Annotated in this window: 50 protein-coding genes, 1 other RNA gene, 2 pseudogenes and 1 riboswitch (1 of these 54 running past the window's edge); of the genes and pseudogenes, 21 read left to right on the top strand and 32 right to left on the bottom strand. The window is 45.7% G+C overall.

Annotated features, from left to right (window positions below; genetic code table 11):
* The first annotated feature begins 28 nt into the window (after window positions 1-28).
* The 4 genes from KO518_RS07280 to KO518_RS07265 all read left to right on the top strand — a co-directional run bounded on the left by KO518_RS07280 (window position 29) and on the right by KO518_RS07265 (window position 4,995).
* Window positions 29-601: a DUF2975 domain-containing protein gene (locus tag KO518_RS07280; RefSeq protein WP_216025160.1), complete on the top strand. Its 573-nt coding sequence runs from the start codon at window positions 29-31 to the stop codon at window positions 599-601.
* Entirely contained in the window at window positions 601-810 is a 210-nt protein-coding gene (locus KO518_RS07275; RefSeq protein ID WP_216025159.1) for a helix-turn-helix transcriptional regulator, read from the top strand. Before KO518_RS07280 ends, KO518_RS07275 begins: the two co-directional genes overlap by 1 nt.
* 38 nt (window positions 811-848) lie before the next feature.
* Window positions 849-1,712 (top strand): alpha/beta hydrolase, encoded by an 864-nt coding sequence (locus KO518_RS07270; protein WP_216025158.1) that lies wholly within the window; start codon window positions 849-851, stop codon window positions 1,710-1,712.
* Window positions 1,713-2,220: 508 nt separating this feature from the next.
* Window positions 2,221-4,995: a DUF2339 domain-containing protein gene (locus KO518_RS07265; RefSeq protein ID WP_216025157.1), complete on the top strand. Its 2,775-nt coding sequence runs from the start codon at window positions 2,221-2,223 to the stop codon at window positions 4,993-4,995.
* Window positions 4,996-5,282: 287 nt separating this feature from the next.
* Here KO518_RS07265 and KO518_RS07260 read toward each other — a convergent pair whose 3' ends face one another.
* The 3 genes from KO518_RS07260 to KO518_RS07250 all read right to left on the bottom strand — a co-directional run bounded on the left by KO518_RS07260 (window position 5,283) and on the right by KO518_RS07250 (window position 7,788).
* Window positions 5,283-7,301, bottom strand: coding sequence for a serine hydrolase (locus KO518_RS07260; RefSeq protein WP_216025156.1), 2,019 nt, complete (start codon window positions 7,299-7,301; stop codon window positions 5,283-5,285).
* A gap of 115 nt (window positions 7,302-7,416) precedes the next feature.
* Window positions 7,417-7,623: a hypothetical protein gene (locus tag KO518_RS07255; RefSeq protein ID WP_216025155.1), complete on the bottom strand. Its 207-nt coding sequence runs from the start codon at window positions 7,621-7,623 to the stop codon at window positions 7,417-7,419.
* Between the two features lie 27 nt (window positions 7,624-7,650).
* Window positions 7,651-7,788 (bottom strand): hypothetical protein, encoded by a 138-nt coding sequence (locus tag KO518_RS07250; protein ID WP_216025154.1) that lies wholly within the window; start codon window positions 7,786-7,788, stop codon window positions 7,651-7,653.
* Between the two features lie 560 nt (window positions 7,789-8,348).
* Here KO518_RS07250 and KO518_RS19875 point away from each other — a divergent pair.
* Both KO518_RS19875 and KO518_RS19870 read left to right on the top strand, forming a co-directional pair.
* Complete coding sequence (locus tag KO518_RS19875; protein ID WP_252736010.1) at window positions 8,349-8,762, top strand: transposase domain-containing protein; 414 nt, start codon at window positions 8,349-8,351, stop codon at window positions 8,760-8,762.
* Between the two features lie 27 nt (window positions 8,763-8,789).
* Window positions 8,790-9,119, top strand: coding sequence for a hypothetical protein (locus KO518_RS19870; protein WP_252736009.1), 330 nt, complete (start codon window positions 8,790-8,792; stop codon window positions 9,117-9,119).
* 335 nt (window positions 9,120-9,454) lie between these two features.
* Here the strand turns inward: KO518_RS19870 and folE are convergent, their stop codons facing one another.
* Together folE and KO518_RS07235 are read right to left on the bottom strand one after the other, a co-directional pair.
* Complete coding sequence (gene folE, locus KO518_RS07240; protein WP_216025153.1) at window positions 9,455-10,144, bottom strand: GTP cyclohydrolase I FolE; 690 nt, start codon at window positions 10,142-10,144, stop codon at window positions 9,455-9,457.
* A 318-nt stretch (window positions 10,145-10,462) separates the two neighbouring features.
* Complete coding sequence (locus KO518_RS07235) at window positions 10,463-10,780, bottom strand: 2Fe-2S iron-sulfur cluster-binding protein (RefSeq protein ID WP_216025152.1); 318 nt, start codon at window positions 10,778-10,780, stop codon at window positions 10,463-10,465.
* Window positions 10,781-11,319: 539 nt separating this feature from the next.
* Between KO518_RS07235 and KO518_RS07230 the strand changes: the two genes are divergently transcribed.
* Window positions 11,320-14,379 (top strand): TonB-dependent receptor domain-containing protein, encoded by a 3,060-nt coding sequence (locus KO518_RS07230; protein WP_216025151.1) that lies wholly within the window; start codon window positions 11,320-11,322, stop codon window positions 14,377-14,379.
* 296 nt (window positions 14,380-14,675) lie between these two features.
* Here KO518_RS07230 and KO518_RS07225 read toward each other — a convergent pair whose 3' ends face one another.
* Both KO518_RS07225 and KO518_RS07220 read right to left on the bottom strand, forming a co-directional pair.
* Complete coding sequence (locus KO518_RS07225; RefSeq protein ID WP_216025150.1) at window positions 14,676-15,176, bottom strand: hypothetical protein; 501 nt, start codon at window positions 15,174-15,176, stop codon at window positions 14,676-14,678.
* 243 nt (window positions 15,177-15,419) lie between these two features.
* Complete coding sequence (locus tag KO518_RS07220) at window positions 15,420-15,968, bottom strand: pilin (RefSeq protein WP_216025149.1); 549 nt, start codon at window positions 15,966-15,968, stop codon at window positions 15,420-15,422.
* A gap of 460 nt (window positions 15,969-16,428) precedes the next feature.
* Between KO518_RS07220 and KO518_RS07215 the strand changes: the two genes are divergently transcribed.
* Together KO518_RS07215 and KO518_RS07210 are read left to right on the top strand one after the other, a co-directional pair.
* Window positions 16,429-17,091 carry a hypothetical protein gene (locus tag KO518_RS07215; RefSeq protein ID WP_216025148.1) on the top strand — a complete coding sequence of 221 codons (663 nt, stop codon included), beginning with the start codon at window positions 16,429-16,431 and terminating at the stop codon, window positions 17,089-17,091.
* A 71-nt stretch (window positions 17,092-17,162) separates the two neighbouring features.
* The gene (locus KO518_RS07210; RefSeq protein ID WP_216025147.1) at window positions 17,163-18,236 is read left to right on the top strand and encodes a sterol desaturase family protein; all 1,074 of its coding nucleotides are present in this window, start codon (window positions 17,163-17,165) and stop codon (window positions 18,234-18,236) included.
* Between the two features lie 292 nt (window positions 18,237-18,528).
* Here KO518_RS07210 and atzF read toward each other — a convergent pair whose 3' ends face one another.
* The 10 genes from atzF to KO518_RS07160 all read right to left on the bottom strand — a co-directional run bounded on the left by atzF (window position 18,529) and on the right by KO518_RS07160 (window position 31,721).
* Entirely contained in the window at window positions 18,529-20,319 is a 1,791-nt protein-coding gene (gene atzF / locus KO518_RS07205; RefSeq protein WP_216025146.1) for an allophanate hydrolase, read from the bottom strand.
* Complete coding sequence (gene uca / locus KO518_RS07200) at window positions 20,319-23,915, bottom strand: urea carboxylase (RefSeq protein ID WP_216025145.1); 3,597 nt, start codon at window positions 23,913-23,915, stop codon at window positions 20,319-20,321. Before uca ends, atzF begins: the two co-directional genes overlap by 1 nt.
* A gap of 111 nt (window positions 23,916-24,026) precedes the next feature.
* Window positions 24,027-24,683: an urea amidolyase associated protein UAAP2 gene (locus tag KO518_RS07195; protein ID WP_216025144.1), complete on the bottom strand. Its 657-nt coding sequence runs from the start codon at window positions 24,681-24,683 to the stop codon at window positions 24,027-24,029.
* 69 nt (window positions 24,684-24,752) lie between these two features.
* Window positions 24,753-25,466 carry an urea amidolyase associated protein UAAP1 gene (locus KO518_RS07190; RefSeq protein WP_216025143.1) on the bottom strand — a complete coding sequence of 238 codons (714 nt, stop codon included), beginning with the start codon at window positions 25,464-25,466 and terminating at the stop codon, window positions 24,753-24,755.
* Between the two features lie 34 nt (window positions 25,467-25,500).
* Window positions 25,501-26,277 carry an ABC transporter ATP-binding protein gene (locus tag KO518_RS07185; protein WP_216025142.1) on the bottom strand — a complete coding sequence of 259 codons (777 nt, stop codon included), beginning with the start codon at window positions 26,275-26,277 and terminating at the stop codon, window positions 25,501-25,503.
* On the bottom strand, window positions 26,274-27,095 hold the full coding sequence (locus KO518_RS07180; RefSeq protein WP_216025141.1) for an ABC transporter permease: 822 nt from the start codon (window positions 27,093-27,095) through the stop codon (window positions 26,274-26,276). Before KO518_RS07180 ends, KO518_RS07185 begins: the two co-directional genes overlap by 4 nt.
* 48 nt (window positions 27,096-27,143) lie before the next feature.
* Complete coding sequence (locus KO518_RS07175; protein WP_216025140.1) at window positions 27,144-28,199, bottom strand: putative urea ABC transporter substrate-binding protein; 1,056 nt, start codon at window positions 28,197-28,199, stop codon at window positions 27,144-27,146.
* Between the two features lie 55 nt (window positions 28,200-28,254).
* Window positions 28,255-28,371: riboswitch (guanidine-I (ykkC/yxkD leader) on the bottom strand.
* A gap of 201 nt (window positions 28,372-28,572) precedes the next feature.
* Window positions 28,573-29,325, bottom strand: a complete 753-nt coding sequence (locus KO518_RS07170; protein ID WP_216025139.1) for a hypothetical protein — start codon at window positions 29,323-29,325, stop codon at window positions 28,573-28,575.
* A 237-nt stretch (window positions 29,326-29,562) separates the two neighbouring features.
* Entirely contained in the window at window positions 29,563-30,549 is a 987-nt protein-coding gene (locus KO518_RS07165; RefSeq protein WP_216025138.1) for an MBL fold metallo-hydrolase, read from the bottom strand.
* Window positions 30,546-31,721, bottom strand: coding sequence for a HupE/UreJ family protein (locus KO518_RS07160; protein WP_216025137.1), 1,176 nt, complete (start codon window positions 31,719-31,721; stop codon window positions 30,546-30,548). Before KO518_RS07160 ends, KO518_RS07165 begins: the two co-directional genes overlap by 4 nt.
* Window positions 31,722-32,530: 809 nt before the next feature.
* On the opposite strand from KO518_RS07160, the gene KO518_RS07155 reads away from it, so the two are divergent.
* The 3 genes from KO518_RS07155 (at window position 32,531) to KO518_RS07145 (ending at window position 36,593) form a co-directional block, all read left to right on the top strand.
* Window positions 32,531-33,487 carry a sterol desaturase family protein gene (locus KO518_RS07155; protein WP_216025136.1) on the top strand — a complete coding sequence of 319 codons (957 nt, stop codon included), beginning with the start codon at window positions 32,531-32,533 and terminating at the stop codon, window positions 33,485-33,487.
* A gap of 92 nt (window positions 33,488-33,579) precedes the next feature.
* Entirely contained in the window at window positions 33,580-34,641 is a 1,062-nt protein-coding gene (locus tag KO518_RS07150) for a hypothetical protein (RefSeq protein ID WP_216025135.1), read from the top strand.
* A gap of 38 nt (window positions 34,642-34,679) precedes the next feature.
* The gene (locus KO518_RS07145) at window positions 34,680-36,593 is read left to right on the top strand and encodes an ATP-binding protein (protein ID WP_216025134.1); all 1,914 of its coding nucleotides are present in this window, start codon (window positions 34,680-34,682) and stop codon (window positions 36,591-36,593) included.
* Here KO518_RS07145 and KO518_RS07140 read toward each other — a convergent pair.
* Window positions 36,590-37,483, bottom strand: coding sequence for a response regulator (locus tag KO518_RS07140; protein WP_216025133.1), 894 nt, complete (start codon window positions 37,481-37,483; stop codon window positions 36,590-36,592). The genes KO518_RS07145 and KO518_RS07140 overlap by 4 nt on opposite strands.
* Window positions 37,484-37,679: 196 nt before the next feature.
* Here KO518_RS07140 and KO518_RS19865 point away from each other — a divergent pair, with 196 nt between their 5' ends.
* The gene (locus KO518_RS19865; RefSeq protein WP_252736008.1) at window positions 37,680-37,826 is read left to right on the top strand and encodes a hypothetical protein; all 147 of its coding nucleotides are present in this window, start codon (window positions 37,680-37,682) and stop codon (window positions 37,824-37,826) included.
* A 46-nt stretch (window positions 37,827-37,872) separates the two neighbouring features.
* Entirely contained in the window at window positions 37,873-38,049 is a 177-nt protein-coding gene (locus tag KO518_RS19860; protein WP_252736007.1) for a hypothetical protein, read from the top strand.
* 150 nt (window positions 38,050-38,199) lie between these two features.
* On the opposite strand, the gene KO518_RS07130 is transcribed toward KO518_RS19860, so the two are convergent.
* Together KO518_RS07130 and KO518_RS07125 are read right to left on the bottom strand one after the other, a co-directional pair.
* Window positions 38,200-38,391, bottom strand: a complete 192-nt coding sequence (locus KO518_RS07130) for a hypothetical protein (protein ID WP_216025132.1) — start codon at window positions 38,389-38,391, stop codon at window positions 38,200-38,202.
* Window positions 38,392-38,697: 306 nt separating this feature from the next.
* Window positions 38,698-39,033: a hypothetical protein gene (locus tag KO518_RS07125; RefSeq protein ID WP_216025131.1), complete on the bottom strand. Its 336-nt coding sequence runs from the start codon at window positions 39,031-39,033 to the stop codon at window positions 38,698-38,700.
* 241 nt (window positions 39,034-39,274) lie between these two features.
* Between KO518_RS07125 and KO518_RS07120 the strand changes: the two are divergent.
* Window positions 39,275-39,943, top strand: a pseudogene (locus tag KO518_RS07120) (IS4 family transposase); the annotation flags it as partial.
* Between the two features lie 123 nt (window positions 39,944-40,066).
* Here the strand turns inward: KO518_RS07120 and KO518_RS07115 are convergent.
* A complete protein-coding gene (locus KO518_RS07115; protein ID WP_216025130.1) occupies window positions 40,067-40,645 on the bottom strand; it encodes a PEP-CTERM sorting domain-containing protein in 579 nt (192 codons plus the stop codon).
* A 321-nt stretch (window positions 40,646-40,966) separates the two neighbouring features.
* On the opposite strand from KO518_RS07115, the pseudogene KO518_RS07110 reads away from it, so the two are divergent.
* Window positions 40,967-41,140: pseudogene (locus KO518_RS07110) on the top strand (IS110 family transposase); the annotation flags it as partial.
* A 100-nt stretch (window positions 41,141-41,240) separates the two neighbouring features.
* On the top strand, window positions 41,241-42,287 hold the full coding sequence (locus KO518_RS07105) for an IS110 family transposase (protein WP_216025129.1): 1,047 nt from the start codon (window positions 41,241-41,243) through the stop codon (window positions 42,285-42,287).
* A 483-nt stretch (window positions 42,288-42,770) separates the two neighbouring features.
* Here KO518_RS07105 and KO518_RS07100 read toward each other — a convergent pair whose 3' ends face one another.
* From KO518_RS07100 to gcvT, 7 genes are all read right to left on the bottom strand, one after another.
* Entirely contained in the window at window positions 42,771-43,424 is a 654-nt protein-coding gene (locus KO518_RS07100; protein ID WP_216025128.1) for a uracil-DNA glycosylase family protein, read from the bottom strand.
* 78 nt (window positions 43,425-43,502) lie between these two features.
* Window positions 43,503-44,261: a hypothetical protein gene (locus tag KO518_RS07095; protein ID WP_216025127.1), complete on the bottom strand. Its 759-nt coding sequence runs from the start codon at window positions 44,259-44,261 to the stop codon at window positions 43,503-43,505.
* Between the two features lie 88 nt (window positions 44,262-44,349).
* Window positions 44,350-44,622 (bottom strand): hypothetical protein, encoded by a 273-nt coding sequence (locus tag KO518_RS07090; RefSeq protein WP_216025126.1) that lies wholly within the window; start codon window positions 44,620-44,622, stop codon window positions 44,350-44,352.
* A 125-nt stretch (window positions 44,623-44,747) separates the two neighbouring features.
* Window positions 44,748-45,281: a DinB family protein gene (locus KO518_RS07085; protein ID WP_216025125.1), complete on the bottom strand. Its 534-nt coding sequence runs from the start codon at window positions 45,279-45,281 to the stop codon at window positions 44,748-44,750.
* 282 nt (window positions 45,282-45,563) lie between these two features.
* Window positions 45,564-48,461: an aminomethyl-transferring glycine dehydrogenase gene (gcvP, locus tag KO518_RS07080; protein WP_216025124.1), complete on the bottom strand. Its 2,898-nt coding sequence runs from the start codon at window positions 48,459-48,461 to the stop codon at window positions 45,564-45,566.
* A gap of 86 nt (window positions 48,462-48,547) precedes the next feature.
* Window positions 48,548-48,937 (bottom strand): glycine cleavage system protein GcvH, encoded by a 390-nt coding sequence (gene gcvH, locus KO518_RS07075; RefSeq protein ID WP_216025123.1) that lies wholly within the window; start codon window positions 48,935-48,937, stop codon window positions 48,548-48,550.
* A gap of 32 nt (window positions 48,938-48,969) precedes the next feature.
* Entirely contained in the window at window positions 48,970-50,049 is a 1,080-nt protein-coding gene (gene gcvT / locus KO518_RS07070) for a glycine cleavage system aminomethyltransferase GcvT (protein ID WP_216025122.1), read from the bottom strand.
* A 140-nt stretch (window positions 50,050-50,189) separates the two neighbouring features.
* Here gcvT and KO518_RS07065 point away from each other — a divergent pair, with 140 nt between their 5' ends.
* Together KO518_RS07065 and KO518_RS07060 are read left to right on the top strand one after the other, a co-directional pair.
* Window positions 50,190-51,038 carry a LysR family transcriptional regulator gene (locus tag KO518_RS07065; protein WP_216025121.1) on the top strand — a complete coding sequence of 283 codons (849 nt, stop codon included), beginning with the start codon at window positions 50,190-50,192 and terminating at the stop codon, window positions 51,036-51,038.
* Between the two features lie 106 nt (window positions 51,039-51,144).
* The gene (locus KO518_RS07060; protein ID WP_216025120.1) at window positions 51,145-52,335 is read left to right on the top strand and encodes a porin; all 1,191 of its coding nucleotides are present in this window, start codon (window positions 51,145-51,147) and stop codon (window positions 52,333-52,335) included.
* Between the two features lie 20 nt (window positions 52,336-52,355).
* Here KO518_RS07060 and KO518_RS07055 read toward each other — a convergent pair whose 3' ends face one another.
* Genes KO518_RS07055 through KO518_RS07040 form a run of 4 tightly spaced genes read right to left on the bottom strand, consistent with a single transcriptional unit; the run spans window position 52,356 to window position 56,618 of the window.
* Complete coding sequence (locus tag KO518_RS07055; RefSeq protein WP_216025119.1) at window positions 52,356-53,528, bottom strand: FAD-dependent monooxygenase; 1,173 nt, start codon at window positions 53,526-53,528, stop codon at window positions 52,356-52,358.
* Between the two features lie 9 nt (window positions 53,529-53,537).
* Window positions 53,538-54,731 carry a 2-octaprenyl-6-methoxyphenyl hydroxylase gene (ubiH, locus tag KO518_RS07050; protein ID WP_216025118.1) on the bottom strand — a complete coding sequence of 398 codons (1,194 nt, stop codon included), beginning with the start codon at window positions 54,729-54,731 and terminating at the stop codon, window positions 53,538-53,540.
* 3 nt (window positions 54,732-54,734) lie between these two features.
* The gene (pepP, locus tag KO518_RS07045; protein ID WP_216025117.1) at window positions 54,735-56,048 is read right to left on the bottom strand and encodes a Xaa-Pro aminopeptidase; all 1,314 of its coding nucleotides are present in this window, start codon (window positions 56,046-56,048) and stop codon (window positions 54,735-54,737) included.
* Between the two features lie 3 nt (window positions 56,049-56,051).
* Complete coding sequence (locus KO518_RS07040) at window positions 56,052-56,618, bottom strand: UPF0149 family protein (protein WP_216025116.1); 567 nt, start codon at window positions 56,616-56,618, stop codon at window positions 56,052-56,054.
* Window positions 56,619-57,004: 386 nt separating this feature from the next.
* Between KO518_RS07040 and ssrS the strand changes: the two genes are divergently transcribed.
* A non-coding RNA gene (gene ssrS / locus KO518_RS07035) (6S RNA) lies at window positions 57,005-57,187 on the top strand.
* Window positions 57,188-57,208: 21 nt separating this feature from the next.
* Window positions 57,209-57,671 carry the 5' portion of a ribokinase gene (locus KO518_RS07030; protein ID WP_216025115.1) on the top strand. The gene runs 437 nt beyond the window's last position, so 463 of the gene's 900 nt are visible here — the first part of the coding sequence; the start codon lies at window positions 57,209-57,211; the stop codon falls past the right edge of the window.

Below are 57,671 nucleotides of genomic sequence, written 5' to 3'. Positions count from 1 at the left end.
TAATAACCCACTGATGGTAAGCCAAGTTATGAATAAAATTTCTCTTATTAGCCGTCTTGTTAAAGGGCTGGTTGTTTTTCTGGCCTCACTGCAACTTTTAACCTTTGTGATACTGGCAAGCTCGACTTCCAATACTGATGCTGGAAGCTCGGCAAGCTTTGACAACGGGTTGGGCCATTCTATGGTGGAAGTGTCGTTTGATGGCGCGTGGCACGATCTCGCCGTAGCGCTTGAAAGAAACGATTTAAGTAGTCTTGGGTTATTGGGAATTGTTGAAGCAATACCCTACTTCTTCATTTACTACTTTCTTTATCGTTTATTCTCACTCTATCAACGAGGCAGTATTTTTAGTCAACTTAACATTCGCTGCGTAAAAGCCATTGGCACCACGTTACTGGTGTGGTTATTTGTCAGCGTATTTTATCCGATTGCACTGGTTCTGGTACTGCGACTATTAAACATCTCTGATCAACTCCCGTTTATTTTTATGATTGGGTCAACTGAAATCACTTACCTGATCTCTGGTCTTGTTATCTACGTGATTGCCTGGATCATGCAAGAAGCCCTCACCCTGAAATCAGAGCAGGAGCTGGTGATTTAATGGCCATTATTATCGAGCTTGATGTGATGCTGGCGAAGCGAAAAATGAAACTAAACGATTTAGCCTCAAAGGTAGGTATTACACCGCAAAACTTGTCAGTGCTCAAAAGCGGGCGCGCAAAGGCTGTGCGTTTTTCAACCCTGGAAGCCATTTGTCGCACTCTGGAGTGTCAGCCAGGCGACATCTTATATTTTCAGCCGGACGAATAGCCAGACAATTCACTTTTACCAACAAGAAGGATTTTACTATGGCATTTATATCATTTTGCAGGGCTAAACTTGTCATTCTTATGTGCGCTTGCACAGTACTTAGCGCATGTACCGCACAATTAAAAGAAGCCACCTTTTTGGCGCAAGACAACAATACAGAGACGATAGCTGCGCAAACCTGGCATGAATGGCAAACAGCATTCCCTAAAGCCAAGCTACAAAAACTAGGCTTTGTCGCCTCTGACGGCACTAAATTAAATGGGCTTTATCTCGATAACGCAGATTCAGAGGAACTCATTTTTTTTATTCAGGGTAACGGTATGAAACTATCGAACAGTGGAATAAAGGCCGTTGAACGGCTTTCCCCGTTGGGGAAAGATATTATCATGTTTGATCATCGCGGCCTGGGTACAAGCCAAGGTAGTGCAACCATTGCCGCATTAAAGCGCGACGCGAAAGAGCAACTTATGTTCGTTAAAACAAAGTTCTCACCGCAAAAATTATACTTACACGGGTATTCGCTGGGAAGCTTCATTGCAACGGCCCTGGTTGAAGAGGCCTCTGTGGATGCACTCATTCTTCAAGGTAGTGCAACCAATGTAGACGACTGGATCAGCCATGTTACCCCGTGGTACACAAAACCCTTTTTAACCATTCAGATCGACCCGGCATTTCACGCTGTAGATAACCTGGCAATCCTTTCCCAACACTATACCGGCCCGTTGTTAATCATAGCCGGAGAGAACGACAAACAAGCACCTCCCGCCTTATCAAAACACCTGTTTGATGCCAGTCAATCCCAGCAGAAGGAGCTCATAGTTGTTAAAGATGCAGATCACTCAGGTATGTTTAAAGACAATGCGACAGTGCAATCTTATCAGGCATTTCTTGATGCGATTTAGGATCAGCGCTACGAACTTTAGCGCTGCAGACTAATTAAATTTTTGACTTAATAACAGGCCTGCGCAATCGGCAGCAAGACGATTGCGAAGCCTACAGAGTTTTGTAATTTTAGTTTGCCGGCATAACGTAAACTTCACGGACACACGCCGTTTCTTCACCAATACCGCTGGACGCACCGGTAATTATAATAACTTTTTCGTTCATTCTCGTATTTGACATAAATCCTCCATACTAGAATTAGCTGAACTTTCGCACATTGAGTAGATATGGAATTAACAAATCGACAAATACAAAGACAGACTAAAAACTCCGTCACGCTAATGTCGATTCGCTGCATGTATGTGGAAGGTGCAATTACCAAACCACCGTTTCAAAAAGGTTAACGTGTTGTTTTTTATAGCGTTAAAATTATGGTTATATTTCGACATCATTTACTGGAAGGCAAATCTGCAAGTACTGTGAATGATTTACATAGCGTGAAAAGACTCAATTTTTTAAGGACTTGAGATGGTATTGCTCTGGTGGTTAACCCCAGTGAGCTCTATCTCTATACACAACAATGATGTTATAAATAACATTAATTTACAGTTGCGAGGGATTGCGGTGGAAGTTTTTGTTGGGCTCGTATTCTTCTTGTTCGTGTTTGTTGGCGTTGTCCTGTCTTATGTACACACGGGAAAAATTAGCCGACTGACCAAGGAAGTAGCAGAGCTTAAGAGACAGCAAGCGTGTTCAAAAAAGCAAATGGCGGCGCTAAGAACATCTGTTGCGGTGAAGTCCTCTTCACCTTCTTCACCGCCATCGTCTTCCCCTGTTGTTACTGGAACAAGTGAAAAGTCAGACGCGTTTAACGAAGCTCCCCCTTCAGCCAAGCCTGAGTCCTCGAGCACAGCGTCAAAACCACCAGCGACACCCGGCTCGAAAGCAAAAACGCCGTCTTCTGCGCCCTCACCTTCTGCTTCTGCTGCATCTCCAGAGGCATCAGTCCCTTCGTTTGCCGACTCTCTCTCTGAATTTATTCGCGCAAACGGCCTGTTGTGGTTGGGCGGGCTTATTTTAGCCATCGGTGGTGTTTTCCTTGCCCGGTATGCTATTGAGGCAGGCTTGTTGCCGCCCATTGTGCGCATTATCGCAGGCGGCACTTTTGGGGTGCTACTTATCGCCGCAGCCGAATATCTTGCCAGAAACAAAGAACGGTTTAATATCAATACGCCCTATATCAGTGCCTCCATAGCCAGCGGCGGCGTAGTGACTTGCTATGCCATTGTGCTGGTCGCCTTCGACTTTTATCATTTTCTTTCCCCACAAGTCGCTTTTATTGCGTTAGCTGCGGTAGCCGTTGCTGCAAGCTCACTGGCCTTCAGATTCGGCTCTTTGCTAGCGTGGATAGGCGTCATCGGCGCATATGCAGTACCTGTACTGGTTTCCACAGGCAGTAATAATGTTGCAGCGCTTTTAATTTACACCGCGGTAATATCAACCTCAGCGGTGTGGTTATCCCAAGCAGTGCGACAATCGTGGCTATGGTGGCTGGCGCTGGCGGCGCATTTTGGCTGGTTTGGTGTCTCGCTTACCTTTGCCTCTGGTAGCGATTTCAGCGCCTTATTAATATTTTCCTTATTCAGCATCTATCTGTTTGTACTTAGCGATATCGCAGGATGGAGACTGCTCAACACCATGTCGGCGCCGCTTACCACCGCCCAACTGCTCATGCCCAGAAAAGAACACCTTGGCGTTCTGTTGTCCGTTATTATGCTCGGGCTGAGTGTTTTCTTGTTTGACAGCACCAGCCACATTATCATTAGCAACATCGCTTTAGCAGCAGTGTTGCTCGGCGCGGCTTATCGTTATAGCGCGCTAGATAGCTGGCCGTTCATAGCACTGGCATTCGCCCTTTACTGCTACCTTTTATTCCCCAAAAACCTGCAAGTCGACGAGCTAAGTTTGCTATTCAGTGGAAACTACCTCTTTGTTCAGCTTGCTACGCTTGTTGCATTGGCGTACAGCGTAACGATGATCATCCTGACGCAACGCCCAGCTTTTATGCTGTTACTTATTGTAAGTCCTGTAGCCTTGCTGGGCGTAAGTTATGCGCTTTCTCCGAATGAAGTAACCCCTCACCTTTATCCTGTTTGGGCTGGCGAGCTAAGCCTCGTTGCTATCGTGAGCGTTGTGGCGATTGGTCGCTCCAATGTTTCTGTGAACCGTCTTACTTACGCCTTGTTGGCAAACGCTTGTGTAACTCTCACCCTAACCATGCTTTTAGACGCCGCGGTGCTTACGTTAGCGCTAAGCGTACAAGTGGCAGCCATGAGCTTTTTAAGTAAAAAGTACGAGGTTGTTCTGCCCACATGGCTCTATAAAGTGGCCTTGGTGTGTATTACCAGCCGGCTTACTTTTGCGCCGTGGCTCAGTGATTACACCGGCGAGCAGATCATCGGTATTCACTGGAGTATTGTGGTTTACCCCATTGTACTGGGAATATTCTGGTTTGCCCGAAGGTACAACCCTGTGAGTGAAGTGAAACAGTGGCTTGAGGGCGCAGGCGTGCATATTGTTGCTCTTCTCACCACAACGGAAACAAGCTACTTACTTTTAGGAGAATACCCCAGTATTTCCATGGGATATAAAGCGTCTGCTTTACTGGCATTTAACTGGCTTGTGTTGTCAGGAGTATATCTGTACAGAGCGAAAAACTCCTCCCTTGAGAAATGGTACAACGGTTTTGCCATTGCCCTTGCCTGCGGTGCCTGGATGCTTCATCTTGACATTTCACTGGCAAATAACCCGTTCTTATCTCTTCAACCAACTGGAGATGGCGTTATATTCAACTGGCTGTTAGTACAATGGGCATTCCCTGCCGTCGCCCTGGCCGCACTGGCTATACTCAACCTTGTACCTCAGCGTTTTCACACAGCTTGCTTTTCCCTGGCGGGCGCTTTGTGTTTTCTGTACATCAGCGGATTTATTCGCGGTATTTACCACCCCAACGCCTTGGTATTCAACGCCAATGTGGAACAATCAGAGCTCTACACTTATTCACTGGTGTGGCTGATGATCGCTTCGTTAATGATTTTTGCCAGCCAGTTAAAGCAGTACGCCAATATGGGGCGTGCGGGTTTCATATTGCTGGCTATCGTTCTTTTTAAGGCGTTTCTGGTGGATATGTCGAACCTGGAAGGCTTATATCGGGCTATTTCCTTTATTGGTTTGGGTCTGTCGCTAGTGGGTATCGGCTGGTTATATCAACGGCTGCACAGCGCGCCAGAAGAAGAGCGCTAGAACGAATATCGAATGAACCTATAGATGATACGACCTGACATGGCGTTTTTAAAACGGTGTTAGGCATGAATGGCTGTTTAACCGTCAAATAAAATTAGACCAACTTAAATGCGCCTTTAAATTCAACGTATTCTTCATCAACAGTTCGGCCCAGTGCCGGGTAATCAAACATGTCGACCGTGTAAAGCTGCTTTTCACGTAAGATAAGGCTTTTTGTACACTAACCCTGGTGGCTATATAAAAATAAGCGTTAAAGGCGGAGTTAATAACGAGCCTTGTACAAAAAGTTACGATCCTGAATCATTGGGCTGTGAAACTGCTCGAAACGTGTAGTTGTGTTGGCCATCAGAAAGCGTTAACACGCTTACGCCTTCTTCCTCACCAATAACGAATTCCAAGCTTAACAACCCTGCGCCGATGACAAATAAAGCATTGCTTCCATCCTGATTTACTTTAGTAGCTACCTCTGCTTTCCACACGCCCTGATCTAAAAATACCCTATTATGCTCTTTAATTATTTTTAGTTCTCCGAGGTCGTCGCTGATATAAGTATCTGCGAGGCGGTCATCGATATCTTTAGATGGAGGATAAACAAATTCATTTCTGAACGTTTTGAGATATAGCCGATTCGTTTCAACTGCAACGTCAACCTGACTTTGGGCCAAAGGTTCGGCGTCATACAAAATTTCGATTAACTTTCTTAGAAAGGGCTGTAACAGATTGTAGCCGCTCTCAGAGTTAGTCAACACCACTGCGCCGGTTTGTGCGCCCGGAAGCGCAAAAAAATTAGACTGGTAACCGGCCATACTACCTCCATGCGTTACAACCTCAATACCTCCGATTGTCTCGTTCCACAGGCCCATTCCATAACGTTCTCGTTCACCAGTCTTAACAAAGGGCTCTCTGCGCTTCATAAGTGGTGCTTCAGCAAATAGCCGGGTTCCATCAGGTGCGACGCCACCTGATAACTCATTATAGACGTACTTGATCATATCAGCGGACGTAGACCATGCAGCTCCTGCTGGTCGATAAGGCACTATAAGATGATTAAAGCCATTCGTAATTGACTGTTCGATAATCACAATTTCCTCATTAACGCTGAGTTCATGAGGTGTGGCAACACCAATAGCGTAGGCCTCTTCAAAAGAAAAAGTCGTATTGTGCATGTCGAGGGGGTCGAAGATGAGTTCCTGCATGGCCCTGTCATATGCTTCACCTAGCTTCATTTCAGGGTATAGAATGTGCCCTGCAATATAACCGGCCGCTGCAGCCATCTGATTATTGTATTGGAAGACCTCACCAAACTCACTGGTTGGCGCGGTGTTTGCCAAGTTTTCAAAAGTCACCGAGACAGGAGTATCACCGGTATTTTTAAAAAACCAGGGGTAGTCTTTACGTGGCAGCCCAGTGCAAGCGCAGACAAGATGTTTTATCAGTACGCTTTCTGTGGTTGCTTTATCTCCCAGTTTAAATTGCGGATAATGACTAATGACCTGGTCATCCCAACCTATTTTCCCCAGTTCTACCAACTTGGCCAACAAAAGGGTTGTCATACCTTTAGTGTTCGAGGCAATCATGAATACAGAATCTTCGGTTACTGGTTTTTTGGTGTTAATGTCTTCTACCCCAATACCGCCGCTGTATATAACTTTGCCATTTTGTACCAGGGCGATGCCTGCTCCCGGAATTTTCAGGCTTTCTAACCCTTGTTCAGCAAACTTCAATAACTCGGCAATATCATCTTCAGTTAGCTGCTTCGCCTGACGAGTGGTTAAATCTTCCTGAGCGTAATCTGCTTTCACAAAGCTTTGAATAAACTCATTAAACTCAGCCGAGCGCTTATAAAGTGTGGCGTTACTACCAGTGACAATGACAACTTGCCACTGCCCCTCATTTTGATGAGTTATGGCGAACATTATCTGCTGCTCGTTTGGTGAGGTAATATACTCGATGTTTCGAATACGCTCCCAACCACCATAAATGTCGCCAGGAGAATTAACCCGGATGTCCCGGGAGAATTCCGGGTCGAACATTTTCCATACTCTACGAGCCGCTTCTTCTTCATTTTGCGCGTCATCAATGGTGCCAATAACGATATTCGCATCACCCTCTTTGGCGGTAAATACGGTTAATGACCCTTTTGCGCTCTTGGTCCAGCCTGGTGGAGGAGTAAAAACAAAGACGGGGCTGGGATCTGTTTCAGACCTAAGTTCAGAGGTGGTAGTGTGTCTGGTGTTTTCGGTGCATGCAGTAAGTGCTACTGAGCTTATTAAAAAGGCTAACGCCCATCCTTTGAAGGTTTTCATTATTGCTTTCCCTAGTCGGTAAATATTCCGTTATTAAAATGCAATAACAAAGTAGAACGCCTAACATATAGGCAGATTAAAAATTAATCAATAATTAAATTCCCCGTGATACTCATCACTCGTCAGCATTGGGCAAAAGTACCTTTAAACCTTTATACCATGCCATGAAAGCAACGGTTCCATGGGTTTCTTCCTCAAAATACTGCTGAATCGCCACGTCCTTGGCATCTTGTATGACAGAAATAGCAAATGAAGAACCCCACTGATAGTTTGTCTCTCCTATTTCACCAAGGTGCGAGTTATTTGCAAAAGCAAAATACACGTTGGCATTGAACTCCACTGGTTTAGTTTAACTGCGGTAAGTGCGATTGAGGTGATCGTTATCCCAACGTGCAGTTGGGTCAATAATCAGGTAATCAGTAAAGGAAGAGAGATGTAAAAATCGCAACACACCCACCAAGCGCCATGCCATAGCCACCGGAGGCATTATATGTCTCACTACTGTGAGTGTTAATTTCAGCGGCTGGTATCAGGTTCATAGCGACGTTAACTATTATTAGCAAACAGCCAATGATGAAGATCAAAGCAGCAATGTAAGCAATACATCTGGCTGTGAATAGCAATATGCTCAAATTTTCAGTTTCGATTTTCGAGTATGGCACAAAGTTCATAGAAGTCCTTTCTTGTGATTATGTTAACCCATCGCGAAGATTATAACGCAACAGACACAGATTTGTTTTTTAACACACTGTTAGCAGCCCTACTTGCTTTACACTATCTTCTTAGCATAACTATTTCGGTCTATGTCGACTACCTCTACAGTTAATGAGCCACTGGCCAACTGAATTGATTCCAACTTAGACATAACACTATTGGACAAAAGCAACTTGTCCCGTTCGTTGCGCCCAGAAAGAATGCGCAAAGTTACGTGAATAAAGTCCTCTTTTGTGAGTAATGTCGATCAGTTAAGAAATAATTTAACGATCGGTGGACCGATCTTCTTTACAGTTCAAAATCCGATATCAGTTTCTGGTATCGGATTTTTTTATGCGTTTTGAAAGCGAATTGGCAAATATTTTTAACTCTTCAGGTAAATTTCACACCTTTGAAAAATATGCTGAGCTTCTTTCTCCAGAGCTTATCAGGCAAGGCTTTGAACAAGCAGGTGTCGCTACCATTCGTAAACGAAGACTGCCTTTGGAAACAGTACTCTGGTCGATTGTAGGCATGGCGCTATATCGTCAAAAATCTGTCTGGAATATAGCGACCCAGATGGACATCATGCTGCCGGACAAAAAGGCTTTAGTCGCGCCAAGCGCATTGGTTCAAGCCAGGCAGCGATTGGGTGAAGATGCAGTGCGGGAAGTTTTTCGCGTGATGGCAAAAAATAGCTATGAATCAACGCAATTTGAGAGTTGGGCGGGACTAAATTTGCTTGCTTTGGATGGGGTCGTTTGGTGAACAGCTGATACACCAGAGAATCATAAGGTGTTTGAAACGCAAAGTAACCAGCATAGTGAAAATACCTACCCACAGATCCCCATGGTCTGCCATATGGAAATTACTCGTCACCAACTTATAAATATTGCGTTCGCAGGTTATCGTACTAATGAAATGAAGTTGGCAGAGGAGCCAGTAGAAACGACACCTGACTATTCCTTACCGCTATTCGACAAAGGATACTACTCGCTTGGCTTACTAAATCGTTGGCATCAAGCTGGTGAGCAAAGACACTGGATGAAACCTGCTAGAAAAGATCTTCAATACGACGTAATACGCAGCTTTGGTAAGCAAGACAATAAAAGGAAAAACGTATAGGATGCTTTCATCTATGGTAGACCCATTACGTTTTCCTAGTGACGAAATAATGGAGCTGTACCGGTATCGTTGAGAGATTGAGTTGGGCTATGGCCATAACGCGCGTCTATATTACCGTATCTCTGAGTAGCCCTGGAAATATACCTAAAATATACAATGCTTTACTTACCCAGATGGAATATTGCTTACTTCCGCCGAGACGCGAGGACAGAAGTTACCCAAGGTGGGTTAGGCCAAAACCAAAGAAATATCCAACCAAAAAGAAAAATGCCAATCAGCTTAACTAACTGGTATTACCCTAATATTAGAGCCTATTTTATCGGTATACGACTAACTTAAAGTTGGAAAAATTCTCGTCTGAGGTCTCTGTCGGTATTAAATAAGCCGCCTAATGCAGAAGTTTTTGTGTATGATTTTGTATCTCTAATGCCACGCGCTTTAACGCAGTAATGAGTGGCGTTAATGCTTACCGCCACATCTTTTGTGCCGGTCAATGCCTGCAGTGCAACCATTACTTGCTGAGTTAATCGCTCTTGCACCTGAGGGCGCTGTGCAAAAAAACCGACAAGGCGATTAATTTTACTTAAGCCAATCACGGTTTTATCAGGGATATAAGAAACCGTCGCAGTTCCGTCGATAGTCACAAAGTGATGTTCGCAAGTGCTGGTTAGGCTAATGTCGGTTACTTGAACAGGCTGCTCGATGCTCATCTTATTTTCAATTTGCGTGATCTTCGGAAAGTTATGATAATCAAGCCCTGAAAAGATTTCGTCGACGTACATTTTAGCAATTCGGTTTGGCGTATCCTGTAAACTGTCGTCATTTAAATCAAGCCCTAAAGCCTGCATGACTTCGGTCATGCTCTTTTTAATTTTTTGGCGCTTTTCTTCATCACTTAGGCCGTTACCTACCATAGGGGTCTCGAGCCCAACAGCTAGCAATGCATCTCGAACAACCTCAGCTTGCTCTGACAATGTGGCATTGTTCTTGGCTCCGTGAATAATAATTTTTTCATTGGCTAACATTCGGTTTCCAATTATTTTTTTTAACTTATATAGGCATAAATACTAAGCCGGTACCGACCTGGACTCTGAAGGCATAACTAGGAGGCAACCTCATCGCCGAGAACGCCATCAGTAGAGAAATGACGCCTCATAGGCGCCATTACAATCCGGTTTTTAAAGTTTTAATACGGTCGGTGTAAGGGCTAAAAAGTATTTCAGATGGCTGCTCATTTTAGCCCTTTAATATTGAGCAAAGTCGCTAAAAAAGCTTTTACCGGTATTGCAGTAGCAATACGACACTAACGGTAGATAATAAAAGAGTAACTAAACAAATAGTTATCATTCACTACTGGGTATATGCACTACTATCCCATCGAGGGCATCAGTCACCTTAATCTGACAAGACAACCGGCTATTCGCCGTTACCTCGATAGCGCTTTCCATTACTGCTGTTTCGTCTTCATCAGCTGCCCCGACTTTAGAAATCCAAGTGTCATCAATAATGCAATGACAAGTCGCGCAAGAACAGTTGCCGCCGCAACTAGCGGTAATCTCTTCAATGTCATTGTCGACAGCAGTTTGCATGATGGAATCACCTTCTATTGCCTCCACCACTTTGACACTCTCATCGGCTAAAATAAACGTGATATTAGGCATAGTATTTCTCCATTTGCACCTATCGAAGTTATAACAAACTCTGCATGAAGTTAAGCGATGCATGTGACGTGGTCAAGCAGCTTTTCACGCACATAAACTCTACTTGTATCGAGAGAAAGGAGAGTATTTCGTTATCTCAAAGGCGCTATTACCATTGCCAAAACCATCGATAAGCAACTGTATTAAATGAAGTTTCTTCTTACTAACGCTCTTACATTTTAATTGAGTTTTTTCATATATCTAACTCGCGTTAGCAGGGAAAGCAATGACAAGATCTACGTCAAATGACGTAGTCGAATGAGTAGTCCTACTAGTACTCAAAACTAGTTGCCCACTTCATACTCGTTTTGGATAGATGTAGTGATTAATTGTTAAGCATAGCTGGTTTGTCATGCTTTTTTACTTATCTACACACTTTTTGCATAGGCGCACATTCACTAAATAGTATAAAAGGTCGGATAGTTATGAAGGAAAAAGCTTTTAAAAATAAAAAATTAGCCATAGCAATTAACATTGCTCTTATACCGTTAAGTGGATTATTGACTAGTAACACAGCTGTAGCACAAGAAACAGAAGAGACAGAACTCGAAAGAGTGATGGTCACTGGTTCCAGGATCATTTCGGACAGCGCTACTGATGCAGCCAGTCCTGTGTCTGTTATTGATGGAGACACGCTTAGAACCGCCGGACAATTGGATATTGGGGAATTATTACGAGAGTCCCCCGCACTCAACAACTCGCTGCCGGCAAATTTTTCAGCCATCAATGATGCCGGAACAACGGACTCAGACGTTGGACTTGGTCTGCTTGATCTTCGCGGTCTGGGGACTAACAGAACACTAACACTGGTTAACGGACGACGCCATGTCGCTGGCGGGCAAGGCTCCTCTGCGGTAGACATAAACTCTATTCCAAGCGTGATGATACAACAAGTTGAAACACTGACGGGCGGTGCTTCCTCCGTTTACGGTGCAGACGCGGTTTCAGGTGTAGTCAACTTCATACTTCGTAAGGGTGGAGATTTTGATGGTGTCGAAATAACTGCCCAAACGGGTATGTCAAGCGAGTCAGACGCCAAAGAAGTCTATTTATCTGCCGCGGGCGGATTCGAATTTGATAACGGTCGGGGTGAAATGGTTCTGGCAGTAGAAGGCCAGAAAAATGAACATGTTTTAGAGAAAGACAGAAGCTTTGCCGGACCGTATGTGGGCAATGATATCCAAAATAATCCAACGATCGCTGCTATTACGGGTGTTAACCCAGACGCTTCACGCGCCTATGTTCGACCAACTGGTAATCCCATTTCCAGCCCTTACGGTGTTTTCAATCTTTTATCAATAGATTCTTACTGGGATGCGGTGAGAGCCGGAGTAAACGGCGTCATAGCAGGCACCGGTATCCCACTCATTCCAGGCACTAACATTCCGGTAGCACAGGTTATTGAAACGCCTTATACCGGCATTCCTCGAGCATATGACCCGGGGGTTCCTGCAAACCTCAACCAAAGTTTATATGTTGGGGATGGTCTTGGGTCTACTAATCAGACCATTTTGCCAGAACAGGAACGCTGGTCTGTAAACCTCAATGGTAGTTATGAGCTCAGCGAAAGCGTTACTTTGTTTGTAGAGTCAAAATACGCTTTTTCAAACAATCGACAGATACAAGGCGTTGACTTTAACGATGCTATTCCAATTGCCTACGATAACCCTTACATACCACCTGCCTTGCAAGCCCAAATCACTGAATTACAGGATCTGGGACTTATTGCCCCTAATCCGAATGATGGTAGCTTTTATGGTTTTGGATCAAGCCGGGATTCTGATGATTTAAATGTGTTACCCGAAGACCGTGTAGACCGCGAAACCTTTCGGACAGTGTTCGGTATAAGAGGCGAAATCGATGTTGCTGATGGTATTCAATACGAACTGTCCTATAACTACGGTAAGACAAATGTTGACACCAATAACATTAATATCCGTTTGGAAGATCGTTTCTACGCAGCACTTGACTCAGTGGTTGACCCGGCCACGGGTGATATCGTATGTCGCTCTAACCTCGACCCGACAGCCCTTCCTCCCATCGGCGCAGCTTTTCCTGTACCGGTTTATACTGAAAACGCTTTTAGCGTAAACGGTCGCTTTACTGAATTTGTTAGCTTTACGCCGGGTCCCGACAGCGGATGTGCACCGTTGAATCCTTTTGGACTTAATTCAACGTCACAAGCAAATGCCGATTTTGTTTATGTCGACACACTTGACACCTCAGAACTTGAACAAAAAGTGATTTTTGCTTCACTAGCAGGTTCTACTTCAAGTTTCTTCGAGCTACCTGGTGGCCCGATTGGTTGGGCGACAGGTGCCGAATATCGCGAAGAAGAAAGCGCTTTTGTCGTTTCAGAAATTGAAGGTACGCTCAACACCTGGGACGGTTCTAACGGCAACGCTCCAACTGGATTAGCTGGAGGCTTCGATGTATTTGAATATTTTCTTGAGTTACAAGCGCCCATCTTTACAGATATAGAGGGTATCGAATTACTTGAAGTCACTGGTGCTATTCGTTTTGCCGATTATAGTACAGTGGGCGATAGTACAGCTTGGTCGGTGGGTCTGCGTTACTCTCCAGGTTTTGGTCTGACACTACGAAGCACTGTTGCAGAATCGGTACGTGCTCCCAATATTTCAGAATTGTTTTCACCACAGCAACCTGTTTTTTTTGCTTTCCAGGATGATCCCTGTTCCATTCAAAACATAAACTTGGGGTCGGCAAACCGAGCGAGTAACTGTGCTCAATTCGTTCCTGAAGGATATGACGTGAATGATTACATTACCGCCGGTATTCCAGGTGTAACGGGTGGTAACCCTGAGCTTGATCAGGAAGAAGCCACAACAGTCACTGCTGGTTTTGTTTACGATTCTGAAATCATTGACGGGCTCCGTATTATATTAGATTACTATAACATTGAAATTGAAGGAGCCATTGATGCGCTCTCCCCTGAGCGGGTCGCGGCGGCTTGTGTGGATCTAGATACGACAGCTAATCAGTTCTGCTCTCTCATTACACGAGCGCCTGAAGGTTATATTACATACCACCAATCGGGCCAGGTAAATTTAGGGGCATTTGAAACCTCAGGTGTAGACTTTGCCATAAACTACGATTTTGAAATAGCTGGCGGTTCAATCGCTTTAGGTCTTGCGGGTACTCACCTGTTAGACTTTGATGAATTTCAGGACCCTATCGATAGTACAATCTTTGAAACGCGCGTGGGCGAATTTGGCTTCCCGGAGTGGATTACCAATGTCAATGCGTCGTGGAGTACCGAAGACTTTACGCTAAGCTGGTCAGGTCGCTTCGAAGATAGCCAGTTGTTACCCTCAATCACTAACCAGCAGATTGCAGGTAATCCATTGTTTGTTGATCCTTCTCAAACAGGCAGTTCGTGGGTGCATGACTTAAACTTCAGCTACTACGTCTCCTATAATCTTAATTTCTACGGTGGAATCAATAACGTCTTTGACGAAGAACCTTACTTAGGTAGTTTATCTCGCCCTGCTGGACCAAGAGGTCGATTTGGGTTTATCGGTTTTAAATATTCAATCTAAGCGAATATAGTCAGCAGTATCACTACTACTCGGCTAGGTTATTATAGAGACGTCCTTTTGGGCGTCTCTTTTTTTATTTGTTCATGCGAATAAATGGTTTATTAGATGAGTGATAAATCTGGTTATGGCGCAGTAGTTTTGTTGGGTAGTTGTTAAAGTACAAAGTGATGTAGGGTAAGCGATATCTTTACCGCCCCCAGAACATCACGTCGCACAATTAAAAGGACTACCTTGTCACTTCTCTGGTATAGCAGGTGATAAAGCTGTACTACCGTAATTGATGGTGGCGGGCCTGATCACTGAGCGTCCTCAGGAAGAGGCGGCACACCGGGGAAATCCGGGCTTGCGACAAAGGCTTTGTAACCGGCGGTCATGGCTCGAGAGCACTCCACGGGTGTGCCTTCCAGTGTACCCCGGTTCTTGCACGGGCCTTCCATTACCTCAGGCATATTCTCGCGCACCCACACTGCGGCCTGGCGATAGATGTCCTGATCATTTGAACTGGTCGTGACTTTGACGAGTACACCGTCGTCGAAAGTAAGATGAAAAGTGTCAGTGACGTCAAAACCGGTGCCGAGTGCCTGCACGCGATCGTCCTTAACCTTAACAGGGCAATTTACGATCCCCTCTTCGTCCCGGGCACAGGGGGTGCGCAGCAACACCTCATAGTTGCCGCCCTCCGCCGAACCCTGGTAGTAGAGCAGACGAGGGGCGGACTCTGGTGCCGCTGCCATAATTGGCGCAAGTCGGTCGCGGTCGAAAGAATAGAAAGCGTCTATAAAGGACTCAGCGATCACCAGCTCCGGATCGACGGCTGCCTCAGCAGCGACCTCGGGCGAGGCGCTTTCAGAGCAGGCGCTCAACAAGGCGGTGAAACATACCAAAGAGGTGATCGTGGTTGAGCGATAAAAAGTGTTCATAGGATCTCCGTGTGTAGGGAATAAGTTGGTTCAGTTTAAAAACAATAACGTGTTCCAGATTGGCGTGCTGCCAGGTTGGCTGGGTGACGCCCTGAATGACTTGAAAGGCGTCCACCTTTTTTATTCGACTTCCAGCTCTGCGCCATCCCCTTCTTCATCGTCCTTCGCGCGGCTACAGGTTTCAGGCAAGTAGCGCCCTTTCAAGGCGTCTACTGTGACCTCGTCCGCAACACAGTCCCATTTGATCGTGTCGTCGTCCTGGGCTCGCGCAATAAGTAGGAAGCCAGATTCAATGTCTTTAAATCGACCACCAAATTCTGTCATATCTACCAGAGCCCTGAACGTTCCGGTGCGAAATTTATCGGCAGCAGGTACACCTAGCTCACCTGCCCGGTACTCCATACCGGTAAGAATACCATTCGGAGCGAAAGTGCTCAGGTTGATATCACTTTCTGACTGCGGCATCTCGCCGTGGGTATAGAAGTACTCCTCCACAATTGCTTGCTGTTCGAGCCCCAGTTCCACAGCAGCGGACACTGCCTCATCGATTCTGGCGTTGTGGTAAAAACCAAAGGCGACGGCGACAAGCACCAATACAATTAAGGGGTAGACGACCATTTCAGAGGTTGTGAGTCCACTCTGTCGGTTCCTTATTTGGTTTTCTTTCATCGATGTGATTTCCTTTTTTGCAGATAGTGATTTCCAGTAAGCTCCTGCACTAATGCAGGCGCATATTTTTGTGCAATTATTATGCAAACTTTGCATCCTAGCGCCGTTCTAATTTCTTTCGGGATTCCCATTCAATAAAGGTCTCTTGGGTTGTTTAACTCTCTTCCCCAACCGCTCAGGACTGCACACTACAGAGCAAAGTTCGCAGTCAAGGTCAGGCACGGCAATTGCTTACAAAGTATACAACCACGTATTTGGGCCAATTAGCGCGATGATCTGCTTTAAAGCGCACGTACGTGGTGCAATCTACGGTTTTTTTGTCTCATAAAGGAGCGGGAGAGATATGGAAACTTGGAACAATTTGGTCGACAAGTTTGACCTATTGCTAAGCAGGCTCAAGCTGCAAACTACTGTGAAAATCTTCGGCAGAGAAATTTCGCCGCTTTTGATGGGATTTGCATTGCTCCTTATCTGCATTGGCATCTGGGCTTACCTGGAATTCGAAGGCGATAATAAATTCGTCGGGGCGCTGGTCTCGATCCTATTGGCTTGGGGCGTAGCCCAATTGGGTGCTCTGGGTTTGGGTGACGGTATCGGCGAGAAACCGGGTAGCTCCTCAGTCAATAAGGTCTCTGTATCTGACACTGAGTCCGTATCTACCGAAAAATCCAGTCCAACCGAGCATTCAGTGGACAATAGCGATGCTCAGTTGGACCCCAAGATGCGGTTGGCCATTTTTGCGTTTGCGGGAGTTGTGGTGGCAATAGTTATCATCTATCTGATGCGAAATGTTGACCGTTACGATGATCTGAACATTCGGTTTCGTTATAAAGAGCTGGTAAATATGGCTAAGCCAATCCAGGAAAAGGTAGAGGATGCCCTCTTATCGAAGAGCTTTGTCGATCCGGATTCACTCGATAGCGGCAAGGAAGGGCTTCCTGATGAGGTCCTTGTTTCTAAAGAAACCCATGGCATTTCCGTCATCGATGGCCAGATTATCGCGACATGGATGAACGACGACTCCGACCTGGATGGGGTGACATATATTCTCAACCCAGAGGTCGAGAATGGAGAAGTTGAGTGGACAGTCACTGGCACCTGTCGCAGGAAAAAAGCATGTTAGATTGCTGCAACGCAATTCACGATTAATAGGTTTTTCTTAACCATCAGCCAAAAAGTTCAGGAGCAAGATTAATGACAGATCAACTCATAGACCCTCTTGATACAGTTAACCCTCTTGATACGGTTAACTCTCTCAATACGGCTAACCCGGTTGACTCGGTGAACAGCACATCGTCCGAAACGAGCCCCTCCGGCCATCCAATAGTCCGCACCGAAGAAGGTGTTATAACCGAAGGTAGTAAAGTGAAATGGGACAGGAAGGCAATTCTTTGGGCGCTGCCCCAGCCGGTGCTGGTGCTTGGTTCAATGCTTTTGGCTGCCGCCATTTTAGTAAACGAATGGGGGGGGGAGTACTACCGCGTGTGGACACTGGTTGTTGCAGTCTCTTCCACACCTCTTCTGCTGATAGCCGAGCGTATTTGGGCCAAGAAAAAGTCCTGGCTACTTAAGCCCGACGAAATGTTAGAAGACGTATTTTGGATGGCTTCGGGTGGTCTGCTTTGGGCGCCTCTCATTTCTGACCTGTATCGCACGCCAGTATCTGATGGATTCCAGGCGCTTCGTGATATGTCTCCGCTGCAGATCGAATTTCAACCTACTACCGTCGTCGGGCTGATTGGTGCCGCGCTGTGTATCAGATTCGTGTCCAGCTTCGTTTACTATTGGCTGCACCGGATTCAGCACGAGTCTCTTTTCTTTTGGCGTATGCATGCAACGCATCATCACCTGACCAAAATGAGTGCCATTCGCGGTAACCGTACTCATCCGTTTGAGTATCTTGCTCTTGGCCTAGGCACGCCAGTAGCTCTGGCTTTGATGGGTGCAAGTGATGAAGTATTTATCGTTTCAGCAGCCTTCGGCATGTGGAATGGTAAATTTAACCATGCAAACTTACCGATGGTTTCAATGCCTGTATGGGACTGGTTCTTTGCTACCGCACAGCAACATCATTGTCACCATGCACTCGAGCGCCGTCAGGCAGATTCCAACTATGGTTGTGACATCATTTTCTGGGATCGCCTCTTCGGCACTTATTGTGGCGATGCTGAGGTGGGATCACTTGGCGCAGGTAAAGGTGTTCGCCTTTCTATCAAAGACCAACTCATGCTGGCTCTCTATTCTGACGAACGTCTCAAGAATTTGTAGCTAATCGGGTAAAGCTGTTCCAAGGCAGCCAATTTAATTCATCGACCTGGCTAGGCTGCCTTTACAGGCAGCCAGCTTTTTTTTACGGCGTCGCTTTCTCGTAAAATTACGCATTTTCCGGTCGATGGATTACGCAAAAAATTTTTTTACAGAAATGTTTAACTCTTCAATGAAGTGATTTAACGCAGGATGGCTGGAGGAGTTTTTTCCGGTGCACAAATGAAGTGGTCTAATTGGAGTAGTGAGTTACCCCCACCAATTAGACCTTCACTTTGTATCATTTCATATTTAATCAAAGACCCGATTGATAGGCACGCCAACCACCCAAATCGCTAATATCCTTAGCGCCTTCGAGACCGTAAGGTTCACAAATAAAGCCACTGACCATACGGCCATCCTCGAGTTGTACTTTACCAATACCCAGGGGCGCGGGTATATCAGCCACAAAACTACCAAACTCAGTAGCGGGAATTGTCCATACTTCTACTTCTATCTGTACCCCATTTTCATGATTAGCCACTAAGCCAGGTTTACCTAAGGCATTACCTGTTAGCGCATAAAATCGATAATTGGCTGAGGTTTTTGTGGTTTGGCTAAGCGTAGCCCCACGCTCTGTTAATTGCCAATTAAGAGGCATACCTGATAAGTGAGCACCACACACTAGAACATCAATGGTATCTGTTTTGCCAATGCTATTAGGTACGGGCAATTGGTCAGTTTGCAGAATGGGTTTAATTCTCTCTGCGATAGACAATAATGCTCTATCGGTAAATGCAAAACCAGCCAGGGTGATACCAAAAGGTAAGCCTGAATCCGTTTTATCGGTTGGCACTGCAAGCGCGGCCATGTCTAATAAATTCATAAAATTGGTGTAATAGCCGAGTTGGCTATTTCGCTCAATGGGCTTATCGAGCATTTCTTCAACTGTGAACAAGCGCCCGGCCGTTGGCGTCAATAGGCAATCAATACTCGCTAGTTGTTCAGCACATTTTTGCTTGAGGGCACTCAAACGGTATTGGGCTTCAAACAACTCAGTAGCTAGCGGTGATTTCCCTTGGATAATGATGTCTCTAACCACAGGATGCATGGCTTCTGGCTGCGTTTCCAAAATTGATCTAGTGGCTATGTAACGCTCTGATACCCAAGGGCCCTCGTATAATAAAAGCGCAGCTTCATTGAAGGGGTCATAGTCAATCTCAACCAAGATAACACCACTCTCGGCAAGTCTGGCAACACAGCTTTCGTACGCTTTTTTATACCCGGCATCACCAAAGAATTTGAGTTGATGCTGAGGAATGATACCAATAGTTAGTTCACCTTCACGCTGACCAAAGTGACGTTGGGAATTCCCATAAACATTTTCCCGACTGTAAGGATCAGCCTGGTCATAACTTTCTGCACACCCCAAAACAAGGTTGGCATCTGCCCCGGTCTTAGTAAAAATACTTACAGTATCTAAACTTTTACAGGCTGGTACTACTCCCTTAGCAGACAGCAATCCACAGGTAGGCTTAAGACCAACAAGATGATTAAAAGCGGCCGGCACGCGCCCTGAGCCGGCGGTATCTGTACCTAGGCCGAAACTTGCCATACCTAAAGCCACCGCAACGGCAGACCCAGAACTTGAGCCGCCGCTGATATACTTGCTGTCATGACTATTTAAACATGCGCCCCACGGCGAGCGTGTGCCATTCAATCCGGTGGCAAATTGATCTAAATTAGTTTTTCCTACTGGCACTGCACCTGCATCAATCAGGTTTTGTACTAATGTCGCAGACTGAGTTGGCGTATACGCAAACTCCTTACATCCCGCAGTGGTTGGTATCCCCGCCAGGTCGATGTTGTCTTTTATCGCAAACGGTATTCCCCAAAGCGGGTAGTCGGCAGGATTCATATCAGCAAGGCGAGAAAAGTAAGACTGGAGTTCTTCTTCGCTAAGGCGATAAATCCAAACATTGTGTTCTTCATACTGAGAAGCAGTTTCAGCTATCTTTTTAAACACTATTTCCGGGGTTATTTCGCCAGCCAAATAGGCCTTACGCAAGGTGCTAATTGCTAAATCATTCGTTTGGGGTAATGACATTATTCCGTCTCCATTACAAATAAGGCTTGGCCTTGTTGAATTCGTTGTCCATCTTTTAATAAGACATGGGTCACCTTTCCGGCCTGCGACGCAAGCAATGGAATTTCCATTTTCATAGACTCTAAGATTGCGAGTGTTTGCCCCTGTTCAAGAATTTGGCCTTGATTTACCTGTGTCTTCCACAGACTGCCAGCCACCGGGCTTTCTATAACTAAACTATCTTCTGGCCAATCTTGCTCAAGCTCAACCAGGACTTCTTCTACCGGTTCGAAGTTAAATTGACCATTGGCATGCCATTCAGCCAATTCGTTAGCAAACTCCTGGTCCCGTTTCTCAATAAAGGCATCAATTGAATCGGCATTGTCTTGTTTAAACTGCTGATAATCAGCCAAACTAAACTCAGTATTCTCAATTTTTAACGGATACTTGCCCTTCGGAAAGTCTTTGCGTATTTCTTCTAACTCATCGTGAGTGACTTCGTAAAAGCGGATCTGATCAAAAAATCGCAATAGCCAGGGTTTACTAAACTCCTTAGTTTGATGATAGCGATTCCACATTTGCAAAGTACGACCAACAAACTGGTAGCCTCCAGGACCTTCCATTCCATACACGCACAAATAGGTGCCACCAATGCCAACAGAGTTTTCGGCGGTCCATGTTCGAGCAGGGTTATATTTAGTCGTCACTAATCTATGCCTGGGGTCAATGGGCACCGCAACAGGTGCGCCTAAGTACACATCACCTAAGCCCATCACTAAATATGAGGCTTCAAACACTATCTTTTTGACCGCTTCTATGTCTTTAAGACCATTAGCCCGACGAATAAACTCTAAGTTTGACGGGCACCAGGGCGCATTTGCACGCACCGATTGGGTGTATTTTTCGATGGCTTGTCGGCATACTTCATCATCCCAAGACAACGGAATATGAACAATTCGCGATGGTACTGTGAGGTTAGTCAGTTCTTTATGTAGCTTAGTCTCTCCGACTATTAAGTGCTCTATAATGGTTTCATGACTTAACTTGCGTGAATCAAAATGGACCTGTAACGAGCGAATACCAGGCGTTAGCTCCTTTAACCCATCCAGGGTGTTTTGTTGTAGCCAGTTTAGCATGGCATTCGCTCTAAAACGCAGGGCCAAATCTAACTGCAGCTCACCATATTCAACCAACAAAAACTGGTCACCTGCCGCACGATAGACAATTTGATCACCAAATTCAGTCGCGTCCAGGCTTTTGATAACAGGACTGCCAATAGCGCTGCTTTGCCAGCTGTAATGGCTATGTACCAGGGTATCTATAGAGTCTTGTTGAGCGATATCCAGTTGACGGGCTGTACCCTGATCTACATTGACGAAACGAATGCTATCACCGGCTTTTAACTGGCCTAACTTCCACAAATCAGCTCGTATCACGGTGGCGGGGCAAACGAATCCCCCTAGAGACGGACCATCCGGGCCTAATATCACCGGCATATCGCCAGTAAAATCTATGGTGCCGAACGCATAAGCATTGTCGTGGATATTAGATGGGTGCAGGCCTGCTTCTCCACCGTCTTTTCTAGCCCATTCAGGCTTCGGCCCAATGAGCCGAACACCGGTGCGGCTGGAGTTATAGTGTACCTGCCAGTCAGTTTCAAAGAATGTCTTAATATCATTTGGGGTGAAGAAATCCGGGGCGCCGTGAGGACCGTACATCACGCGTATCTCCCACTCATTGCTTATATCAGGCAATAATTCAGTGGCTAAGGCTTTTACAGGAGACTGGCTGGCACCGGTATCAAGTAACAACACATCGCCGGTGCGCAAAGCTCTGCCATTGTGACCACCAAACCTACCTAACGTAAATGTTGAGCGCGAGCCTAAATATTTCGGGCACTGAATGCCACCAGCCATACTTAAATACGCTCTGGCACCTGCCCCTGTGATTTTACCAATACTTAGCACTTGCCCGGCTTTTACCGCTATTGCTTGCCACAGTTCGATGTCTTCGCCATCTAACGTAGCACGGGTTGCCGCACCGCCAAGAGCAACGTAAGTGTCACAACTAAACTTTAGACTGGGACCATCTAAAGTGATCTCTATACCTGCAGCGTCTTCATCATTACCTACCAGACGATTCACTAACGCAAAAGAATAACTGTCAAACGGGCCAGATGGCGGCACACCTACATCCCAATATCCTTTACGCCCCGGCAAATCCTGGATGGTGGTCATAGTGCCGGCTTTGATCACGTCTATACGCTCTGGCGAAAACGTAAATTCATTCAAATAACGAGTAGTCACTCTACCATCAACTAAACGCTTGTCGGCGCATAAAGCCTGCAAATAAGAGACATTGGTTTGAGTGCCATAAAGATGGGTATTCGACAACGCTTCCATCAATAAAGCTAGCGCTCTGGGTCTATCTTCTGCGTAGGTAATCAGTTTAGCGAGCATAGGATCAAACTCGCTGGCGACCTCAATCCCGCTTACCAGCCAATGTTCAACCCGAACACCTGCCTCATCCGGGAACTCCACTTTGCTTAATAATCCGGGACAAGGCGTGAAATTCAGGTAAGGATCTTCTGCGTAAATGCGCACCTGAATAGCATGGCCTTTTGGCGTTAACCCATTTCTGATTTCAGATAAATCAGCCAAGGTACCTGCGGCTTGCTTTATCATCCATTCGACCAAGTCAACTTGAAACACTTCTTCAGTTACACCGTGCTCAACCTGTAAGCGAGTATTTACTTCAAGAAAATAAAACGCTTCGGTTTCAGCATCAACAATAAACTCGACTGTTCCTGCGTTTCGGTAGTTTACCGCTGCGAGCAGGGCTTCTGCGGTATGATGCAAAGCAGCGCGGGTAGCCTCAGTCAGATTAGGTGCTGGACATTCTTCGAGAACTTTTTGATTACGCCTTTGGCTGGAACAGTCTCGTTCTCCTAAAGACACAACTTTGCCTGCTCCGTCACCGAAAGCCTGAACTTCAATATGCCTGGCCTGGCTTATGTACTTTTCGAGAAACACGCCGTCATCAGCGAAATTACTCTTGCCTAAGCGTTTTACCGATTCAAATGATTGACTCAGTTCATCATCGGTATGACATAGTTGCATGCCAATTCCGCCACCACCTGCTGTGCTTTTTAGCATCACTGGGTAACCAATGTTATTGGCCTGTTCTAAAGCATGCTCAAGACTATTTAGTAACCCGGTACCAGGCAATAAAGGCACATTGGCTTTTTTCGCTAATTCCCGGGCGCTATGTTTTAATCCGAACTCGAGCATTTGCGCCGCGGTTGGCCCAACAAACACGATACCCTCTTGCTCACAGCGTTTTACAAAGTCTGGATTTTCACTCAGAAAGCCATAACCTGGGTGTATTGCATCAACCTTTAGCTGTTTTGCTAACTCAATAATTTTATCAATGTTTAAATATGTATTGGCGGCTGAGCCCTCCCCTAAACAATGAGCCTGAGATGCTGTGGAGACATGTAAGCTGTCGGCATCAGCCATGGCATATATGGCGATACTTTCAATCTTTAGCTTATTTAAGGTTCGGATGATCCGCGTTGCTATGGCACCCCGATTAGCGATAAGTACTTTTTTAAACATTTTATGTTCCTAACAAACACAGTTGTGAAAAACGTGTTCCTGACTATGTAGCCTGGACAAAAATGGTCGTCACTATAAGGCTATTGACCTGACAACTTTTAGAAGAACAGATCAGTCGTTCCAAATGAACAATTCAATCGGTGTTGGGTTGTAGCCATTACATGGATTATTGAGTTGTGGGCAATTTGAAATTAGCACTGTAATATCCATTAATGCGGTAAATTCTACATATTTACCTGAGCCAGAAATCCCATCTTCAAAAGTTAAACCACCTTCTTCTGTGACTGGAACATTCATAAAAAAATTAACATTATGAGTAATGTCTCTTTTTGATAATCCGAACTCCGGATGCTCTGCAATAGCTAACATCCAATTGTTTCTGCAGGAGTGCATATGACGCTTTTCAAGGCTATAACGCACTGTGTTACTCTCGTTTGAACAAGCTCCACCGAGGGTATCGTGGCGACCACAGGTATCAGCAACAATTTTCAACATCGGATTACTGCGATTTGACAATAGTGTGGAGCCGGTTGTTAAGTAAACTTGTTGTTGAGCGCGCAGAGTATCAGTTGCACTATAACGTTCACTCGGATCTTCTTGCGCAAAAAACAAAGTATCCGCTGCCTGATTACCTTCTAAATCGAGAATGCGCATAGTTTGCCCTTGCTGGAGCTTCGTAAGCGAATAATCACCGGCGTCAACGACTAAGTTGAATATTGCTTTATCGTTGAGCCTCGGGCTTTCAATTAATGTTTCTGCGACAGACATAGTCTTCTCCTGGATGCGGCTGTAAGAATTGCGGTTGAATGAACAAAAAAGGCCAATTCAGGGCGCTGTTTAAAGTAGATACAGTGCATTGTTTTTAAAACCACGTTTGTTCTCTTCGCAATGGTTTAAGCAAAGGTCGTTTGCTTCAACGGGCGCGCTTTTACTTAATTCAATTTTTACCGGATTGCGTGGATACGTTTCACTTTCGTTTAGAGGATGCGGGCAGGTGTGCATGATCACTAACGTATCCATCTCAAAACGCAAAGTAACCTCACTACCCGCCGGACTATGAGTGGGCTGATACTGCATGACCCCGGCGTCATCAACAGATACTTTACTAAACCAATTGATATTGGCAGCCATGTCTGCTTCACCTAAACCGTATTTAGCCAGTTCGGTTAAAAAGGCGTCATGGCCATTTTGATTCCATAGGTTACGCGTGGTTTGGTAGTCACGTTTACCCCATTTTTGCTCAACCATTTGCGCATTGCTGTTACCACAAACTGTCTCGTGCCAACCCAATGTATCCTCAATAATCGAAGCAAATATCCGCCCCATGTCGGAATACAAACAGTTTCCTTGCGTTAACTTAAATGTGTGTTGACACTTTAAAGTATCAGGTGCGTTGAAACGCTCTAACAGATTTTTGGGGTTATAAAACAACATGCCAACATTTGCCCCGCCGTAAATATCGCTCAGGCGCATACTGGTGCCCTTTCGCACTTCTAACGACCAATGGCTTGCGCCTTTCATCGTGGTGGAATAACTTTCTAAAGGTTCCATAAACCCCTCTTATATAAATCTTTTTTAAAACAAATTAAGGCATTACAGCGAGAGTTTTATTCAAGTCACTCTTAATGCCCTGATATAACTCACTATCGGTTTGTCCAACCGGTAAGTCATAAGTGATGTTTGCGCCATAGGCATTATGAAAGGTGGGATCAAGTCTAATCTTATCTAACACCCATAACCGCGTACCAAGGTAAAACCCTTCTTTCAAATCGTGGGTGACCATAAATACCGTTAATTGATGTTCCTTCCACAAAGACAATACGAGTTCATGCATTTCCGCCCGGATACCCGGATCTAAAGCGCCAAAGGGTTCATCCAGTAGCAATACTCTTGGGTTTGCCAACAATGTTTGCGCAATGGCTAAACGCTGGCGCATACCGCCGGACAAATCGCTTGGGTATTTATTAAACACATGCTTTAAGCCAACTTGCTCCAGCATTGACTTAGCTTCCCCGACAGCCTTTTTTTTAGCACTGCCAAATAAATAACCCGTGACACCGTTTTTTTGAAAACCTCTGGTCGCAACCACGTTTTCAAGAACGGTCATATGTGGGAACACAGAGTAATGCTGAAATACTATGCCTCTATCTGCATTTGGTTGGTCGGGAATGGCTTCGCCATCCAGTAACAATTTGCCTTTTGTTGGCGTAGAGGTACCTAACAACATATTCAGCAGCGTACTCTTACCGCAACCAGAGGCGCCCACCAACGTAACAAATTCACCCTTTTCTACTTTAAAATTTAAGCGTTCTAAAATAGTGTCCTGGCCAAAAGACTTCCAAATATTCTTGCCTTCAATCATGACTTACCTACCGCTTCAAACCAGGGGAATAGTTTTTGATTAAGCTTTATCAATAGCCAATCAATGATAAACGCTAACAAAGTGATCCATGCCACGTAAGGTAGAATCAAATCCATTGATAAATAGCGCCTGACTAAGAAGATGCGATACCCCAAACCATCCGTAGAGGCAATCGCTTCTGCTGCAATTAAAAATAACCACGCAGCGCCCATCGCTAAACGAATGGAGTTAAACAAATGAGGTAAGAGCTGAGGTAAATAAACACGAAGAATAATTTGCATACTGTTTGCGCCCAGCGTAAGCGCTTTGACTAATTGCTGGTCGGGTATTTCTTGAGCCCTGCGGCTGATGTCTCTGGCGATCATAGGGGCAATACCTATGGTAATCAGGGCCACTTTAGACACTTCACCTAACCCTACAACGATAAATAATATCGGCAATAGGGCTAGAGGAGGCACCAAAGAAATAACCGTGATCAGAGGTGTCAGGGCGGAGCTAAATACGGGTAAGGCTCCTGTCATTATACCCAGCACTAAACCAATAAGAGCCGCTATACTCAATCCAAAACCCAAACGTTTAAGGCTACTCGCCGTGTCACTCCATAACACATACTCACCAGTACGCTTGCTCGGTTCCATAGCAACCCGCTTAACTGCGTCGCCCATGGTAGAAAAGCTTGGAAGTAACTTATCATTGGGGTTATCAGCCAGACGTGCACTAGACCCCCCCATGTAAACCAATAGCAACAGTACAAAAGGCAACATACCCAGAAATATATGGGTCGAAGATTTTGGTTTGTATATAGTTAAACGTTTCATTCGCTCTTTCCCTTAGCCTTCTGTAACCGCCTGGTAGACAATCTTTGGTTATAGCTTGCCTTCAGCGGCCATTTGGATATAGGTCGGGTCAAAACGAAGTTTAATATTTCCTTTATTGCCAAAAACACCGGTTGGCGTTTCTATGCCAATGAACCCGGCATCTGGCGCACCTTCTCCTAATAAACCGTGATCAAATGAAAACTCTGCAACGGATTTCATAGTGCTGAGTAGTTCGTCACTGTGTAGTAAATCCAGAGCTTGAGCCGGAGTGTAGAACATTTCAGTGAACGCAAGTTGCGCATTGTAACCTTCAAGGTCTGTGCCTGAAGCAACGCCCATGTATGTGCGAGCAGCTTCAGACATCGCACTGTCAGGCTGCATTTGTGACATAATTTCATACCATGCACCAACCAGGGCTTTACCTAACTTAGGGTTGGCAGCTAAAACATCTGTATTAACCATAAGGGTATCAATGATTTCACCTGGTATTTGTGCTGAATTAAATACCTTATTTGCTCCTGGCATTGAAGCAATCTCGTTAAGCATGGGGTTCCATGTAACCAATGAGGAAATTTCACCAGAAGAGTAAGCGGCAACCATATCTGCATCCGACGTGTTTACTACTTTGAGATCTGACTCTTGCAAGCCAACAGTTTCAAGAGCGCGAGCAAGTAAGTAGTGAGACACACTTAGTTCAACTAAGTTAACATTCTGGCCTTTTAGTGACGCCAATCCCCCATCGCCTTTCACAATAATGCCATCGTTACCGTTTGAAAAATCACCCACAATTAACGCAGTGGTGTCGATGCCACCGGCTGATGGAATAGTAAGCGCATCCATATTCGTCATGGTACAGGCATCAAACGAACCCGCTGTATATTGGTTGATTGACTCGACATAATCATTGATTTGCACGACTTCGATTTCGATGTCATACTTATCAGCCCACTTTTTGACTATGCCTTTTTCGGCGCCATAAGCCCAAGGCATCCATCCAACATAGATAGACCAACAGATTTTGAAACTGGATTTTTCTTGAGCGCTCACATGCGTTGAAACTAACATGCTGCATAGAAGAACGAGTAGCGGGAACACTTTGATCATAATAACCTCATTAACGTTAGTTTACACATAGAGTACCCATGGCTGCGCCAATCAAGTCTCCCGGGCTTTTATCCCGCCGTGTAACCTGTTAATAAAATTATTAACTGAGGTCGTAAACTCTCGGTCCAGACGCGGTGCTTAATGCACTGCCGGAACCCTAGATTACTATTTAAATGTGGTAGGACCGCGACAACAAAGGGTACGACCTACAGTGAACAAAGCAAAAAGATTGCCAACTTACGAGACTAATTAAAAACAAATAAAATCAAAACTTTAGATCGCATTTACCTAATTTGGAAAGTAACTAGGAAATCCAGGCTGGCTGAATACGCACCAAAAAGACGCAAGGCGCACTCATTTCAAGCATAATTAACTACCTGGAGTTTCTACTACGAAATCGCTCGGGTATAAACACGGGATAACCATAGTCACGAGCACCTCGGCCGACGCCATTCATAATGATAAAATCATTGAGAATACGAATATCTTTAGAACCGTTGATCAGCTTTACCGCGAGATATGCCGAATTAAGGTGCTCAGGATAGAGCTCCAGACTTCTTTCTTCGGGCCGGTAATTGCTTCGAAGCCTGTAATCTAAGCCTGGTCGTTTTGTCATCTCAATACGCCCTCCAAGTATCATGCTCACTGGCGAAGAGCCAACTAATTCCCGCAATTTTTTTAAAGAACTTCGATAAGCTTTAAAGTCCCGAATAACAAGCCTTCCTGGATAAAAGGTGTTTCCGGTAAATAACAGATCAGACCAAGGGTCGTAAAGGCTCATCGCCTCAGCATCCAAACCTGGCGTCGGCAGTGCGTCTAAGACTCGTCCACCCAGATCTAGTTTTCCGCCTTGCAGCCAATTGCTGCCCAGGACTTTGCGCCTGGACTCTTCATCCGGTGGAATAATTAACGTGTTAGGTCGGTTGGTAAACTGTTTGAGCGCCGCAACTTGCGATTGATGGGAGCCCAAGGGCAAGACAATTAATTCCGGTATGCGGGTATTTTGAGCATAAGCCCATCGCTCCAGCAATCTATCAATTACCTGGTGCAGCGGGAAATACTCGTCCTCCTCAGTGGCCCCGGTATCCAGTAAAGCAGCACGCTCATTACCGATCACTAAATACATGAAGGGGGCTTCCCAATTTACCGCAGGATTTTGACGCAATATGTACGTGTGTTCGTTGTAACGATGGACTTGGATTCGTGGATCCTGATTCGCCTTTGCTGATTGGCTGCCATGAATCCAGCTAAACCTCAGATTACCAGGAGCCGGGTCGTCTCTTTCAAATGAAATCTGTGCCTGTACGCTATTACAAAACAGTAATAGTATATTTATTATTAAAATGGACTTGGTCAGCATAATCTATAGGTCCGTTGTATAAGCCCAGGGGACTTCGTTATAAATTAGGAAATCGTCGTATCGATAGATCCCTGGTTCTTCGATTTCATAGCTTGCTTTGACCGCTTCGTCGAGCATCTCAATGTTCATTTGCATTGGCGGTTCATTTGGTTGCCAGGTTGTTCCGATAGGGTAATCCACGCCAGGTTCGCGCGTCATCTCAATATGATTATTGACCAAATAAGCCACAGGATTGTCGTTAGCGATATCCCGTAATTTGCGGATACTTGTGGCCCAAGCATTCCAATCATCTATATACAAACGGCCTCGGTAGAACATATCTCCCGTGTACAGTAGATCTGTCCAGCCATCATAGATGGCGATCTCAGAGCCCTGGTGGCCGGGAGAACCAGTTACAGTGAGCTCTCGGCCGCCGAGATTGTAAGTCACAACTTGCTCAGGGTAATTATCGATACCCCAGAATGCCATTACTTCCTCGTGAGTAAGACCAACCATCACCGTATTGGGCCGATCAACAAACTGATTCCATGCCGCATAGTGGTCGCCATGCAAATGACTATTGGCAACGATCAACTTTGTATTACTTTTGCCATGCTTAATTTCCCAATCTGCAATTACCTGGTCCACAACTGTACGAAGCGGGAATAGCGCTGGCGAAGATGTAGAGCCCTGATCGATGAGCATAGCCACGCCATCACCAAAAAACAGGTACATAAATGCACCTTCATAATTAATAGCCTTATTTTCCCGCAAAATATAAGTGTGCTCATTATAAGCGTGTACCTGAACTGCCGGGTCGGTGTTATCCATCGCTGACTTGGAGCCATGAATCCACTCATCAGGGAACTCCCCCTCTGCTCTCCCTTCCAATGGAAAACTCAATGTAATACTCATTGCTGAATAGGCCATATCGAACGTCAGCAAGACAGAGGCTACAAGCACAATGCTAACTCCGGTTCGCAACTGCTCTTTTTTACCTTTTAAAGTCATACTAGTGCTATCCTCTTTACTAGCCAATAAGTTCCAATCCCAGCGATTGTAACCGTTGCCGGACGCGCAACCCGTTCTGAATATTTAGTCCAATTTCGTAACCAACCTATCGTCAGAAACGCAAGAACTAACACTGTTAGTTGCCCGACTTCAACGCCAAGGTTGAAGAAAAATAAAGCAGAGAAAAAATTATCGGCAGGCAGGATCAAGTCAGAAAGTGCTGCCGCGAAACCTAGTCCATGAAGCAAACCGAATATCGTCACTATCGCAAGCCGCCATCGAGCGAGAGAGTGGCTGTACAAATTGTCCACCGCTATGAAAATAATTGATGCTGCTATTAATGGTTCGACCACCGAGGCTGGAATTGACACCATACCCAAGGTTGCGAGCCCAAGAGTGAGTGAATGCGCAACAGTGAAACAGCTCACTTGATAAAATAGCGTGGACAACTTTGTAGATAAGAAAAACAGGCCCAACACAAAGACAATATGATCTAAGCCTGATGGAATAATGTGTTGAAAACCTATAGCCGCCCAGCTAATACTTGGTATCCAGTCCAAGAAGGCAATTATCAATCCCGCCGAAGTTGAAGTGTCTGACTTCGAGGAGTTTGGGTTTAACGCAATCGGTCTACTACTGCGTTCGTTGGCAGTCAACAATCGCGAGACCGGCAAAGGATTTTCTGCGGAGTCTACACGTAATAAGGTTGGCCAAGGGACTTTCAGATTTTCGTCAATACTCACTTCAACTACTTCGATAGCTGGAACTGATTTTGTGTCAAACGTAAACGCAAGTGTCGCCATCTGAGGTGAAAGGGGATTCTTAATGGCCTCAAGTGAAAGCGCCTCCAGCTGCCAGGAAAGCAAAAGAGATGGATAAACCTGGCCGTCGATGGAAACTTTAATACCCCTACTAAGCTGCTCAGCAAATGGGGCCAGTAATTGTGCTTGTTCAGCAGGTTGCGCTGAAACGGCTTGCCAATAGTCTGCTGGCCGCATTAATGACTGCCCTAAATCGATTTTAATGATTAGTTTTGCTGCTTCAGGCTCACGAATGTCCACTTGAACTTCGGTCATGTTAAGCAAGTGAGCATGCAAGTCGACTGAGCAGATCAATAACCAGAAGCAAACACTAGACACGCGCCATTTAACAAGTGGCCCTTTTTTAAACATAATTAATGTTTTCCATATTTTGTACCTTGCTTGCAACTGGTATCCTACGGAGGTGATTTCAAACGGCTATGAACATATGTAATATTGTTTTACGTAAGCGAACACACGTGTAGTGCGCAGGTTGCCCCAATCAAGCCACCTGGGGGTTTATCCCGCCATGTAACCTATCAACAAAGTGATTAACTGAGGCCGTAAACTCTCGGACCAGACGTAGAGTTTAGTTAGCTACGGAAACCCTGGATTACTATTTGAATTTTTCAGTGCCGCGACGACAATGGGTGCGGTTTATGTCATATAAAGCAAATGCATTGCCAACTTTTTGGTTTGACTAAAAGCTAATTTAAATCATACGAATAGCCAGTATTTAGGCCGTATCGTAGTTGACTTTCAAAATCAGACTGACTAAAAATGCACCAATAAAAAGCAGATGCACTCTTTTTCTGCATAAATAGTCGACTTTTAACTTTGTGTTCCTTTTTGGAAAGTGTTGTAACACCGGAATACAAGGGAATGGTAAAAATTTCTAATCGCTCAACGTCTTCTGTTAACGCATTACCTTGCCTAGTTTTCTGCATCACCGCGACGAATTTAAAGCTATAGCGAATTTAAAGCTATAGATTGTGAAGGCATATTATTAATATTTACATAAGATATTGAAATTAAAAAATATTTACATGTTTTTCTCATTTTCATTCATATTCGCACGTCGAAAAACAAATCTCGCTTAATTAAAAATGGCTTAAATTTTGCTCAATTTGGTAGATGTGTAGAACTACACTCAACTAAAAACAATCAGTCGGAGCAGAGCAATGACAAACAATGCACAAGACATTGACGCCAATCCCGGGGTCGATGAGGTTATCCCCAGTATAGCCCCTACTCAGAAAAGCTTGGCATGGGCATTAGTCCAACCCGTTCTTGTGATCGGCTCTATGTTACTTGTTGCTTTTATGGTCAGCGTAAACTGGCTTCACCAAGAGCTATTTTCCGCAATCATGATTGTACTACCGATACCACTTTGCATATTTGCAGAGCGGATCTGGACCAAACGTAAAGATTGGTTGTTGGAGCCAAAAGAGATGGTAGAAGACGCGTTTTGGCTGGCATTCGCTGGCTTTCTCTGGGTTCCGCTGTACAGCGATTTTTACGAAACACCTCTCTCGGAAGGATTTAGGGCAGTACGCGACTTAACTCCGTTACAAATAAGTTTAGAACCTACATCTGTGTTAGGGTTGTTCGGCGCCGCGCTTATTGTCTTGCTGATATCCAGTTTCGTCTACTATTGGCTGCATCGCGTGCAACACGAATCGCTCTTTTTCTGGCGTATGCACGCGACTCATCACCACATCACCAAAATGGGCTGTATGCGCGGAGACCGCACTCACCCCCTCGAATGGCTGACTTTGTTATTGGGAACTCCCGTGGCACTGGCGCTATTAGGCGCTAGCGATGGCGTCATGACCGTAGTGGGTGCTTTCAACATATGGAACGCAATCCTAAATCACTCCAATCTACCTATCAGAACGTTACCAGTCTACGACTGGATATTTGCCACGGCGCCGCAACACCATGCGCATCACGCTGTAGATCGCAGGCAATCAGACTCAAACTATGGCTGCATGATTATCTTGTGGGATCGCCTCTTCGGTACCTATTGTGGCGACGCAGAGGTTGGCCAAATCGGCGCTGGGAAAGCGAAGCCTCTCTCGATTAAAAAACAGTTGCTTCTGTCTTTCTATTCGAACGATAAACTCAAAGATTTGTAGTTTGTTTGTACAGTAGTGATAAACACCGCAGATATTTTGTGGAGCGTGTGGACGCAAAGATACTCTAAATCCCAAAACTCGGAGAACCTTCTATGTACAAGTCGCTCAAAATACGCGCCTTAAGTTATATGTTAATCACGATCGCTTTATCTGCGTGTACACGTGAGCTGGATGCTGATGAAGAACTGGCTAAAAACCTGGCAACAGCGGAGGGAATGATTGACGCGTTCTATTCGTTCGACCCCACCAAATTGAAGCCTTATCTTAGTAAAGCGGGCAAAGCTGAGGCAGGGATCCTGGGCTATCAAGCCTGGGCTGAGGGAGGCAATTATATAGTAATAGAGCGAGCGCCCTGCACTCTTGAAAAAGAAAATGTCATCGCCTGTGCGATCACCGTTCAAGACGACCCGGTTGTCGCGCTGGAAACAGGCTTCAACGTTACCGATACATTTCATCTGACCTTTGAGAAGGGTGTTATCACGGGAGTCAAAACCAGCTCCAATGATCAGCCTATTTATTACGAAGCTCGAAAATGGGTTGAGTCTAACCTTCCTAAAGTGATGGAAGGCCCCTGTAAACGAGTTGACGGAGTTCGCCCAACTCCTGGCGACTGCGCCAGAGCGATGACTGATGGCTATAAGCAGTTTATGAAAGCAAAAAAGGCCGAATCCAACGCAGCGTTTATACCCGCCGAGTTTGAGCCACCAGTTCTCGTCGAAACAACTGATTTCGACTTGGTACCTCTTGGTCCTGATTTGGTAGATCTGGATTTCACTGCCTATATGTCTTCAATTGAACATCTGCAGAAAACCTTCACTCGCAGCGAGAATTGGCCACACGAGAACATTTCGGCTGAGGATGCGATGCAAGATATGTTAAATGAGCAGAGCCGGTTCAATCAACGTAAGTCATTCGCTTATGGAGTGCTTAGCAAAGATGGAAAGCGAGAAATGGGTTGTGTGTATATTAAGCCAAGTAAGAAACCCGGTTATGATGCCCAGGTTACATTGTGGGTCACGAAAGCTGATTTTGATGCGGGTTTTGACGCAGCGCTTTTCGAATGGACTCAGCAATGGGTAGAAGAAAACTGGCCCTTCGCTGAGGTTGTCTATCCAGGCCGAACCATAGAATGGTCAGAGTGGGATCAACTGTAGCACGTTAAACCAGTTAAATAATTTAAGGAAAATACTATTTGATAGCCAATGACACACACGAATTGAGTGGCAATGAACACGAATGCAGTTTGTGTGAAAATACGTTTGACAAAGCAGGTATGCGCTTTTGTCCAACATACAATCAATCTATTTCTACACGTTGTAGCCCAGATGTTCGTCGCGAAGAACAATGCCGTGAAGACACCACACTATCAGCTCGGGCGCTTTCGATTTTTGAACGTTATTTTAGTGCTAATACGTTACACTTCCTTTCAACGCCTATTGCCCAGAGTTTGTTACTCACCTTATTATTAACTGGCATGTCAGCCACTATTTTGGTGTTAATCTACTGGCAAATTCCTATGGCAACGCCAGAGTTGAAAACTGTATTTGCCGCGACCTTGTTCAAGATATTTTTCTTTTTGTTGATCATCACAGGCGTAGTAAGCTGGCTATTTACACTGGCAAGGTTTAGTAACCGCTTAACGTTAAACGAATTACGAGCGCAAACAAAAGCGCTGGCTACCGAAGTAGCAGCTCATGAAAGAACCGCCCGTGCTTATCAGTTAGCGAAAGAAGAAGCAGAATCTGCCAATAAGGCAAAAAGCCGCTATTTAGCAGGCTTAAGCCATGAATTAAGAACCCCCTTGAATGTGCTGTTAGGCTACGCACAATTGCTGTCTGGCGACGGGCGTATGCCCAAACACGCCAAAGAACCCTTACACACGATGAAACGCAATGGAGAATATTTAAGCGACCTGATTGAAGGCGTATTAGAGGTATCCAAAATCGAAGCCGGGCGTTTGTCAGTTCATCGCGAAGACATTCAGTTACGCCCTCTGCTAGAACAATTAGTTGCGATGTTTCAGCAACAGGCGATTTCTAAGGGGTTAACTTTTAACTATCACTTTCCTTCGCACTTACCTCATTTTGTCTCGGGCGACAAACAACGTTTACGCCAAATTTTAATCAACTTAATCTCCAATGCCGTTAAATTTACTCAGCGCGGTAGCGTTTCTTTCGCAGTAAGATACCGTAACGAGGTATGTCACTTTGTTATCAAGGATACGGGCCCTGGGATCGACGAAAAGGATCAGGAAATCGTCTTTCACCCGTTTGAAAGGGTATCACATAGCAACACAGCAGTATCTGGAACTGGGCTTGGTCTGACTATTTCCCGGGCACTGGCAGAGCTTATGGGAGGTGACATTAGCTTAGCCAGTACCCTCGGCCAAGGCAGCTGCTTTAGTGTGAGCCTTATGCTGCCACGGCTGACTAACACCAATAGGATTCCCGTTGATGAAGACAACAATGTAACAGGTTATGAAGGCCCGCGAAAAACTGTAATTACCATCGACGATGAAGCCAGCCAGCGTCAACTAATGCACGATATCCTCACTCCCCTGGGGTTTAATGTAATCACTGCAAATGACGCTAGTGAAGGCATAGCCATGTTGGAACAGCATCCGATAGATCTTATTTTGCTCGATTTAAAGATGCCCGAAATAAGTGGCTGGCAAGCAGCTAAAATGATACGACAGTCAGGTAGCAAGGTGCCCATTATTATAGTGTCAGCTAACGTGCGCGAACTCGATATGGAAGACAATGCACAGCAATACCACAATGAGTACCTTACCAAGCCATTTGTTATTAACAACCTGATAGACAAACTAGGGCACTGGTTAAATATTGAGTGGATAAAACACGATGATGAAAGTCACGCACAATCAACCATCGAAAATGCCCAAAACAAACCCTTGGTAGGGAAAAATCAGTATCAAGCCCTTAAGTCGCTTGCTGAAATAGGTTACTTATCAGGCTTTACCGCAAAATTAGAAGACATATCAGACCACTTCTACATGCCTATGGAAACTCAAAAAACACTGAAACAATTGGCCTCGCAAATACAATTTGCCAAAGTGGTCGAGAAACTTGATGAACTTATCAACTAGTTAACCGCTAGGGCGCGTATCGCGATACCCGCCGCTGTTGTACGGTTTTCTACGCCTAATTTTGCAAAAACCTGTTCTAAATGTTTGTTTACGGTACGTGGTCCGATATCCAGAATATGCGCAATCTCTTTATTGGTTTTACCGTTCGATAACCAGTACAGCACTTCAGACTCACGGCCTGTCAGATTGAGCGTTGTTTTCAGTTTCTCCTCGCCAGACATCACTTTAACTGCGTGATTAACTCTAAACGTGCTATCGCCATTTTCACGCTGCGACACGAACGCGAGTTCACACCCACCACCTTTATAGGCCACACTCTGTGTCACTGTCTTTAATTCATCGTGAGACAGAATATGCTTAACCGCAGGAATTAAACTCTCGTGAAACCAATCGTCTGCCAGAGGAATATTAGATAAAAAATCGTGGGTTTGCGGAGTAGCCCATAGCAACTCTCCCACTTGATTGACTGCGAAGAGGTTTTGCCCCATAGAATCCAAAGCTTGTTGCGCGCTGGAGGTTATTTGCGCATTGTTCGCGTGGATTTTAATGCGCGCTACCAGTTCATCCGGATTTACAGGTTTAACAATATAATCTACACCTCCAGCGTTCAGGCCTTTGAGGGTACTCTTTGAATCGGTTAATCCTGTCATGAAGATAACAGGAATATGCTGTAGCTCGCGATTTTGTTTGAGCCGCACGCATGTTTCGAAGCCATCTATTTTGGGCATCATAGCATCAAGTAGAATAATATCGGGCTTGATTTGCTCGGCGATAGTGATTGCCTGGCCGCCTTCTAGCGCGACCAACGTACTAATACCTTCCTTTTCAAGAATATCGTTAATTAAGCTAAGGGAATCAGGTGAATCATCAACGACTAACACCGTGTACATAAGCGCCATCCAACTAACTTAAACGAGCAAATCATACAAAATATTAATAGTCAGTATAAACACAAATTGCAGCCATACGCACGGGTATTTTGCGTATCCAGAATACATTGAAAACCTGAACGGACTCAATGTTTACAGCTTAGCAGCAGCGCTTGTCTATTCTTCGGCGAATCAGTTTCAAAATGCGCCCATTCAAATGCATACTGCCTTATCGATGGTGACAGATGCATCCGACGTATTGTCTGTTTTACTCGCCGGTAACCACAGCGTGATTGCCGGCCGATTTGAAAGTGCCGGAAGAAGATCCTTTCGCATAGAAAGTGCAGGTGAACTTTGGTCGTAGAGATGTGTCACCCTATGTTAATCACATAAGGTTCATGTGGGCGTAAATGCGTGAAAGCATTATCGCGCACTTTCCAGAACAACCACACCAAACCATCGACATCCAAACCTACATGGCCGAAGTGGAAGACAAATATGTTACAGACGCCTACCAGTCACTGTCCATTGAAGGCTATCGGGTAACTCGCGAATTAATTGAACCTTTAAATTCAACGCATTCTTGATCAACAGTTCGGCCCAGTGCCGGGTAATCAAACATGTTGACCGTGTAAAGCTGCTTTTCACGTAAGATAAGGCTTTTTGTACACTAACCCTGGTGGCTATATAAAAATAGGCGTTAAAGGCGGAGTTAATAACGAGCCTTGTACAAAAAGTTACGATCCTGAATCATTGGGCTGTGAAACTGCTCGAAACGTGTAGTTGTGTTGGCCATCAGAAAGCGTTAACACGCTTACGCCTTCTTCCTCACCAATAACGAATTCCAAGCTTAACAACCCTGCGCCGATGACAAATAAAGCATTGCTTCCATCCTGATTTACTTTTTTATCTACTTCCGCTGTCCACACGCCCTGATCTAAAAATACCTTGTTATCCTCTTTTATTATTTTTAGTTCACCGAGGTCGTCGCTGATATAGGTATCTGCAAGGCGGTCAACGATATCTTTAGACGGAGGATAAACAAATTCACTATACCACTACATACCAACTCTTTATTAGAGTAGTAAATTTGCTGGTGTACAGTTAATTCCATGCTCAATCCTTGGTTGTGCTAACGCTAAGCTAACGGGCACAAATGCAGCGGTAACATTGCGAAGCACCGCTGCGTTTGTGTCCCAGTGTGGCACGCAGTGGCACACGTGTTAAGCGCTTTGTTATGCACTTGCACGCTGCTGAAAAAAACTGACACAACCGTACGCTAATGGCAATTGAACCGCATACCCCAAAATAATGATGGTTCTATAAACAACATCGTTGCCTGAAAACTGTATAAGGTTTCTAATCATATGCCAGTGCATAAAAACAAAGACAATAAACGCCGCAAACAGTAAAGGCTTTAACAAATTGGTTTTGATTAGTTTTGTAGCGCCATAGGCAAACGGTAGTGATATGGCCATATTGATTAAAACATCATGGAAGCCGAGCAAAAGATAATAAAGCTGTTCGTGGTTACGAATGAAGCTCTGAAAATGCTCCAGAATAAAACTCATTGGGTTGTAGCTAAACCAGACAAATATTCCGACAAAGAACAGATAGAAAAACCACACGATAGGTAAAGCTAAATAGATTAAGGCACGATTTTTTATCCATAAAAGCTCCTATGTATCCCTAGTGCATAACGCCCAACTCTAACGAATCCCCTCATAAATTAAAGCAGATTCAATAATATAGACACGCATAGTGCAATTTGATCTAATTCATTTCGCCAAAAACATACCAGAACAACACACCATGCGTGATATATCTATCTTACATGATTTACTCAAAAATCAATGCCCGAATTTACATCAAAAACGTCTATCTTCTTTAATGGTTGCTGTGCAATCGTTGCTTGATGGACAGCAACTGTCGCTTACCGAATTGGGCCGCAATATCACCGGGACGGTTGCCGCGAAGCACAACATTAAACGGATTGACCGGCTGCTTGGTAATCACGCTTTGCACAACGAGAGATTCGATATTTATCGCTGGCATGCAAGGCTTCTCTGCGGGGCGAATCCAATGCCAATAATACTCATTGGCTGGTCTGATGTACGAGAGCAAATGCGCCATCAAACTCTGCGTGCATCAGTAAGTTTTGAGGGCCGCTCGGTCATTCTCTACGAACGGGTATTTCCATTTTCTCAATACAATTCTCCGGTCAGTCATAATCCCTTGTTACGAGAATTAGCAGCCATTCTGCCTCAGCGCTGTTGTCCGCTTATTGTCACTGATGCAGGCTACCGAAACACCTGGTTCCGTGAAGTTGAAAAGCTTGGTTGGTTCTGGCTTGGACGTGTCCGGGGTGAAGTTGGCTTTCGTGAACAGGGGCAATCTAAGTGGCGCAGCAACAAGTCTTTTTATCCTTCAGCTAATGCCAAGGCGCGTTACCCAGGGTTTGGTCAGTTAGGTCGTAAAAGCCTGTCCACTTAACCATACGTTTACCAGACGATAAGCATAACCGATTGAAGGCTTTGGCTGCGCATAAAAAAGCCCAGTTAAATATCTGGGCTCAAATATATCTTCCGACTAAGCTTTTTATTGCTAGGCCTTTTTCTTTCTTCTAGAGAAACCAATTCCAGCTAGCCCAAAACTCAGAAGAGCAAGTGATGCCGACTCAGGGACAGCTGCGACATTATAGGAAATGTTATCGAGACCAAAATGTGCTATAGGCCTACCATCTCTAATAAGTCCTGGGTCAGTAAACCCATCGAACAATACCGTTTTCACTCCCGAGACATTAAACCCATATGTAACCCAGTTTTGTGTGTCTGCTACAACAGAGGATAAAAGGAAGTTACTATCATCAAATAGGCTGATTGTTAATTCTGACATAAAAGAACCACAGCAACTCGGATCTATTGTGAGATCTAAACTGTTAAGAGTTACAGCACTATCAAAAGTAAAATATTCTCCACTTTCTCCATAAGCATTAAATGCGTAACCTGAGAATTGATGAAATCCATCGGGATGGGATGGTGCTACTTCGAAACTAAAAGTAACATCCCCAATCCGCTCAATCGCAACGCCATTATGATACGAATCAACGGTTGAAAAATCTATCAAGGTGGCGTTCACTGAAAAAGCCGACATCAGTAACATTAGGCCTAGAACTTTTTTCATTTTTATCCCCAGTTAGAAAGACTGCAAAGCGATTACCCAAAAGCAATAAATACGCCAAGAATCTTTTCACGTTGTTTTTTATAGGTTTTTACTCCCCCCTCCTCAAATCGATTCGCGAAAGTGTAAAAATAGATGACCCTTATGCGGGTAATTGTAAAACTATTTTACAGTTGGGTAATGGTGCTCTTTTTACTGCCTAGACACAATGACTCCCTGTGAAATGCTAGCCCCCGCATTTTCGTGGGTTAACTTTATACGTGATGAAGGCACTGCTAACAGGTCGTAGAAGCACCTTCGAAGGCGTTTACTGATTGAGGGGGCGCACAGCTGCGTCTTTGCAAACGCTATCAGCGTATGAGTAAAAAGGGTAAACACTACAACTTTATCATTACCGCGATTGCTCGAGAAATGGCAGCCTACATATGGGCTATCGCTAAAGAAGTGGTTCTCACATCAGTTAATCCAAAGCTGAGACTAAGCCGAGTACTTGCATGATAAACTCTTAAGCAATTTGATACTTATTGAGCCTTCTCCCCAGCTTAGCCAATTTCTTGGCTAAGCTGGAAGGCGACCAAACCAAAACGGAGAAGACTCAATGCAATTTTATACTAACTTACATCCTTTTTACTGCGGAATCGATCTTCATGCGCGAATGCTCTACGTTTGCATCCTCGATGAACGTGGCGACATTCTGGTTCACAAGAAGATTAAAGACTCGCCTGAACAGCTTTTAACACTACTTTCTCCCTATCTGGGGAATATTGTTGTCGGTGCCGAATGTATGCATTGCTGGTATTGGCTCAGTGATTTTTGCGAACAGCACAACATCGACTTTATACTTGGTCACGCCTTGTACATGAAAGCTATTCATGGCGGCAAAACCAAAAATGATAAAATTGACGCGTATAAAATTGCCAAGCTTATGCGGGGCGGCAATTTCCCTCTGGCTTATGTTTATCCGAAGGAAAAACGGGCTATCCGGGACTTATTACGAAGACGAACCCATGCCATGCGCCACAGTGCTGAATTAAAAGCCTTTGTTAAGAATGCGCTTGCCCAGTACAACCTGTCACTTCCCGAAAAATCAGATTTAAGTTACACCACGGGCCGGGATGCTATGCGCGGCTATTTTCCTGACCCACTGGTACAACGCAGTGTGGATATGAATCTGCGTCTGATTGAAATTTATGACCATGAAGTTAGCAGTATCGAATGTTATGTAGAGAAGATAACTAAAAATGACAACGGCCGTGACTATCATCTGCTACGTTCATTGCCGGGTGTCGGACGGGTTCTGGCTCTGACGATTCTTTACGAGATTGGCAATATCCAGCGCTTTGAGAGTGTTCAGAAGTTCGCCTACTATTCACGGCTGGTCAAATGCAAAGCAGAATCAGCAGGCAAAACATACGGTACTCAGGGCAATAAAATCGGTAATGCACATCTTAAGTGGGCATTCTCGGAAGCAGCGGTGTTGTTCTTGAAAGGCAACCCACGTGCACAAGCATATCTCGCTAAGTTACAAAAGCGCATGAGTAAAGCAAAAGCACTCTCGGCCCTGGCCCATAAACTCGGGCGATGCATGTATTATATGTTGAAGAATAAAACGGTGTTCGACAGTGAACGCTTTTTAGCAGGGTAAGTCGCGCAGGCGGATGAGCTGAAAATCTAACTGGTCGAATGGCGAGTATCATGTTTATCACTTATTTAGGCATGTGAACCTGCAATGTGATGAACTATACCGGTGTCCACAACCACCACGCTTTGATTAGACATCCGCCTGTTGCGCAACAATACCCTGTGCTAAATCGCTTGCACCTGCACTGAGCCTTCCACTAACTGGCGAGAATAATCAGCCATTACGTTTTGAATAGTGCCAGCATCAGGTTAACCGATGAATGTCTAGTGCCCCTGCGCCCGCCACGGATTGCCCGGCAGCAGGCAGCGATGAGATCGCACTAAGAGAGCCCGGTAACCGGCCAGTCATATATGTGTTTGCCGCAGGCGATGCCTGACGATGACCATGACAGATGAAGTTAAGAGGTTTAGCACAGGGACTTGAACTGGCTGCTGACGCAGCCAGAGAATTGTTATTACCTATTAACGGGGGTTGGGCTCATATGTGTTATATTTGTTTTGATAGCCACTCAACAACCTCTTTTTTGCCTATTGGTGAGTAGCGGCTTAAATGTGGAAGGCCTGCAACATATACGGAGCGACCATTGATTTCGCAACTAAACCCCTTAAGCGACCAATTGCCGTGCCCTGACGGGAAATGCTCTTCATCTCCACCGAACATAGAGTGTAAATATCTGTAGGGAGAAACTTTGGAGTTGCCAAAAACGATTATAAGTTTTGGTTTGATAATGTTTAGTATTGCATCATGAACAGGCCAACACTTTTTTGCGAGCGAAAAGCTTATGTCACTTGCCTTCCGACTTTGAAGGAAAATTAGATTACTTGCACACACATCTCTTGTATTTAATCCAAGACTTTCAAGAATCCACTGAATTTTTTTTTGAAGAGGAGCTTTACCGCTATCCCATGCACCGCTATGACTTTCCCAACATTCATCAAGATAGGAATTATCTGTGTTTGTGAGCATGGAGTTAATGCTTTGCTCAACAGGATTTCCGCCAGAGCCACCAGGGTTAAAACCAAGTAAGTACACATCACCAGATCTTAGCGTTTCGTGGCTGCTATACAGAATACCACCAGATTCACTTAAAATCTCAGAAAGGGCTTCTTTTGCAATTCTGGGGATTTCTTCCTTGTTCATTTAGTGCCTCGAAATGTATAACGCCACAATTTGCGGGCGGTTGGAGCGAAGCGTAAACCGCTCAGCAAGATTGTTTTGTTAGGCATGAGCTATAATAGATCCATCAGCCTGAATAAAATCTGCATGGTGAGCAAACATGATCTCACCAAGCATTTCGGATGCCGTTGCCTCATATACCACTCCAGCCAACCTCCAAGTAACAATCCCAACCTCTGACCGTATAAGAGCAATTGCGGGTGCACCACTGATTCCTCCCATATCATAGTTATCCGGCGGCATTCCTTTACCAATAGCATCAACCCAGTATTCTCTGTCAAACGAACAGCCAAAATGTCTATCGCTAACTGTATTAATGGGCGTATTAAAGCAGTAATAACCAAAGGTATAGTAATCTACTGCATTCTTTTTTCGCTCTACTCCGGGAAAGCCGGACACAACAACCATATTCTCTTGCTCTGGTCGAGAGGGGGGCCATACTTGGTTGCTCCCCCTTAATACGTTGGAGCCTATAGTTTCAATTTCATCATCATGAATTTCAAATGTAGCGATATCAATATCTTTAGATTTCGGTATCGAGAGAAGTCTCTTATCTAAATCTAGAACAAGTTTCCCTAGCTGGCATATCGAAGCGTTCCCTTCATTTTTTTGCTTTATGTATGAACGATAAACATGAGCAGCAGTTACGACAAATTTCTTGACTCCTGTATCCAAAATAAATGCTGTACCATTTTGAGCGATTCCACTTTCCATCGTTCCCCAGAATAAGGGGATTGAGTAGCTCGTAGCTATTTTTAAGTATTCCTTTAATACTGATTCAGACTCTTTAATTGGACTCATCTTCCATATTGCCTAACGCCAATAGCAGCGGCCGAGTGAAACGAGGTCCAGCCCCGCAGGGGCGATGCTGCCTTTTCTTGTTATGTGTTTAGTCATCGGACTTGCCATTAGAGAGGACATAGCCAGCGACTGTTCCTAGTAAAGCAGCCAAGGTTTCAGATTGAAAATCAGTCACGACAGCAAGAATTAAAATAGTTGGAATAAACAATACAACACCAACAGCTTTTAACGTAGCTGGGCCGAAGCCTTGGTTTTTAGCTTTGACGCGCTTATAGATTATGTTTAAGCCGTATAGCATTGCTGCAACTGCGCCACATACAGCGACTACTTGTAGCCATGTTGCCGATGGTTCAATTCCCACTCGTTACTCCTTGTGACACATAACGCTAAGCTAACGGGCACAAACATGCGGCGAAAATGGCGAAGCCGCCGCGTATTTGTGTCCCAGCGAACGAAGTGAGCGAGTTAAGCGCCTTGTTATGCCCTTTACGCATTAGGTATTTTAACCAGCAAATCCGTGACGCCTAAATCTACACCAAGTTGTGATAACAGTGTAGACACCTGTCCACGATGATGAGTTTGATGATTAAAGAAATGCAGCACTAGATGTGCGAAGCATTTTGAATACGAGACGCCTCCCATATTTTGATAGTTTAGGTTACTTGCTAAAATGCCCTCGGAAAGCTGATTAACAAAATTCAAGATTGTATTATCCAGACTTACCCTTTCTTGTTTAAGTAGGGCGAGTTCTGAGAACAGAAGTGAATTTAGTTTTTCAGGTTTAGGCTTCGATGCTAACGAATCTAAAGCAGAAAAATTTTTAGGATAAGTGGCAAAACGTTTAAGCCAAATTATATCTGCCACCAAGATATGATTGAGTGTACCAATGATAGAGCCAAAGAAAGCCCCTCTATCCTTGGCAAGTTCCTCTGAGCTTAAATTCGACGCAGCAGAATAGATAGATGCGTTCATCCATTTATTGTATTCAGCCATTAAAATGAAATTACTTTTCGAAGACATTCGTTTTCCAAGAGGGCATAACAGCTTAATGTGTGGAAAAAATCCTGAATAAAACACGGACCAAATCCACACATCACAAATTTTATTTTCTCACTCTTACACGGAAATGTTGTCTAATCAACATCCTGCTGATTTCTTGTGAGCTAAAGAACTACCAATAAGGAAACTTTCCTTTTTATTTTATGCACACAAAAAAAGCGAGCATTGCGCTCGCTTATCCAACAATTTATTTGAGCCTTTCATCAGTCACAAACTTCATTTGAAACTGACGACACAACCAACCTACTCGTCCAAATAACTCTCAATACTCGGGCAAGAACAAATCAAATTGCGGTCGCCGTACACATCATCAATACGATTCACACTTGGCCAGAACTTGTTGCGTGCTACCGCGGCAACTGGGTAGGCCGCAACCTGGCGGTCATAGCTACGGTTCCAATCGTTGTCGCAAATATCGGCTAATGTGTGTGGCGCATTGTGCAGTGGGTTGTCGGTGGCATCCCATTCACCGCTTTCTACCTTGGCAATTTCTTCGCGAATGCTGATCATGGCTTCAACGAAACGGTCAAGTTCGTACTTGGCTTCCGATTCCGTGGGCTCAATCATTAGCGTGCCAGCTACCGGGAAGCTCATGGTAGGCGCGTGGAAACCGTAGTCATTCAGGCGCTTGGCAATGTCCATTTCTGTAACGCCAGAGGCTTCTTTAAGGGGGCGCAAGTCAATAATACATTCGTGCGCCACACGGTCATTACGGCCTTTATAAAGCACCGGATAATGCCCTTCTAAAGATTTAGCTACATAGTTGGCGTTTAAAATGGCCACCTGGGTAGCTTTGCGTAAACCGGCAGAGCCCATCATTTTAATGTACATGTAACTAATGGGCAGAATAGACGCACTGCCCCATGGCGCAGCCGATACCGCACCGCAATTCTCACCACTTGTAGCAATATTCACCACGGAATGGTTTGGCAGGAATGGGGCAAGGTGAGACTTCACACCGATAGGTCCCATACCTGGGCCGCCGCCACCGTGCGGAATACAGAAGGTTTTGTGCAGGTTAAGGTGTGAAACATCTGAGCCAATAAAGCCAGGCGCGGTAATGCCTACCTGTGCATTCATATTGGCTCCATCCATATACACTTGCCCACCGTGATCATGCACGATGTCACAAATCTCGCGAATCGTTTCTTCATAAACACCATGAGTAGACGGGTACGTGATCATAGCGCAAGACAGGTTATCACCCACTTCTTCTGCTTTTTTGCGTAAATCGGCTAAATCGACGTTTCCGTTTTTGTCACAAGCCACAACCACCACTTTCAGACTAACCATTTGCGCAGATGCTGGGTTAGTACCGTGAGCAGAACTTGGAATTAAGCACACATTTCTGTGCCCTTCGCCGCGGCTTTCGTGATAGCGCTGAATGGCTAAAAGGCCCGCGTATTCTCCCTGTGCGCCTGAGTTAGGCTGCATAGAAAGCGCGTCGTAACCTGTGATGTTGATAAGCCATTTGCTCAATTCGCCTATCATGGCCTGATAACCGCTAGCTTGATCCACCGGCGCAAACGGATGTAGCTGACCAAACTCAGGCCAGGTCACCGGTATCATTTCAGCCGTAGCGTTTAACTTCATGGTGCATGAGCCAAGAGAAATCATTGAGTGATTTAACGACAGATCTTTGTTTTCCAAAGACTTAATATAGCGCAGCATTTCTGTTTCAGAGTGATACTGATTAAACACCTCATGAGTGAGAATGTCTGACGTACGCACTAAATCCGCGGGAATAGACTGACTGCCCTGTGTAGTTACTTCAGCATCGAGGTCTTCTACGGTAAGCCCGTGTTCATCACCTAACAATACGTCGAACAAATTGATGATATCGCTGCGTGTGGTGGTTTCATCCAGTGCTATGCCCACGGCACCGTCGAGATCAGCGCGCAGGTTCATGCCTTTGGTGTAGGCGGCTTCCAGCACACCGGCTTTGTTATCTACCATTACAGTAAGCGTGTCGAAATACGTACTGTGCTTAAGTGCCAATCCTTTCTGGGTAAGGCCTGTCGCCAAAATGTCGGCAAACCGGTGAATGCGATTAGCAATGGTTTTTAAACCTTCAGGGCCGTGATATACCGCATAGAACGATGCCATATTTGCCAGCAACACCTGCGCGGTACAAATGTTAGAGTTGGCTTTTTCACGTCGAATGTGTTGTTCGCGGGTTTGCAGCGCCATACGCAATGCCGGGCGACCACGGGTATCTTTACTTACCCCAATAATACGGCCAGGTAACGAACGCTTATAACTGTCGCGAGTAGCAAAAAAGGCCGCATGTGGGCCACCGTATCCCATTGGCACACCAAAGCGTTGTGCGCTACCAAGCGCCACATCAGCACCTAATTCGCCGGGAGATTTCAGTAATACTAAACTCATTAAATCTGCTGCTACTGCCACAATCCCTTTTTTGGCCTGCACTGCAGCGATGATATCGCGGATGTCTTTCACTTCGCCGGTTGTCGTAGGATATTGCAACAATGCACCGAATACGTCGTGCTCAGCCGCTTCTTCAGCAGGGCCAGTAACAATACCAAAACCAAACATTTCAGCACGGGTTTCTACCACATCACGGGTTTGCGGGTGCACGTCATCGGCGATGAAATACAGGTTGGCCTTTTTGTTTTTTGAGACACGCTTGGCCAACGCCATGGCTTCTGCTGCAGCCGTGCCTTCGTCAAGCAAAGAGGCCGACGCTAACTCTAAGCCGGTTAAATCAATGGTCACCTGCTGAAAATTGAGAATAGCTTCTAAACGGCCCTGGGCAATTTCAGGCTGATACGGCGTGTAAGCAGTGTACCACCCCGGGTTTTCCAATACATTGCGCAAGATAACGTTAGGAACATGGGTGTCGTAATAGCCCATGCCAATGAAAGAGCGGTTAATTTTGTTCTTAGATGCAACGGCCTTCAGCGCTGCCAGTGCTTCTACTTCTGTCGCGCCATCACCGGTTTCAATAGGCTTCTCCAGCTGAATAGCTGCGGGTACGGTTTGCGCCATTAAATCAGACAGAGAGTCAGCGCCCACCGCTGCCAGCATCGATTGAATTTCTTCCTCTCCTGGGCCGATATGGCGACGGGTAAAGGCATTTTTTTGCTCCAACTGAGCCAGGGTAATTGATGAATTCGACATAGTTTTGTTAAGCACTTGCAATGGGTTATAAACAAAAAGGGGTAAACGCGTACCCCTTTAATCAGTATGGTTGCAACGCAGACAGCTTAGTCTTCGTCGATGCTGTTTTCGTAACCTTCAGCGTCAAGCAACCCTTCAACTTCTGCAGGGTCTTCTGCTTTAATTTTAAATAACCAACCGTCGCCGTATGGGTCGCTGTTCACTTGTTCAGGCGCATCTTCCAGCGCTTCGTTAACAGCCACTATTTCACCGCTTATAGGTGCATATACATCTGACGCCGCTTTGACAGATTCTGCAACGGCCACATCATCACCAGTACTCACCGCATCGCCTACATCAGGCAAATCGACAAAAACCATATCGCCAAGTAATTCCTGCGCGTGCTCTGAAATGCCTACAGTAAACACACCGTCGCCATCCGGACGAACCCATTCGTGAGTTGATGCATAACGTAAATCTGTTGGGATATTGCTCATAATAAATTCCTGATTATTCCTTGAAGTTGGGATTACAATACACTTTTACCATTGCGAACAAAGCTGGGCTTAACCACACTTACTGTAACCCACTTTTTACGCATTTCCACCTCTACGGTATCAGTTGTATCGGCGGGCACGCGGGCCAGTGCAATAGAATGTCCTAATGTTGGTGAGAAAGTACCTGATGTGATCACGCCTTCTCCAGATTGTGTTTTTACTTTCAGGCCATGGCGCAACACGCCTTTTTCTGTCATAACCAGCCCTACCAGCTTTTCGGTGCCCTCTGCTTTCTGGGCTTCAAGGGCTTTGCGGCCGACAAAATCGCGGTCAGTCGGCTCCCAGGTAATCGTCCAGCCCATATTGGCAGCCAGCGGAGACACGGTTTCATCCATGTCTTGTCCGTACAGGTTCATGCCAGCCTCTAAACGCAGCGTATCACGTGCACCCAAGCCACAGGGTTTTACGCCTGCATCCAATAACCCCTGCCAAAACTGACCAGCCTGGCTGGTGGGCACCATAATTTCGTAACCCGCTTCACCGGTATAGCCTGTGGTAGCAATAAATAAGTCTTCTGCTTGCACACCGTAAAAGGGTTTCATGCCAGTCACAGCTTCTTTTTGTGCTTCTGAAAACAAAGACGCAGCCTTTTCCTTAGCATTGGGGCCTTGTACCGCAATCATCGCAAAGTCGGGTTTTTCTGTAATCGTTACATCGAAACCGCTGGCTTTGTCGTTGAGCCAATTCATGTCTTTTTCGCGTGTGGCAGAGTTCACAACCAAACGATAGTTGGTGTCGTCGAAGTGATAAACGATAAGGTCGTCAACCACGCCACCAGCTTCATTCAACATGCCGCTGTAAAGCGCTTTACCCTTGTCTTTCAACTTGGCCACGTCGTTTGCCAGCAGGTAGCGCAGGTAGTTTTTCGCCTGAACACCGGTTACATCGACGATGGTCATGTGCGATACATCAAACATACCGGCATCGTTCCGCACTGCGTGGTGCTCTTCAATTTGTGAACCGTAGTTAATGGGCATATCCCAGCCGAAGAAATCGACCATTTTCGCGCCAGCTTCAAGATGCTTAGCGTGTAATGCGGTGGTGTTAGACATGTGACTTTATCCGTTTCGATATGATAAAAAACAGACCAAAGTATAGGTTTTATTGTAAATGGCTTTCAAATTGGAATTTCTTATCATTACATTTGCATTTATAATGTAATGAAGCAATATCATCAGTATTTCAAATCATTATGAAACAGCTTTCTATGGATAACCTGCGCACCTTTGTGAGCGTAATTGAACAAGGCGGCTATGCGAAAGCCGGAGAGTGGCTCGGGCGCTCCCAACCTGCTATTAGCTTACAAATAAAAAAGCTGGAAGAACAAGTTGACCGCAAGCTGTTTACAAAAGTGGGTCAGCGGCACTTGCCCAGCAACGATGGCAACTGGCTTTATCCCAAAGCGAAAGAACTACTGGAATTAAACGATGCTATTTTTCGTTCTCTCACACCTGCGCCTTTGTCCGGCCGATTGCGCCTGGGCATTCCCAACGAGTTTGCTTCAACACTTTTACCCGGCTTAATTGGCGAGTTTTCTAAACGTTATCCCGATGTATCACTGGAAGTCACCTCGTTGTTGAGCCGCGATTTGTTACACGCCTCTAAGCGCAATCAGTTCGATCTGATTCTTGCGCTGACGAACCCCAATGAGGAAACCACAGGCGAAATCGTACTAGAGGATGATGTAGTGTGGGTGGGAGATGCCAATCGCCCCGTGGTTGGAGACAATATTTCTCTGGTGTTGGCCCCCGATGGCTGCATGTACCGCAGTCGGGTTATCGATGAACTCAAACAGCAAACCCGTGTATGGAAAATTACCTATACTAACGCCGATCTCGGTGGCTTGGTGGCCGCCATTCAACAAGGGTTGGGGATCACCGCCCTGGCCCGTTCGAGTATGCCTGAAAACCTCACCATGCTAAAAGACAGTCGCCTGCCCCGTTTAGGCAAAGTTAATATCAGCTTGTTTAATCAAGATACGCAACACCCGGTTATTAGCCGTACATTGGCAGAATTTATAAAATCCCGATTACAGCGATAGCATTTGCCGCGCCCAATAATTATGACACTTTTGTGACAATCAGCATTGATTATTAAACTAAAGGCGATAAACTCCGCGCAAATTGTCATTTTTAAGGCGTATCTTGATGTTCAAGTTGTCTCACTACGGCTTTTTATTCTTTTTATTGATAGCACCAGGCACGTACGCCCACGCTCTCTCCACCCTATTTTCAGGCTACGACGGAAACGGGCTCAATTACACCACTGACGATAGTCGCTTTTCCGTTCAAGTACGTGGCCGAACACAATTCCGCTTTGCAGCACCAGGTGCCGGACAACCCAATGATCCCGGCGATTTCATCCAACATTATGGCAACCAGTTCGATATTAACCGGGCGAGAATAAAAGTTAACGGCCATGCATACAAAAGCTGGATAAAATACGCAGTGGAATACGATGCTGCCGATAACCGCACCCTGAATGCCACCATCGCTCTGGAAAAATACGCGCCACTAAACTTAAAAGCCGGCCAGTGGAAAGTGGAGTATTCTCGCGAACGCAGTGTAAGCAGTGGCGGACAGCAAATGATGGATCGCTCCATCATTAACCGCATTTTCACCCTTGATCGTCAACAGGGCATATCGCTGTATGGTCACATCGACAACGGCGGCGCCGTGAATGTCAATTACTGGGCTGGCGTATTTACCGGCTCGGGCCGCGGGGAATATCACAACCACGACGGCAACGCGATGTACGCTTCGCGGTTACAGTGGAACCTATTGGGCAAAAAAGTGGATTTTAAAAACAGTGATCTACAGCGAACGGAAAAACCTGAAGCGGCTATCGCCATTGCCGGTGCAAAATACAGAAGTATTTATACCCGGTTTTCATCATCCGGCCCCGGTGCGCTTAACAACATTGATATTGGGGAAACGCCGGGTCAGTACGATGTGAAGCAATTTGTTGTTGATGGCGCACTGTTCTATCAGGGGTTCAATGGACAAGCCGAATATCACGAAAAGGACGTCACTGACCGAGTGAATGGCAATCAACAAAAAACATTGCGAGGCTACTACGTGCAGGCGGGATATTTTCTCAATGAGCAATTTTCATGGTGGCCAGCGCCACTTGAACTGGCAGCGCGTTATGCCACCTACAAGCCCGATGTGGCAAGCAACAGCGAGAGGTTTAGCGAACAAACCCTGGCACTCAACTGGTTCTTTAACGGACACAAAAACAAAGTTACCGCAGAAATCAGTGAAATTACTATGCAGCAGCGAAGCCACGAGATTGGTGACAGACTAACCTGGCGGCTACAATGGGACGTGAGTTTTTAATTCACGCCCCGCAGCCTGAGCTACCACCCCATCGCCTGCTGAAGCCACTTCTTTTTCACCACAGGCATGGAATCGGTGGCAATCAACCCCACACCACGAACTATTTTTTTCAGCGGGTTGTCACCGGCAAAGAGTGTCTTAAACCCTTCCATAGCCGCAATGACGGTGGCGGCATCTGCTTTTCTGGCCCGCTCAAACGAGCGTAAATTGCGAAGTTCACCGAAGTCTTTGTGCTGTTCATTACAATGACAAAGCGTTTCTGCCAGGGCAAAAGCATCACGCATGCCTAAATTTACTCCCTGCCCGGCCAACGGATGAATGGTGTGAGCGGCATCACCAATGATAACCACACCGTTTTTTGCCCACTGTCGGGCGTAGCGCATCGTGAGTGGGAAACTCACTCTTTCACCCTGCAGTTCAGCCACGCCCAGCACACTGTTAGTGGTTGCAGTAAGCCGATGGGCAAAATCTCTCCCGTTCAACAACAACAGCTCTTTCGCCACCGCTTTATTTTGCGACCAAACAATAGAGCAAAGGTGCGGATCGGCCAGTGGCAGCAAGGCCAATGGGCCATCGGGAGTAAACACTTGTCTGGCACACTGATCATGAGGTTGCGCAGTTTTAATGGTGGCAACAATTGCGGTGTGCCCGTAATCCTTAAACGACAGTGGCAGTTGCGCCTGCTGGCGAATAAAGGAATTGGCACCATCCGCGCCCACCACCAGACGACAAGCAATAACATCGTCATTGTCCAGCATCACCATAGTGTCTTTTTTTCCCCACAGAATTTTGCTTATACTGCCGCAAACCATTTTCGTACTGGCACCCTGCTCTAGCCGCCCTGCCAGTGCGTTCACCAGGTTTTGATTTTCAATAATGTGGCCAAGGTGGGGCGCGGGTAAGTCTTCTTTGGAAAAATGAATTTCGCCAAAGCTGTCCTTGTCCCACACAGACATGGCGTCATATGCACTGATACGCGCTTCATTGAGATGCTGCCAAACACCGGCATCAGTAAGGGTTTGCTGGTTCGCACTATTAATGGCACTCACCCGCAATTCGGGTGCGTCTGTCAGTTTGCGGTAGAAAGGTTGATCGCTTATCACCGCCACCGACAACCCGCTGCCTTCCAGCGCAGCCGCTAAGCTCAGCCCAACCATGCCGCCGCCAACAATAGCGATATCCACATTTTCCATACTTACTCCTCAGGCTCCCGGTGCATAACCGGTGGTTTGCCTGACAAATTGTTGTTTTAATGCCCTGCTGTTGTCCATTGCCACCAGGCCTAAATTTCTCAATGCCATTAACCCTGGGTTTTTATTTGAAAACAACCTGACCAACCCATCAGTTAACGTTATTGTCGCTTCCTTGTCGGCAGCTCTGGCCTGAGCATACTGACGAAGCACGTCGAAGGCGCCCGGGTCACTGGCGTGTTGTAGTGCCCTAACCAAACCCATGGCGTCGCGCAGTCCGAGGTTGAAGCCTTGTCCTGCGATAGGGTGCAACGTTTGCGACGCATTGCCGCATGCGACAGCGCGATGCACAACCACATTTTTAACCGTGGATAACGCCAACGGATAAACCGCTCGCTTTCCAATTTGCTCTATTGCCCCTTGTCGCCAACCAAATTCGTCCTGCAAAGCTCGAATAAAGATACTGTCAGGTGCCGTCAATAACGCGTCGGCTCGATCAGGGGGAACTGTCCATACAACGCTAAATCCGTGCTCGCCGCGCGTCTCGTCAAACCCTGGGTTGAATGGCAGAAACGCCAGCGGCCCCTGAGCCGTAAACCGCTCATAAGCCCTGTGATGGTGAGGCTCTGCCGTAATGGCATTAACAATAATTGCCGATTGACCGTAATCTTCCGATTGTCTTTCAAAACCCAAAGACTCGTGAAGTGCAGAACGCCCGCCATCCGCTAGCACAATAAGTTTTGCGTGACAGCTATCCCCGGAACTCAAGGTGACATGCGCGCTATCGCTGTTGCGGGTCACAGATGCCACGGATGCCGGACAGTAAAGGGTAAATCGAGGCATGTTGGGTTCAACGCGCAGCGCTAAACCCAGCCTGCTAAGAGAAACCACATCGCCAAAGCGATCGAGATTGTGCGCGTTTGCGTCCATCTGACACATCCCCGCCGCGCCTTGATCAGTGACCTGTATATGACGAATGGGCACGCCACCAGCAAGGCGGGTATCTACCCCTAACTCAGCCAGTTCATCCACGGTTCTCTTCGCCAGCGCAATCACGCGATCGTCGAACCCAGGATGGCTTCCGTCAACGCTGTACTGCGAAGGTTCAACCAAAGAAACGGAAAGTGAAGTATGGGTAAGTAGCCCTTTGGCAATAACATTGCCTACCGCTCCACCACCCACAATAAGTACATCGGTTTCTGCCACGTGTCAGACCTTCTTCATTAGCGCTTCTATTGCTTCAACGGATTTTGGTACACCTTGGGTAATGACCTCTGCGCCCGTGGCAGTGATCACCAAATTGTCTTCAATGCGCACGCCAATTCCCTTGTACTCATCAGCCACGTCCTCGTCGGCAGAAATATAAATACCGGGTTCAATGGTGATCACCATGCCCGGTTGTAAAGGGCGCTCTTCCCCATCCAGCCGGTAATTACCCACATCGTGAACATCCAACCCAAGAAAATGACCAATACCGTGCATAAAGTAACGCCGGTAGCCTTGCTCGTTGAGATTGTCACTGAGCGACCCCGTCAACAGGCCAAGATCCAACAACCCTTCGGTTATCACCTCAGCGGCAATATCCCCCGCTTCGCTTAGTGTCATACCCGGGCCAATCCGGTCAAGCACTGCTTCCTGTGCTTTTAACACAATGTTGTATACCGCTTTTTGAGCCGGAGAAAATACGCCGGAAACCGGAAATGTGCGGGTAATGTCAGAAGCATAACCATAATATTCGGCACCGGCATCGATGAGGATCAAATCACCGGCTTTTATTTGTGCCTGATTCTCGGTGTAGTGCAAAATACACGCGTTGTCACCACCGCCAACAATGGTGCTGTAAGCGGGGAAACGCGCACCAGCCATAGCGAATTCGTGATGCAATTCAGCTTCCAGTTGATACTCGTAGCATCCTGGATGGGCAAATTGCATGGCCCGTTTGTGAGCGCTGGCAGTAATTTTCGCTGCGGCTTTCATTAAGGCTATCTCACAGGCCGATTTAAACAATCGCATTTCGTGGATAAGCGGCAGAATGTCATGCAGGCTTGCCGGCGATAAGTTTTCTTTTGGTGCATTGTGCAGCTCCCGACACACTGCCAGGATTTTAGCTGTTGCCGGACCATCGCTGTGCATGGGGAAATACACGTGGTCATGGCCCCCCAGCCATTCGGTAAGCACGCCATCAAGCTCACCGCTTTCAAAAGCCTCATCCAAGGCAAACTCTGCTAATCCGGCCTCGACGCCTAAACGCCTTCCCTGCCAAATTTCAGCCTGTTTATCGTTTGGGCGAAACACCATTGCCCGGTAAGGGTCTGAAAATTGACTGTGATTAGACAGTAAAAGCCATCCATCCGGTTCATTGAAGCCAGTGAGATACCAAAAATCACTGTTCTGTCGAAAGGGAAACTCCGTATCCCGGGAACGGCTTAGCACCTGACCTGCAGGTATGACACACACGCTTTCCGGCTCGCACAACGACAGTAAGCGGTGTTGTCTGGCTATAAACTCTTCTTTGCTTATCATATTTTAATGAACTGACGGTTTGTCTTTTTGATCGTCCAGCAGAGATTCACCTAACTCGTTGAAACACAACAAGGCTGAGATTTTGACGTATTCCAACACTTCGAAAAGTGCTTTTTCAGATTCTTCGTCTTCTGTCATGGGTTCTTCCATACGGGAAATGTTGGCAAAATCTTCCAATGCCTCTTTCACATCGTCTGAACACTGCACTAAATTTTGTTGATACAGGCCAAAGCCAAGCATAAAGCCCTGAACCCAGTTAATCAGACCAAGGCCGCGATCATTAATAGGCGCTTGTTCGTCGGGCAACATCAGGTTCAGCGTAAACTCTGCTTCAACCAACTGCTGACATAATTCGTTGTATACGTCCGTGAGAGTGTTTTCGAGATCCGGAGCAAAACCGGCCCCTTCGTTGATGGTATCTTTGAGTACATCCAGCCACTTTCGTTCAGAAATCGACATACCACCGCACAGCATACCGCACAGAATGCCCTGCACTTCAGCACCATCTGCGATTACATCGTACTGAGAAAGCAGGTTACTCACCTGGTCGTAATTGAGTTGTTTGTCCACGCATTCGATCCAATAATGATTTGTTGTCATGCTAGCAAAAAGACCGCGTAAAACCCAGTTCAGCTTGTTCTGTTGATGCGAATTAACACAAATTCTGCACACGCTTTCAGCACTTAACTGTCGCGGCCCTTTCCAGTTGGCTCACAATGCTTTAGGATCGCCCTGGAATGGTGACCAATACCCCTGTTCTTCTATCGCGCCTTGTTGCTAGAATCTCGGTTTTTAGCAATAAAACCTAACCAAATGGTCAGGCAGCGGAGTTGTTATCAGCGCTGGGCTGGCACCGCCAAAATACAAAACAGAAAACAAAACGAAAGTTTCGTGAGTGATCTGCTTCACGAACGCGTTCGTTTGATATACTCTGTTGCGCTATTTTTCAATTTCTATGTCTTCTGGAGTGTTTGCCAGTTCATTCATGTCCCTGGCCGATGCTTTAAACCAAGGAAGATGACATCACGACTATTGTGCAAGCTCGGCGCGTATCGAGAAGCCTACGGTTGTGAAGACTCTTCCGCCCTGAACTTTTCGGTTCACGGGCGAACGATGAACAGCGGCACTTTGGAAGGCGCCCTCTTTCGACGGTATAAGAAATGGCGATTATTAATTTTGGTTCCATCAACATCGATCACGTTTACCAGGTAGAGCACTTCGTGAAACCGGGTGAAACACTGGCGTCAACCCAATATAAACAATTACTGGGCGGCAAAGGGGCGAATCAGTCTATTGCCCTTGCACTTGCCGGTGCTGACGTCAAGCACGTCGGGGCTATTCACGAGTCTGACGCGGCGTTTAAACAAACGTTAATTCGCAAAGGCGTCGATTGTCAGTATGTCAAATGCAGTGAAACCCCATCCGGCCATGCCATTATTCAGGTTGCACCAGACGGCGAAAACGCCATTGTGTTATTTGGTGGCGCAAACCAAACGATAAACGACGATACCGTTCGCCAAGCGCTGAGCAACACAACCTCTGCAGACTGGGTACTAACCCAGAACGAAACCAGTAGCATCGCTGAAATGTTTCAGCAGGCTAAAGCCAAGCAATTAAAAGTGG

Origin of the sequence: Aestuariibacter sp. A3R04, assembly GCF_018860805.1 — a bacterium.
Classification (GTDB): domain Bacteria; phylum Pseudomonadota; class Gammaproteobacteria; order Enterobacterales; family Alteromonadaceae; genus Alteromonas.
This window is presented reverse-complemented; position numbering and strand designations above follow the sequence as displayed.

Excerpts from the sequence above, each read along its gene's own strand:
- KO518_RS07095 (WP_216025127.1), bottom strand. The coding sequence starts at position 44,261 with ATGAGTCCAATTAAAGAGTCTGAATCAGTATTAAAGGAATACTTAAAA.
- KO518_RS19860 (WP_252736007.1), top strand. The coding sequence starts at position 37,873 with ATGCGTGAAAGCATTATCGCGCACTTTCCAGAACAACCACACCAAACC.
- KO518_RS07065 (WP_216025121.1), top strand. The coding sequence starts at position 50,190 with ATGAAACAGCTTTCTATGGATAACCTGCGCACCTTTGTGAGCGTAATT.
- KO518_RS07185 (WP_216025142.1), bottom strand. The coding sequence starts at position 26,277 with ATGATTGAAGGCAAGAATATTTGGAAGTCTTTTGGCCAGGACACTATT.
- KO518_RS07155 (WP_216025136.1), top strand. The coding sequence starts at position 32,531 with ATGACAAACAATGCACAAGACATTGACGCCAATCCCGGGGTCGATGAG.
- KO518_RS07175 (WP_216025140.1), bottom strand. The coding sequence starts at position 28,199 with ATGATCAAAGTGTTCCCGCTACTCGTTCTTCTATGCAGCATGTTAGTT.
- KO518_RS07060 (WP_216025120.1), top strand. The coding sequence starts at position 51,145 with ATGTTCAAGTTGTCTCACTACGGCTTTTTATTCTTTTTATTGATAGCA.
- gcvP (WP_216025124.1), bottom strand. The coding sequence starts at position 48,461 with ATGTCGAATTCATCAATTACCCTGGCTCAGTTGGAGCAAAAAAATGCC.
- KO518_RS07250 (WP_216025154.1), bottom strand. The coding sequence starts at position 7,788 with ATGCCTCCGGTGGCTATGGCATGGCGCTTGGTGGGTGTGTTGCGATTT.
- KO518_RS07210 (WP_216025147.1), top strand. The coding sequence starts at position 17,163 with ATGACAGATCAACTCATAGACCCTCTTGATACAGTTAACCCTCTTGAT.
- KO518_RS07280 (WP_216025160.1), top strand. The coding sequence starts at position 29 with ATGAATAAAATTTCTCTTATTAGCCGTCTTGTTAAAGGGCTGGTTGTT.
- pepP (WP_216025117.1), bottom strand. The coding sequence starts at position 56,048 with ATGATAAGCAAAGAAGAGTTTATAGCCAGACAACACCGCTTACTGTCG.
- KO518_RS07160 (WP_216025137.1), bottom strand. The coding sequence starts at position 31,721 with ATGTTTAAAAAAGGGCCACTTGTTAAATGGCGCGTGTCTAGTGTTTGC.
- KO518_RS07265 (WP_216025157.1), top strand. The coding sequence starts at position 2,221 with ATGGTATTGCTCTGGTGGTTAACCCCAGTGAGCTCTATCTCTATACAC.
- KO518_RS07105 (WP_216025129.1), top strand. The coding sequence starts at position 41,241 with ATGCAATTTTATACTAACTTACATCCTTTTTACTGCGGAATCGATCTT.
- KO518_RS07140 (WP_216025133.1), bottom strand. The coding sequence starts at position 37,483 with ATGTACACGGTGTTAGTCGTTGATGATTCACCTGATTCCCTTAGCTTA.
- uca (WP_216025145.1), bottom strand. The coding sequence starts at position 23,915 with ATGTTTAAAAAAGTACTTATCGCTAATCGGGGTGCCATAGCAACGCGG.
- KO518_RS19875 (WP_252736010.1), top strand. The coding sequence starts at position 8,349 with ATGCGTTTTGAAAGCGAATTGGCAAATATTTTTAACTCTTCAGGTAAA.
- KO518_RS07100 (WP_216025128.1), bottom strand. The coding sequence starts at position 43,424 with ATGAACAAGGAAGAAATCCCCAGAATTGCAAAAGAAGCCCTTTCTGAG.
- atzF (WP_216025146.1), bottom strand. The coding sequence starts at position 20,319 with ATGTCATTACCCCAAACGAATGATTTAGCAATTAGCACCTTGCGTAAG.
- KO518_RS07270 (WP_216025158.1), top strand. The coding sequence starts at position 849 with ATGGCATTTATATCATTTTGCAGGGCTAAACTTGTCATTCTTATGTGC.
- KO518_RS07195 (WP_216025144.1), bottom strand. The coding sequence starts at position 24,683 with ATGTCTGTCGCAGAAACATTAATTGAAAGCCCGAGGCTCAACGATAAA.
- KO518_RS07180 (WP_216025141.1), bottom strand. The coding sequence starts at position 27,095 with ATGAAACGTTTAACTATATACAAACCAAAATCTTCGACCCATATATTT.
- gcvT (WP_216025122.1), bottom strand. The coding sequence starts at position 50,049 with ATGTCTAACACCACCGCATTACACGCTAAGCATCTTGAAGCTGGCGCG.
- KO518_RS07275 (WP_216025159.1), top strand. The coding sequence starts at position 601 with ATGGCCATTATTATCGAGCTTGATGTGATGCTGGCGAAGCGAAAAATG.
- gcvH (WP_216025123.1), bottom strand. The coding sequence starts at position 48,937 with ATGAGCAATATCCCAACAGATTTACGTTATGCATCAACTCACGAATGG.
- KO518_RS07125 (WP_216025131.1), bottom strand. The coding sequence starts at position 39,033 with ATGAGTTTTATTCTGGAGCATTTTCAGAGCTTCATTCGTAACCACGAA.
- KO518_RS07260 (WP_216025156.1), bottom strand. The coding sequence starts at position 7,301 with ATGAAAACCTTCAAAGGATGGGCGTTAGCCTTTTTAATAAGCTCAGTA.
- KO518_RS07150 (WP_216025135.1), top strand. The coding sequence starts at position 33,580 with ATGTACAAGTCGCTCAAAATACGCGCCTTAAGTTATATGTTAATCACG.
- KO518_RS07055 (WP_216025119.1), bottom strand. The coding sequence starts at position 53,528 with ATGGAAAATGTGGATATCGCTATTGTTGGCGGCGGCATGGTTGGGCTG.
- folE (WP_216025153.1), bottom strand. The coding sequence starts at position 10,144 with ATGTTAGCCAATGAAAAAATTATTATTCACGGAGCCAAGAACAATGCC.
- KO518_RS07190 (WP_216025143.1), bottom strand. The coding sequence starts at position 25,466 with ATGGAACCTTTAGAAAGTTATTCCACCACGATGAAAGGCGCAAGCCAT.
- KO518_RS07165 (WP_216025138.1), bottom strand. The coding sequence starts at position 30,549 with ATGACTTTAAAAGGTAAAAAAGAGCAGTTGCGAACCGGAGTTAGCATT.
- KO518_RS19865 (WP_252736008.1), top strand. The coding sequence starts at position 37,680 with ATGCATACTGCCTTATCGATGGTGACAGATGCATCCGACGTATTGTCT.
- KO518_RS07115 (WP_216025130.1), bottom strand. The coding sequence starts at position 40,645 with ATGAAAAAAGTTCTAGGCCTAATGTTACTGATGTCGGCTTTTTCAGTG.
- KO518_RS07220 (WP_216025149.1), bottom strand. The coding sequence starts at position 15,968 with ATGAAAGAAAACCAAATAAGGAACCGACAGAGTGGACTCACAACCTCT.
- KO518_RS07085 (WP_216025125.1), bottom strand. The coding sequence starts at position 45,281 with ATGTCTTCGAAAAGTAATTTCATTTTAATGGCTGAATACAATAAATGG.
- KO518_RS07235 (WP_216025152.1), bottom strand. The coding sequence starts at position 10,780 with ATGCCTAATATCACGTTTATTTTAGCCGATGAGAGTGTCAAAGTGGTG.
- KO518_RS07170 (WP_216025139.1), bottom strand. The coding sequence starts at position 29,325 with ATGTATTTAGTGATCGGTAATGAGCGTGCTGCTTTACTGGATACCGGG.